50 protein-coding genes (2 of these 50 only partly in view) are annotated in these 56988 nt (G+C 71.4%); 20 read left to right on the plus strand and 30 right to left on the minus strand.

Features of this window, described 5'->3' with window-relative positions; genetic code table 11:
- Together ACFYWM_RS11415 and ACFYWM_RS11420 are read left to right on the plus strand one after the other, a co-directional pair.
- A protein-coding gene (locus ACFYWM_RS11415; RefSeq protein ID WP_389912276.1) for a MarR family winged helix-turn-helix transcriptional regulator crosses the window boundary here: on the plus strand, nt 1-93 show its end. It extends 348 nt beyond the left edge of the window; only the last 93 of its 441 coding nucleotides appear in the window; its start codon lies beyond the left edge, outside the window; the stop codon is at nt 91-93.
- A gap of 516 nt (nt 94-609) precedes the next feature.
- A complete protein-coding gene (locus tag ACFYWM_RS11420; protein WP_389912279.1) occupies nt 610-2055 on the plus strand; it encodes an MATE family efflux transporter in 1446 nt (481 codons plus the stop codon).
- Nucleotides 2056-2212: 157 nt separating this feature from the next.
- Here the strand turns inward: ACFYWM_RS11420 and ACFYWM_RS11425 are convergent, their stop codons facing one another.
- Complete coding sequence (locus ACFYWM_RS11425; RefSeq protein WP_389912282.1) at nt 2213-2590, minus strand: MerR family transcriptional regulator; 378 nt, start codon at nt 2588-2590, stop codon at nt 2213-2215.
- A gap of 110 nt (nt 2591-2700) precedes the next feature.
- Here ACFYWM_RS11425 and ACFYWM_RS11430 point away from each other — a divergent pair, with 110 nt between their 5' ends.
- Nucleotides 2701-3774, plus strand: coding sequence for an alkene reductase (locus ACFYWM_RS11430; protein WP_389912285.1), 1074 nt, complete (start codon nt 2701-2703; stop codon nt 3772-3774).
- A gap of 44 nt (nt 3775-3818) precedes the next feature.
- Nucleotides 3819-4412, plus strand: coding sequence for a DUF4291 domain-containing protein (locus ACFYWM_RS11435; protein ID WP_389912289.1), 594 nt, complete (start codon nt 3819-3821; stop codon nt 4410-4412).
- Nucleotides 4413-4496: 84 nt separating this feature from the next.
- Here the strand turns inward: ACFYWM_RS11435 and ACFYWM_RS11440 are convergent, their stop codons facing one another.
- Nucleotides 4497-5141, minus strand: a complete 645-nt coding sequence (locus tag ACFYWM_RS11440) for a M15 family metallopeptidase (protein WP_389912291.1) — start codon at nt 5139-5141, stop codon at nt 4497-4499.
- Between the two features lie 155 nt (nt 5142-5296).
- Entirely contained in the window at nt 5297-6487 is a 1191-nt protein-coding gene (locus tag ACFYWM_RS11445) for an ROK family protein (protein WP_389912293.1), read from the minus strand.
- 205 nt (nt 6488-6692) lie between these two features.
- Here ACFYWM_RS11445 and ACFYWM_RS11450 point away from each other — a divergent pair, with 205 nt between their 5' ends.
- From ACFYWM_RS11450 to ACFYWM_RS11465, 4 genes are all read left to right on the plus strand, one after another.
- Nucleotides 6693-8027, plus strand: coding sequence for a sugar ABC transporter substrate-binding protein (locus ACFYWM_RS11450; protein ID WP_389912296.1), 1335 nt, complete (start codon nt 6693-6695; stop codon nt 8025-8027).
- Between the two features lie 2 nt (nt 8028-8029).
- A complete protein-coding gene (locus ACFYWM_RS11455) occupies nt 8030-9043 on the plus strand; it encodes a carbohydrate ABC transporter permease (RefSeq protein WP_389912299.1) in 1014 nt (337 codons plus the stop codon).
- Nucleotides 9040-9921 carry a carbohydrate ABC transporter permease gene (locus ACFYWM_RS11460; protein WP_389912302.1) on the plus strand — a complete coding sequence of 294 codons (882 nt, stop codon included), beginning with the start codon at nt 9040-9042 and terminating at the stop codon, nt 9919-9921. The genes ACFYWM_RS11455 and ACFYWM_RS11460 overlap by 4 nt, the downstream gene beginning before the upstream one ends.
- A 124-nt stretch (nt 9922-10045) precedes the next feature.
- Nucleotides 10046-11500 carry a glycoside hydrolase family 3 protein gene (locus ACFYWM_RS11465; RefSeq protein ID WP_389912304.1) on the plus strand — a complete coding sequence of 485 codons (1455 nt, stop codon included), beginning with the start codon at nt 10046-10048 and terminating at the stop codon, nt 11498-11500.
- A gap of 76 nt (nt 11501-11576) precedes the next feature.
- On the opposite strand, the gene ACFYWM_RS11470 is transcribed toward ACFYWM_RS11465, so the two are convergent.
- The 6 genes from ACFYWM_RS11470 to ACFYWM_RS11495 are packed head-to-tail and all read right to left on the minus strand — an operon-like array spanning nt 11577 to nt 22591.
- Complete coding sequence (locus tag ACFYWM_RS11470; RefSeq protein ID WP_389912307.1) at nt 11577-12281, minus strand: DUF6875 domain-containing protein; 705 nt, start codon at nt 12279-12281, stop codon at nt 11577-11579.
- On the minus strand, nt 12275-13777 hold the full coding sequence (locus ACFYWM_RS11475) for an FAD-dependent oxidoreductase (RefSeq protein ID WP_389912310.1): 1503 nt from the start codon (nt 13775-13777) through the stop codon (nt 12275-12277). Before ACFYWM_RS11475 ends, ACFYWM_RS11470 begins: the two co-directional genes overlap by 7 nt.
- Nucleotides 13774-14805 (minus strand): methyltransferase, encoded by a 1032-nt coding sequence (locus ACFYWM_RS11480; protein WP_389912313.1) that lies wholly within the window; start codon nt 14803-14805, stop codon nt 13774-13776. The genes ACFYWM_RS11475 and ACFYWM_RS11480 overlap by 4 nt, the downstream gene beginning before the upstream one ends.
- A complete protein-coding gene (locus ACFYWM_RS11485) occupies nt 14783-16297 on the minus strand; it encodes an MFS transporter (protein WP_389912316.1) in 1515 nt (504 codons plus the stop codon). Before ACFYWM_RS11485 ends, ACFYWM_RS11480 begins: the two co-directional genes overlap by 23 nt.
- On the minus strand, nt 16290-20999 hold the full coding sequence (locus ACFYWM_RS11490; protein WP_389912319.1) for an amino acid adenylation domain-containing protein: 4710 nt from the start codon (nt 20997-20999) through the stop codon (nt 16290-16292). The genes ACFYWM_RS11485 and ACFYWM_RS11490 overlap by 8 nt, the downstream gene beginning before the upstream one ends.
- Nucleotides 20996-22591 carry a condensation domain-containing protein gene (locus tag ACFYWM_RS11495; RefSeq protein ID WP_389912321.1) on the minus strand — a complete coding sequence of 532 codons (1596 nt, stop codon included), beginning with the start codon at nt 22589-22591 and terminating at the stop codon, nt 20996-20998. Before ACFYWM_RS11495 ends, ACFYWM_RS11490 begins: the two co-directional genes overlap by 4 nt.
- Nucleotides 22592-22771: 180 nt before the next feature.
- Here ACFYWM_RS11495 and ACFYWM_RS11500 point away from each other — a divergent pair, with 180 nt between their 5' ends.
- A complete protein-coding gene (locus ACFYWM_RS11500) occupies nt 22772-24289 on the plus strand; it encodes a glycoside hydrolase family 3 protein (protein ID WP_389912324.1) in 1518 nt (505 codons plus the stop codon).
- Between the two features lie 95 nt (nt 24290-24384).
- On the opposite strand, the gene ACFYWM_RS11505 is transcribed toward ACFYWM_RS11500, so the two are convergent.
- The 3 genes from ACFYWM_RS11505 to ACFYWM_RS11515 all read right to left on the minus strand — a co-directional run bounded on the left by ACFYWM_RS11505 (nt 24385) and on the right by ACFYWM_RS11515 (nt 27793).
- Nucleotides 24385-25086 carry a PIG-L deacetylase family protein gene (locus ACFYWM_RS11505; protein WP_389912327.1) on the minus strand — a complete coding sequence of 234 codons (702 nt, stop codon included), beginning with the start codon at nt 25084-25086 and terminating at the stop codon, nt 24385-24387.
- Nucleotides 25083-26264: a hypothetical protein gene (locus ACFYWM_RS11510; protein WP_389912330.1), complete on the minus strand. Its 1182-nt coding sequence runs from the start codon at nt 26262-26264 to the stop codon at nt 25083-25085. The genes ACFYWM_RS11505 and ACFYWM_RS11510 overlap by 4 nt, the downstream gene beginning before the upstream one ends.
- A gap of 350 nt (nt 26265-26614) precedes the next feature.
- Complete coding sequence (locus ACFYWM_RS11515) at nt 26615-27793, minus strand: ROK family protein (RefSeq protein WP_389912333.1); 1179 nt, start codon at nt 27791-27793, stop codon at nt 26615-26617.
- A 306-nt stretch (nt 27794-28099) separates the two neighbouring features.
- On the opposite strand from ACFYWM_RS11515, the gene ACFYWM_RS11520 reads away from it, so the two are divergent.
- From ACFYWM_RS11520 to ACFYWM_RS11530, 3 genes are all read left to right on the plus strand, one after another.
- The gene (locus tag ACFYWM_RS11520; RefSeq protein WP_389912336.1) at nt 28100-29782 is read left to right on the plus strand and encodes a condensation domain-containing protein; all 1683 of its coding nucleotides are present in this window, start codon (nt 28100-28102) and stop codon (nt 29780-29782) included.
- Nucleotides 29783-29802: 20 nt separating this feature from the next.
- Nucleotides 29803-30252: an Rrf2 family transcriptional regulator gene (locus tag ACFYWM_RS11525; RefSeq protein WP_326637143.1), complete on the plus strand. Its 450-nt coding sequence runs from the start codon at nt 29803-29805 to the stop codon at nt 30250-30252.
- Between the two features lie 213 nt (nt 30253-30465).
- Nucleotides 30466-31257, plus strand: coding sequence for a DNA-formamidopyrimidine glycosylase family protein (locus tag ACFYWM_RS11530; RefSeq protein WP_389912339.1), 792 nt, complete (start codon nt 30466-30468; stop codon nt 31255-31257).
- Here the strand turns inward: ACFYWM_RS11530 and ACFYWM_RS11535 are convergent.
- The 6 genes from ACFYWM_RS11535 to ACFYWM_RS11560 form a co-directional block, all read right to left on the minus strand.
- The gene (locus ACFYWM_RS11535; protein WP_030904158.1) at nt 31254-31601 is read right to left on the minus strand and encodes a helix-turn-helix domain-containing protein; all 348 of its coding nucleotides are present in this window, start codon (nt 31599-31601) and stop codon (nt 31254-31256) included. The two genes, ACFYWM_RS11530 and ACFYWM_RS11535, sit on opposite strands and share 4 nt — an antisense overlap.
- Nucleotides 31602-31808: 207 nt before the next feature.
- A complete protein-coding gene (locus tag ACFYWM_RS11540; RefSeq protein WP_389912342.1) occupies nt 31809-32312 on the minus strand; it encodes a CinA family protein in 504 nt (167 codons plus the stop codon).
- 142 nt (nt 32313-32454) lie between these two features.
- A complete protein-coding gene (gene pgsA, locus ACFYWM_RS11545) occupies nt 32455-33060 on the minus strand; it encodes a CDP-diacylglycerol--glycerol-3-phosphate 3-phosphatidyltransferase (protein WP_389912345.1) in 606 nt (201 codons plus the stop codon).
- A 25-nt stretch (nt 33061-33085) separates the two neighbouring features.
- Nucleotides 33086-34495 carry a 30S ribosomal protein S12 methylthiotransferase RimO gene (rimO, locus tag ACFYWM_RS11550; protein WP_389912347.1) on the minus strand — a complete coding sequence of 470 codons (1410 nt, stop codon included), beginning with the start codon at nt 34493-34495 and terminating at the stop codon, nt 33086-33088.
- 169 nt (nt 34496-34664) lie between these two features.
- Nucleotides 34665-35423: a helix-turn-helix domain-containing protein gene (locus ACFYWM_RS11555; protein WP_389912350.1), complete on the minus strand. Its 759-nt coding sequence runs from the start codon at nt 35421-35423 to the stop codon at nt 34665-34667.
- A 155-nt stretch (nt 35424-35578) separates the two neighbouring features.
- Nucleotides 35579-38095 carry a DNA translocase FtsK gene (locus ACFYWM_RS11560; protein ID WP_389912353.1) on the minus strand — a complete coding sequence of 839 codons (2517 nt, stop codon included), beginning with the start codon at nt 38093-38095 and terminating at the stop codon, nt 35579-35581.
- 219 nt (nt 38096-38314) lie between these two features.
- Between ACFYWM_RS11560 and ACFYWM_RS11565 the strand changes: the two genes are divergently transcribed.
- The gene (locus ACFYWM_RS11565; protein ID WP_389912355.1) at nt 38315-39829 is read left to right on the plus strand and encodes a sodium:solute symporter family protein; all 1515 of its coding nucleotides are present in this window, start codon (nt 38315-38317) and stop codon (nt 39827-39829) included.
- Nucleotides 39830-40295: 466 nt separating this feature from the next.
- On the opposite strand, the gene ACFYWM_RS11570 is transcribed toward ACFYWM_RS11565, so the two are convergent.
- From ACFYWM_RS11570 to kduI, 4 genes are all read right to left on the minus strand, one after another.
- A complete protein-coding gene (locus tag ACFYWM_RS11570) occupies nt 40296-40481 on the minus strand; it encodes a tautomerase family protein (RefSeq protein ID WP_389912358.1) in 186 nt (61 codons plus the stop codon).
- A 104-nt stretch (nt 40482-40585) separates the two neighbouring features.
- A complete protein-coding gene (locus tag ACFYWM_RS11575; RefSeq protein WP_389912360.1) occupies nt 40586-41362 on the minus strand; it encodes an IclR family transcriptional regulator in 777 nt (258 codons plus the stop codon).
- A 17-nt stretch (nt 41363-41379) separates the two neighbouring features.
- On the minus strand, nt 41380-42117 hold the full coding sequence (locus ACFYWM_RS11580; protein ID WP_389912363.1) for an SDR family oxidoreductase: 738 nt from the start codon (nt 42115-42117) through the stop codon (nt 41380-41382).
- On the minus strand, nt 42117-42929 hold the full coding sequence (gene kduI, locus ACFYWM_RS11585; RefSeq protein ID WP_389912365.1) for a 5-dehydro-4-deoxy-D-glucuronate isomerase: 813 nt from the start codon (nt 42927-42929) through the stop codon (nt 42117-42119). The genes ACFYWM_RS11580 and kduI overlap by 1 nt, the downstream gene beginning before the upstream one ends.
- Before the next feature lie 198 nt (nt 42930-43127).
- Here kduI and ACFYWM_RS11590 point away from each other — a divergent pair, with 198 nt between their 5' ends.
- Nucleotides 43128-43811 (plus strand): hypothetical protein, encoded by a 684-nt coding sequence (locus ACFYWM_RS11590; protein ID WP_389912369.1) that lies wholly within the window; start codon nt 43128-43130, stop codon nt 43809-43811.
- 286 nt (nt 43812-44097) lie between these two features.
- Here ACFYWM_RS11590 and ACFYWM_RS11595 read toward each other — a convergent pair whose 3' ends face one another.
- Both ACFYWM_RS11595 and dapA read right to left on the minus strand, forming a co-directional pair.
- Nucleotides 44098-45783: a ribonuclease J gene (locus ACFYWM_RS11595; RefSeq protein WP_389912371.1), complete on the minus strand. Its 1686-nt coding sequence runs from the start codon at nt 45781-45783 to the stop codon at nt 44098-44100.
- A gap of 163 nt (nt 45784-45946) precedes the next feature.
- On the minus strand, nt 45947-46873 hold the full coding sequence (gene dapA, locus ACFYWM_RS11600; RefSeq protein WP_389912373.1) for a 4-hydroxy-tetrahydrodipicolinate synthase: 927 nt from the start codon (nt 46871-46873) through the stop codon (nt 45947-45949).
- Between the two features lie 662 nt (nt 46874-47535).
- On the opposite strand from dapA, the gene ACFYWM_RS11605 reads away from it, so the two are divergent.
- The 3 genes from ACFYWM_RS11605 to ACFYWM_RS11615 all read left to right on the plus strand — a co-directional run bounded on the left by ACFYWM_RS11605 (nt 47536) and on the right by ACFYWM_RS11615 (nt 50384).
- Nucleotides 47536-48258, plus strand: coding sequence for a GntR family transcriptional regulator (locus ACFYWM_RS11605; RefSeq protein ID WP_389912376.1), 723 nt, complete (start codon nt 47536-47538; stop codon nt 48256-48258).
- A 198-nt stretch (nt 48259-48456) separates the two neighbouring features.
- Complete coding sequence (locus ACFYWM_RS11610; protein ID WP_389912379.1) at nt 48457-49524, plus strand: glycerophosphodiester phosphodiesterase family protein; 1068 nt, start codon at nt 48457-48459, stop codon at nt 49522-49524.
- A 203-nt stretch (nt 49525-49727) separates the two neighbouring features.
- Entirely contained in the window at nt 49728-50384 is a 657-nt protein-coding gene (locus ACFYWM_RS11615; RefSeq protein ID WP_389912382.1) for a RadC family protein, read from the plus strand.
- 190 nt (nt 50385-50574) lie between these two features.
- Here the strand turns inward: ACFYWM_RS11615 and ACFYWM_RS11620 are convergent, their stop codons facing one another.
- The gene (locus ACFYWM_RS11620) at nt 50575-50898 is read right to left on the minus strand and encodes a hypothetical protein (protein WP_389912384.1); all 324 of its coding nucleotides are present in this window, start codon (nt 50896-50898) and stop codon (nt 50575-50577) included.
- 107 nt (nt 50899-51005) lie between these two features.
- On the opposite strand from ACFYWM_RS11620, the gene ACFYWM_RS11625 reads away from it, so the two are divergent.
- Nucleotides 51006-51491 (plus strand): GntR family transcriptional regulator, encoded by a 486-nt coding sequence (locus ACFYWM_RS11625; protein WP_389912387.1) that lies wholly within the window; start codon nt 51006-51008, stop codon nt 51489-51491.
- Nucleotides 51492-51660: 169 nt separating this feature from the next.
- On the opposite strand, the gene ACFYWM_RS11630 is transcribed toward ACFYWM_RS11625, so the two are convergent.
- The 3 genes from ACFYWM_RS11630 to ACFYWM_RS11640 all read right to left on the minus strand — a co-directional run bounded on the left by ACFYWM_RS11630 (nt 51661) and on the right by ACFYWM_RS11640 (nt 54211).
- On the minus strand, nt 51661-52806 hold the full coding sequence (locus tag ACFYWM_RS11630) for a hypothetical protein (protein WP_389912390.1): 1146 nt from the start codon (nt 52804-52806) through the stop codon (nt 51661-51663).
- Nucleotides 52807-52901: 95 nt separating this feature from the next.
- Nucleotides 52902-53378, minus strand: coding sequence for a peroxiredoxin (locus tag ACFYWM_RS11635; protein WP_389912393.1), 477 nt, complete (start codon nt 53376-53378; stop codon nt 52902-52904).
- A gap of 185 nt (nt 53379-53563) precedes the next feature.
- Nucleotides 53564-54211: a YoaK family protein gene (locus ACFYWM_RS11640; protein WP_389912396.1), complete on the minus strand. Its 648-nt coding sequence runs from the start codon at nt 54209-54211 to the stop codon at nt 53564-53566.
- A 282-nt stretch (nt 54212-54493) separates the two neighbouring features.
- Between ACFYWM_RS11640 and ACFYWM_RS11645 the strand changes: the two genes are divergently transcribed.
- Nucleotides 54494-54703: a hypothetical protein gene (locus ACFYWM_RS11645; RefSeq protein WP_389912398.1), complete on the plus strand. Its 210-nt coding sequence runs from the start codon at nt 54494-54496 to the stop codon at nt 54701-54703.
- 138 nt (nt 54704-54841) lie between these two features.
- On the opposite strand, the gene ACFYWM_RS11650 is transcribed toward ACFYWM_RS11645, so the two are convergent.
- On the minus strand, nt 54842-55555 hold the full coding sequence (locus tag ACFYWM_RS11650) for an SDR family oxidoreductase (RefSeq protein ID WP_389912401.1): 714 nt from the start codon (nt 55553-55555) through the stop codon (nt 54842-54844).
- Nucleotides 55556-55699: 144 nt separating this feature from the next.
- On the opposite strand from ACFYWM_RS11650, the gene ACFYWM_RS11655 reads away from it, so the two are divergent.
- Complete coding sequence (locus ACFYWM_RS11655; RefSeq protein ID WP_389912404.1) at nt 55700-56119, plus strand: MerR family transcriptional regulator; 420 nt, start codon at nt 55700-55702, stop codon at nt 56117-56119.
- Between the two features lie 155 nt (nt 56120-56274).
- On the opposite strand, the gene ACFYWM_RS11660 is transcribed toward ACFYWM_RS11655, so the two are convergent.
- Nucleotides 56275-56988, minus strand: partial view of a hypothetical protein gene (locus ACFYWM_RS11660; protein ID WP_389912407.1) — the 3' portion only. The gene runs 309 nt beyond the window's last position; the window shows 714 of its 1023 coding nt (coding positions 310-1023); its start codon lies beyond the right edge, outside the window; it ends in the stop codon at nt 56275-56277.

A 56988-nucleotide genomic window follows, 5' to 3' on the forward strand; every position in this document is an offset into this window, starting at 1 on the left:
ATCCTCGCCCCGCTGGACCAGGACGAGCGGGCCACCCTGCACGCCCTGCTCACGAAGATCACCGCGGAACTGCCGCAGCCGACCCGGTCGTGACCGCGAACGCGCGGCCCGTCCGCGCGTTCGGAACACCCCCTCGCCCACGAGGCCGGACCACCGTCACCACGTCACCCGGAGCCCCGGGCTCGACGTCTCTCCCAACGCTCGGCGCCCGCTTGTCCGCGTAACGACGCGCGCCCCGATCCGGACCGTGCCCCCCTCGCCCCGGCAGATGAGCGCGGAGTGCCGGAACGCGCGCGGACCCCGTCCGGCGCCGGCACCACCGGCCGTTCGGCCGTGCCCGGGTCCCGCCCCGCCCTCGCACGCCCCTGAACGACGACGCCGTCGCCGACGGCCCTGTCACCGAGATCCGCGCCGCACACCGCCGCTGACCGGCATCTGACCGGCACCTGACCCAGCCCACGGCCCGCGGCCCGTTCCCGCCACATTCCGGTGGCCTCCCGAACACGCGGTCCTGCCACACATCCAGAACATCCCCTCGCCGCGCCGGCGCCCGCCGTCGCGCGCTCGACCCTGCCCGAAAACTCGAACCCGCCCGGAGAAGGAACAACCATGAGCACCACGAACCCCGGATCCCCCGCGAAGGCCGACGCCGTCGGCACCAACCGCTGGTACCTCTCGACCGCGCCGATCGTCCGCGCCCTCGTGCACCTCTGCGTGCCGATGGCCGCCGCGATGATCGTCGGCGCCGTGTACAACCTCGTCAACGCCGGTTTCGTCGGCTCGCTCCACGACACCGCGCTACTCGCCGCGATCACGTTCGGCACGCCGGTGCTCGGGCTGGTCATGGCGGTGGGCGGCGTGTTCGGCGTCGGCGGCGGCACGCTGATCTCGCGGCTGCTCGGCGCGGCGGAGCACGAGCCCGCGAGGGCCGGTGAGATCAGGCACGTCTCCTCGTTCGCCGTCTGGGGCTCGGTGATCGCCGGGGTCGTGTTCGGCGGCGTCGGGCTGCTCCTGTTGCACCCGCTCGTGTCGTTGCTCGGCGCGGACGCCGCCGCCGTACCCGCGACGAGCGCCTACGTCGCCGTCATGCTCGCCTTCGTTCCCGTGCTCGCCGCGGCGTTCTGCCTTGAGCAGCTCGTACGGGCGGAGGGTGCCGCGCGCCAGGTGATGATCGGGGTCATCGCGTCCGCGGTCGCGAACGTCGTGTTGGACGTCCTGTTCATCCTCGTGCTGGGCTGGGGCGTCGCCGGCGCGGCGCTGTCGATGGGCCTCGCGAACCTCGGCGTCGTCACCTACTTCGCCGTCTGGCTGCGGCGGAACAGTGAGCACATGAGCCTCGCGCCGCGCTGGTTCACGCTCTCGCCCGCCGTGTTGAGGCCCGTCTTCGGCGTGGGCGTCGGCGAGCTGTTCCAGGCCTCCTTCCTGATCCTCACCACACTGGTGCTCAACAACCTCGCGGTCGCCTACGGCGACGGCGCGCTCGCGGCCATGGGCGTCGCGGTCCGCATCGCGCAGGTGCCGGAGTTCCTGGTGATGGGCGTAACGATCGGCGTGCTGCCGCTCCTCGCCTACTCGTACGGCAAGGGGGACCGCGGCCGTCTCACGTCGGCGCTGCGCGCGTCCGCGATCACGGTGGGCGGCATCGTCCTGATCTTCTCGACGACGGTGTTCGTGTTCCGCGAGCAGGTGTTCTCCGCGTTCTCGGCGGACCACTCGGTCCTCGCGATCGGCGTCACGGTCCTCACCGCGCAGCTCGTGGCGATGATCGTGAACGGGTTCGCGGGCCTCGTCACGTCGCTGTTCCAGGCGGCGGGGCGGTCGGCGGCGGCGATCGTGATGTCGGTGTCGCACGGCGTCCTGTTCATCCCGATCGTGCTCCTCGGCGACCTCTGGTTCGGGCTGACCGGCATCATCTGGGCGCTGACCGTCACCGAGGGCATCGTGTTCCTCGTCGGTGTCGCGATGTGGCTCGCGTCCCGCCGCGCGATCGACCGCGGCCTCGCCGAGGGCAGCCCGGAGCGCGCCGAGGAGGCGCTTGAGCAGGTGGAGGCCTGAATCCCCTGCCCCCGACGCCGTCCGGCTCCCGCCGGGCGGCGTCTCCGCGCGCGGCGCGTTCTCGGCCCGCTCCTCGTGGACGCGGACGCCGACGACGAACCCGGGCGCGGCCCGTCCGTGACACTCTTCGGCCGCCCGCCGAAACGGTCGGCGGTGGTCAGCCGGCCAGCGGCACCCGCAGCTGCTCACGGTGCGCCCGGTTCACGGCCATCAGCCCGTCGAGCGCGTCGCGGGTGCGGATGAGGTCGCCGATGTGCGCGGAGAGCCGGTCGCGCTCCTGTGCCATCCGTTCCAGGGCCGCGTCGGAGTTCTCCGCGCTGGGCGACTCGGTGCACGGGAGCAGTTCGGCGATGGTGCGGCTGGACAGACCCGCGGTGTACAGGCTCTGGATGAACGCGACCCGCTCGACCTCGTCGTCCGTGTAGTGCCGCTGCCCACTGGAGCTGCGGGTGCTGGTGAGCAGCCCCTGCTCCTCGTAGTAGCGCAGCGACCGGACACTGACCCCGGTCCGTGACGCGAGCTCACCGATGCGCACGCCGTCCTCCCACTGTGATCCGCGACACAACGCTTGCCTCTGACATGGATGTGAGCTTTTAGCGTACTCGCCATACCCGCGATCCGGGATCGACGACCACGGAGGACGACATGGCAACCCTTTTCGACAGCTACCGGCTCGGCGACCTGACGCTGCCCAACCGGATGGTGATGGCCCCGATGACGCGAGTCCGGGCCGCCGCCGGCGGGCTGGCGACGCCGTCGATGGCGACGTACTACGCCCAGCGCGCGACGGCCGGGCTGATCGTCTCCGAGGGCGTGCAGCCGAGCCTGGTCGGGCAGTCCAACCCGGGCACGCCGGGACTGCACACCGACGAGCAGGTCTCCGCGTGGCGCCCGGTGACCGCCGCCGTGCACTCCAGCGGCGGGCGGATCTTCGCCCAGCTCATGCACGGCGGACGGGTCTCCCATCCCGCCACCACCGGCGCGCGGCCGGTCGGGCCCTCGGCGGTCCCGGCCGTCGGCGAGGTGTTCACGCCGTCCGGGCCCCGGCCCGCGCCGACACCGCGCGCCCTGGACACCGCCGAGGTGCCCGAGCACGCCGAGTCCTACGGCCGGGCCGCCCGCCGGGCCGTCGAGGCCGGCTTCGACGGCGTGGAACTGCACGGCGCGAACGGCTACCTGATCTCGCAGTTCCTCTCCTCGAACGCCAACCTGCGCACCGACCGCTACGGAGGCTCGGTGGCCAACCGGATCCGGTTCGCCGTCGAGGCGGTGTCCACGACCGTCGAAGCCGTCGGCGGGGCCAGGACCGGGATCCGCCTCTCCCCGGGCGGGACGTTCTGGGGTGTTCGGGAGACCGACGTCCCGGAGCTGTACGCCGCGCTGCTGGCCGAGCTGGTCCACCTCGACCTGGCCTACGTCCACCTTGAGGCCACCGCCGACGAGGACGTGCTGATCGGGCTGCGCCGCGCGTGGCCGGGCACCCTCGTCCTGAACCCGGTCATGCCGATGGGCCCGAAGCAGACCGGACGGGCCGAGGCCGACCACTGGCTCGGGCTGGGCGCCGACCTCATCAGCTTCGGCCGCGGGTTCCTCGCCAACCCCGACCTGGTCGAGCGGCTGCGTACCGGCCTCCCCGTCGCCCCCGTCGACGAGGCGACGTACTACCAGGGTGGCGACGCGGGCTACCTCACCTACCCGGCGTACCGGCACACCGCCTGATATTGGGTGGCCTTCCCCATCCGGCCGGGCCCATCCTGTCGGCCATGGAAGAACCGAAGCACGGGATCCGGGCGGTCCACGGCGCGTCCACGATCACCGTCTACCAGGCCTACGCTCCGGAGATCGGTCTCCCCGCCGCTCGTCTCGGCCGTTTCCCGGCCACCTGGAAACGAGACCGGATGACGTGGGTCAAGCCGTCGTTCCTGTGGATGATGTACCGCTGCGGCTGGGGCACCAAGGAGAGGCAGGAGACCGTCCTGGCCATCGAGATCACCCGCGAGGGGTTCGAATGGGCCCTGCGCCACGCGTGCCTGTCGCACTACAAGCCCGGCCTTCACCCCGACCGGGCCACCTGGAAGCGACAACTGAGACACGCGCCGTCCCGGGTGCAGTGGGACCCCGAACGCGACCTCCACCTGCGCCCGCTCCCCCACCGCTCACTGCAACTCGGCCTCTCGGGCGTGGGCGCGCGCCGGTACGCGGACGAGTGGACGGTCGCCGTCACCGACGTCACCCCGCTGGCCCGCGAGATCCACGCACTCCTGCGCGAGGGCGAGCCGGACGCCGCGACCCGGCTGCTGCCCGAGGAGCGTCCCTACCCCGCCGGGGACGAACTTCTGGCCCGCCTGCGCGCGTAGGCGGTTCCAGGTAAACACGACGGCGTGGCAGGCATCGGACCACCGGCTGATCCGTACCGCGCCGGGGGCCGGGGCCGTACGAGGTCAGATGGACACCGGGCCGTAGAGGGCGGCAGGGGCGCCGGTGGTCAGGGCCCAGTAGCGGTCGCCGTAGGACCAGTGCCACCACTCGGTGGGGTAGTTGACCAGTCCGGCCGCGTCGAGGGCGACGCCGAGGAGCTTGCGATTGTGGCGGGCCTCCGGCGACAGGCCGGGGGCGTCGGTGTAGCAGGCGCCGTCGCTCTCCTCGGGGGTGGCGTTGAGCCGGGTGCCCATGTCGAGCTCGGTCCCGTCCTCGGTGGCCAGGGTCAGGTCGACCGCCGCTCCCGCGGTGTGCGGGGCGATCTCGACGGGCGACACGTAGCGGCTCGCCGCGGCGCGCAGCTCCGCCGGTGGCATGTCCGGATGCAGCGCCCGAAGCTCCGCCGAGTAGCCGTCGAAGATCTTCTTCTGGGTCGCCAACGGGCGGTACCCCTCCACGACGAGCAGCCGGTATCCATCGGGAAGCTGCGACTGCGCCTCCTCCAGGCGGGTCAGCAGCCCGAGCCTGAGGTGGGCGAAGGCCCCCTCGGGGTCGGCGAGCCGGTCGTCCGTCCGCAGCCGTCCTCGCACGTCGACCAGCCGCTCCCCCGACTCCTCGACGGGGATCGCGGCGACTCGGGCATCGGAGATCAGGACGATGTCAGGCATGGTGGCAATTCTTCCTCAAGAGCCACGGTGCGCAGACCTCGCCCACGGGGAACGGGAGTACCGGGCCGTACCCGTTCCCGGAGACGGCCCGGCCTCCGCGCGGGACGTCGGGCCGCGCCCGTGCCCGCACCCCATCACGGCCTTTGCGCGGAACGTCAGACCGTGTCCGAGAACACCTGCTCGCGGGCCTGGTGCAGCGCCGACACCAGGGCGCCGCGCAGTACCGGGTTCCCCCTGACCCGCGAGACCACGACCTTGGGCTGGCTCGGGCAGACCCGGGCCACCGCGTCCTGCACCCTGGTGGCGAGCGCCTCGCCCCCGGCCCTGCCGACGTCGCCGCTGAGCACGATGAGTCCGGGGTCCAGGACCACCGCGACGGCGGCGACGCCGACGGCCAGCCGTCCGGCCAGCTCGTCCAGGAACGCCTCGGCGCCCTCCTCGACGGCCGTACGGACGAGATCTCCCACGGAACCGGCGTCGGAGAGGGCCCCCGAGGCGACTCCGGAACCGATGCCGTGGGCGTTCGCGAGCCCGGTCACGGCGTCGCCGCCGACCAGGCGCTGGAACGAGCCCGACTGGGGCTCGCCCACCTCGGTGGGAAGCGGCTCGCCGGGGACGGGCAGCCAGCCGATCTCGCCCGCGCCGCCGGTGAAGCCGCGGTGCAGCCGCCCGCCCAGCATGACGCCGAGCCCCTGCCCGACCCCCGCCCAGACGAGCACGAAGTCGTCGACGCCCAGCGCGGCACCGTACGCGCGCTCGGCCAGCGCGGCGAGGTTCACGTCGTTCTCTATCGTCACCGGGACGCCGAGGTCGCGGCGGAGCTCGGCGAGCACGCCGTTGTGCCAGGAGGGCAGGTCGAAGGAGAAGCGCACGTCACCGGTGCAGGGGTCGACGACGCCCCGGGTGCCGATCACGAAGGCGCGCAGCCGGTCGACGCCGATGCCCGCCGACTCGCACGCCTGGCCGACCGCGTCGCGCACCAGCCGTACCGGGTCGTCGTGGTCGCTGGGGTCGGCGGAGACCTCGGCGACGATGGTGCCGGTGATGTCGGCGACCCCGGCGCTGATCCGGTCGGGCAGCACGTCGAGCCCGACCACGTACGCGCAGGAGGGCACCACCCCGTAGAGCGCGGCGTTGGGGCCGCGCCCGCCCGCCTGCTCGCCGACCACCGTGACGAGGTCGCGCTCCTCCAGCCTGGAGAGCAGCTGCCCCGCGGTCACCTTGGAGAGCCCGGTATGTTCTCCCAGCTCAGCCCGGGTGAGAGGGCCGCTGGACAGTAGGAGTTCCAGCGCCGCGCGATCGTTGAGCTGGCGCAGCAGCCGGGGGGTCCCCGGGCGTGTGGGCAAGGTCGTCCTCCCCGTCACGATCCGCTAACGATCGTTTCTTTTAAGAAAGTTTCTTGTTAGTTTAACCCTAGTCAGCCCGCAGGCAAGCGATCGGAACCGCGGGTTGCGGTAGTTCCGACCGCTCCCAGTGAGTGCAGAGGGTCGCGGGGGACCCCGGCCATAAAAGAGCGCAAACCCTGGCGAAAGCCTGAAAGGGAGAACTCCAGTGAAGTTCGCGAGAATCGCCACCACGACGGCCACCACCGCCGCCCTCGCCCTGGGGCTCGCCGCGTGTGGAAGCAGCGAGCCGACACCGGCCGCCGACAACCAGGCGTCGGCGCCGGCCGCGTCCGGTCCCAAGTTCGCAGGTCAGACGCTGACCGTCTGGCGCCTCGGCGCCCCGGACGAGAAGCAGAACAAGCTGATGGCCGACCTGAACGCCAAGTTCAAGGAGACCACCGGCGCCGACGTCAAGCTCCAGTGGGTGCCCTGGCCCGACGCGCAGGCCAAGTGGACCGCGGCGCTCGCCGGCGGCGAGGGCCCCGACGTCACCGAGTTCGGCAACGACCAGGTGGCCGCGTGGGTCGCGCAGGAGGCGCTGACCGACATCACCGACGTCGTCAAGGCCACTCCCGACTTCCAGCAGATCCCGCAGAACCTGTGGGGCTACGAGACGGTGGACGGCAAGATCTACGCCGCCCCGTGGGGCGGCGGCACCCGCGCCGTCCTCTACCGCAAGGACTGGTTCGAGGACCTGAAGATCGAGGTGCCCAAGACCTGGGAGGACCTCGTCGCGGCGGGCAAGAAGATCGTCGCCGAGAAGGGCAAGGACGTCGACGGCTTCGCCTTCAACGGCGGCTCCGACGCCAACATGTCGCTGTCGCCGTTCGTCTGGTCGGCCGGTGGCGACTTCGCCGCCTTCGAGGGCGGCAAGTGGACCGGCAAGCTGACGGAGCCCGGCTTCAAGGAGGGCTTCCAGTACTACACCGACCTGGTGACCAAGCACGGCGTCTCGCGCAAGTCCGCCCTCACCCAGAACTCGGTGGACATCGCGACCCGCTTCGCCAACGGCAAGGTCGGCATGTACGTGACCGGTGGCTGGGACATCACCACCATCAAGGAGCAGAGCGGCGGCAAGATCGACGACGCGAAGATGGCCTTCTTCTCGCTCCCGGCCAAGGACGGCAGCGGCCCGGCCCCGGCCTTCCAGGGCGGCAACGACATCGCCATCTGGAAGGACACCAAGAACGTCGAGCTGTCCGCCGAGTACGTCAGGCTCGCGGCCGGCAAGGAGTTCGGCACCCGCTACGCCAAGGAGGGCGGCCTGCTCCCGCTCTACCCGGAGGCTCTGACCGAGTACGCCTCCGACCCGGTGCAGGCGCCGTTCGCCGAGACCTTCAAGGTCGCCAAGGGCTTCCCGAACGACACCAACTGGGCCGAGGCGAACGACACCAAGGCGGTCCTGCAGAGCGCGGCCCGCTCGGTCATCGAGGGCAAGAAGGACGTCGACACCGCGCTGGCCGACGCCAACAAGGAACTCGAAGAGATCCTGAACCAGTAACCATGGCCAACACCTCAACCATCGCCCGGGACGGGGGCACCCCCTCCGTCCCGGCGCGGGGGCCCCGAGGCGCCACGCCCCCGCGCAGGTCCGGCGGAATGCCCGCCTGGGTCGTCCCCTACGCGCTGCTCGTCCCCGGCCTGCTCGTCATCGCCGGCCTGCTGCTCTACCCGCTGTACCAGATGGTCGTCATGTCCTTCCAGAACGTGGGACTGCGACAGATCCGGGGAGTGCCGGCCGAATCCGTCGGCTTCGAGAACTACCAGAAGCTCGTCGAGTCCGAGCTGTTCTGGACCTCACTCCGCAACACCGTCGTCTTCGCCGTCGTCACGGTGGCGGGCACCCTGATCCTCGGCACGCTGGTCGGCCTGCTCCTGCACAAGCTGGGCAAGAAGATGTCGACCTTCCTCATCATCGGCATCATGGCCGCCTGGGCCACCCCGCAGATCGCCACCGCGATCATCTGGCGCTGGCTGTTCGACGCGGAGGCCGGCGTCATCAACTGGCTGCTGAACGCGCTGCCCGACTGGTTCTCCTCGCTGCTGTTCGGCCGCTCCGACTGGACCGGCGAGCCGTGGCTGAACGACGCGTTCACCATCTACGTCGTGCTGATCATCGCGGTGGTCTGGGCGTCGTTCCCGTTCATCGCGGTCTCGATCCTGGCCGGGCTGAAGAGCATCTCCCAGGAGCTGTACGAGGCCGCCAGGGTGGACGGCGCCTCCGCGTGGCGGATCTTCTGGAAGATCACCTTCCCGCTGCTGAAGCCGGTCTTCGCGGTGCTGACGGTGCTCTCGGTGATCTGGGACTTCAAGGTCTTCACCCAGCTGTTCGTGCTGGCGGGCGGCACGTCCAACCGGGAGGCGTTCAACCTGTCGCTGTTCGCCTTCACCCAGGCCTTCAGCGCGCCTCCCAAGATGGGCATGGGCGCGGCCATCGCGGTGGTGCTGACGCTGATCCTGCTCGTCATCACCTTCTTCTACGTCCGCCAGATCGTGAAGACGGAGGACGTGCGATGACCACCTACGACACGCGGGCACCTCGGGGAAACCCCAGGAGGCGCAAGCTGCTCGGCAGGATCGGCCTGAACACCACGGCCGTCGTGGTGTTCCTGTTCGCGGTGTTCCCCGTCTACTGGATGGTGTCCACGGCCTTCAAGAGCCGCGAGCAGATCTTCACGACGGACTTCATCCCGTTCCCGACCGACCCCACGCTCGAACACGTGAAGCGGGTCTTCACCGAGGGCATCGCGGGCCACTCCATCTGGCAGTACCTGCTCAACAGCTCCGTGGTGGCACTCGGCACCGTGCTCATCGGCGCGGTGTTCTCCCTGCTGGCGGCGACCGCGGTGGCCCGCTTCCGCTTCCGCGGGCGCACCTCGTTCCTGATCCTGCTGCTCATCGTGCAGATGGTCCCCGGCGAGGCGCTGCTCATCCCGCTGTTCCTGATGCTCAGGCGGGCCGGGCTGTACGACCAGCTCCTCGGCCTCGTCGTGGTGAACGTCGCCATGACGCTGCCGTTCGCCATCTGGATGCTGCGCACCTTCGTCGCGGCGGTGCCCAAGGAGCTGGAGGAGGCCGCCTGGATCGACGGGGCCAGCCGGTTCGCCACCTTCTGGAAGGTGCTCTTCCCGCTGGTGGCCCCCGGGCTGGTGGCGACCAGCATCTTCTCGTTCATCACCGCGTGGAACGAGTTCGTGTTCGCGCTGACGCTCATCAGCGACCAGGGCAACTACACGATGCCCGTGGCTCTGCGCTACTTCGTCAGCCAGCGGTCGGTCGACTGGGGCGCCATCATGGCCGCCTCCACCTTGATGACCATCCCGGTCATCGTCTTCTTCCTTCTGGTGCAGCGGCGGATGGTCTCCGGGCTCGTCGCGGGTGCCGTCAAGGGCTGATCCCATTGGTGCTGGTACGGCACCGCACCCACAAGGCGCGGGCCGTACCAGCCCTGTCCTGTTTTCTCTGTTTACATCCATGTCCGACACCCCCCTACATCTCAGGTAAGGAATACCTACCGCCATGTCTGAGTTCATCGCGGATCGCGGCGATCAGGGGCTGCGTCGTCTCGCGGCCGGCACGCTGCTCGCCGCGTTCCAGGGCACCGAGGCACCCGAGTGGGTCCTGCGGGAGCTGGAGAACGGTCTCGGCGGCGTCACGCTCTTCGGCTTCAACGTCGCCGACGCCGCCCAGCTGTCCGCTCTCACCTCCCGCCTGCGCGAGGCCGCCGATCCGGTCATATCGCTGGACGAGGAGGGGGGTGACGTCACCCGGCTCGCCTACCACGTCGGCAGCCCGTATCCCGGCAACGCCGCCCTCGGCGCCGTGGACGACGTCGAGCTCACCCGGCGGGTCTACCGGTCCATCGGCGACGACCTGGCCCGCTGCGGCGTCAACCTGGACATGGCCCCGTCCGCGGACGTCAACACCGCCGACGACAACCCGGTGATCGGCACCCGCTCCTTCGGGGCGGAGAGCGCGCTCGTGGCCCGGCACACCGTCGCCGCGGTCCACGGCCTGCAGTCGGCGGGGGTGGCCGCCTGCGTCAAGCACTTCCCCGGCCACGGCGCGACCCGGCAGGACTCCCACCTGGAGGTCCCGCTCGTCGACGCCTCCGTGGAGCTGCTGCGCGAGCGCGAGCTGGTGCCCTTCCGCGCCGCGATCGAGGCCGGGACCAGGTCCATCATGACCGCGCACGTCCGCGTGCCCGCCGTCACCGGCGCGTTTCCCGCGACGCTCTCCCCCGCGGCCCTGACCGGCCTGCTCCGCGGCGAGATGGGGTACGAGGGTGTGGTCATCACCGACGCCCTCGACATGAAGGCGGTCACCGCCGCCTACGGCCTCGCCGGCGGTTCGGTGCTCTCCCTGGCCGCCGGAGCCGACCTGCTCTGCCTGGGCCCGATCCCCACCGAGGACGACGTCCGCCGCATCGTGGACGAGATCGTCGCGGCCGTCCACGACGGACGGCTGCCCGCGGCCCGCCTGGAGGCGGCGGCCGAGCGGGTCGCCGCCCTGCGCGCCTGGTTCGGCACGCCCCGCACCGGCGAGGCCGAGCGGGACGTGATCGGCCTCACCGCGGCCCGCCGCGCGGTCAGCCTCACCGGCTCGGCGGCTCCCCTGGTCAATCCGCTGGTGGTCGAGGTGGACACCCCGCCGACCATCGCGGTCGGCGACGTGCCGTGGGGCTTCACGCCGCTGCTGCCGCAGGCGGAGGTGCTGCGGGTCAAGCCGGAGGCGGCCGACGTGCCGGACATCCTGGCGCGCGCCTCGGGCCGCTCCCTGATCGTCGTCGTCAAGGACGCCCACCGCTACCAGGCCAGCCAGTCGGTGGTCTCCGCGCTGCTGGCCGCCCGTCCGGACGCCACGGTGGTCGAGATGGGCCTGCCGATCTGGCGCCCGGAGGGGGTCACCTACCTGGCCACCTACGGCGCCGCCCGCGCCAACGCCCAGGCCGCCGCCGAACTCCTCGGCGTCTGACGACACCGGCCACTCCCCGCACCGACACGGCCCGCCCCCGCGAGAACCGCGGGGGCGGGCCGTGTTTTCAGGACCTTCAGGACGCGGTCAGGGACGGCTCGCAGGACGTGTTCGCGGGCACCAGCCCGTAGCGGCCGGCGACGGCCTGGATCTCCGCCCTGAGGGCGGCGGGCGGGCGGTCGCCGAAACGTTCCAGATAGGCCGCGACCTGCGCGGGGTCGTCGCGCAGGAACGGGAAGTCGGTGGCGACCATGTGCCGGATCGCCAGCAGCGGCACCGGGCTGCCCAGCGGGAGGAAGGCGGGGTTCCACAGTCCCGCCTTGGGCGGCGGGCCGGGGTAGAACTCCCCGATCATCAACCCCTCCGAGACGTAGCGCGACTTGAGCGCCGCCTGGGCGTGGTCGATCACCGCCGCCGCCTCGGCCTCGGGCAGGTCGGGGAAGAGCACCAGGATCGTGCGGTACTGCGCGGACACCCCCGGCGTGGCGGGCAGCCTCGGGAACCAGTCGCGGTAGCCCGCGAGGGTCTCGGCCGCCTCGGGTCCCCCGGGCCGCCCGGGGCGGACCGCCAGATAGAAGGTGCCCCGGTCCAGCGCGGTCTGGGCGTACGGGCAGACGGGCCCCTTCCTGCCCAGTTCCTCGTGGGGGCGGCAGAGATACTCCCGCGCCCAGGTGACGATCTCCCTGAGCGGGGTGCGGTAGCGCAGGACCAGATCGTGGTCACCGTCCAGATCGGCGGTCTCCAGGAGGACGCGAGAGGGGTCCGCGGGATCGGTCAGCATGGTGGTTCGCCCTTCCGGGTGTTTCGCTGTGCGAGGCGTGCGCGACGTGCGAAGCGCGTGAGGCGTACGAGAGGCGCGAAGACGGCGCGGCGTGCGGCGTCGCCCGCGCGTACGACAGGTGCGGAGCCGGGGCCGCGCACGGGAGACGCGGCGGGTGTGAGGCCGGCACCGGTCGAGGAGCCGGGACCGCGTACGAGGCGGCGGACGGCCGGGGTCGCGGCGAGCAGCCCGGCGACGGCCACCGCAGCCCCGGCCCGGCGCAGGAGCGCGTCCTGCCGCCGGGCGCGGGCGAGCGCGTCCGCGTACGGGACGGTGGTGTGGGAGATCATCGTGTAGAGCGGGACCCACCGGCCGGGGAGTGTCCGGGCCAGCAGCAGGTCCGCCTTCTTGCGCAGCAGGTGCAGCGGGGAGCGGAGCCGGTCGCGCAGCTCCACGAAGTTCTGCTTGGACAGCTCGTCGAGCACGTCGGTGTGCGGTTTGCGCAGCCGCTGGTACTCGGCGAAGGCGGCCCCGAGGTCCCCGGGGTGCTCGCCCACGCAGCGGTCGAGGACCGTGCAGTCCTCCAGGGCGGAGTTCATGCCCTGGCCGTAGAAGGGGTAGACGGCGTGGCAGGCGTCGCCGATGAGCGCCACCCGGTCCCGGTGGTGCCAGGGCGAGGTGCGGATCGACACCAGGTGCCCCACCGGGTGCTCGGCGTACTCCTTGGCCAGGTGGGGCATGAGGCCGAGCGTGTCCGGGAAGCGTTCCCCGAGGAACTCCTCGGGGTCGGTGATCTCCCCGAACCGCTCGACGGGCAGGAAGAGCGTGCCGGTGAGCGAGTTGTCGCGGTTGGGGTGGGCGACGATGAGGGCGTCCTCGCCGGGCCAGACGTGCAGGGCCTCCAGCCTGGTCCTGGCCGACCCGTCGTCGGCGGCGGGGATGGTGAGCTCCTTGTAGCCCCACTCCAGGATCTCCTGGTGATACTCGGCCCGCAGCCCGTGGTGCATGTGCGCCCTCACCCGCGAGAACGCGCCGTCCGCGCCGATCACCGCGTCGCCCTGGACGGTGCTCGCGACCCCGGTCTCCTCGTGGACGAGGCGCGCGGTGGCCGTCTCGCGGTCCAGGCCGACCAGCCGGTGCCGGAAGTGGAAGCTCACCCCCGGCTGGGCCTCGGCGTGGTCGACGAGCGTGGTGATCAGGTCGCGGCGCAGGACCGAGTGGAGGATCTCCCCCTCGTGCGCGCCGTAGGGCTGGAACGGCACCGAGCCGCCGGGCAGGTGGATGGCCCGGCCGCGCATCGGGACGGTGAGCGGCCACAGGGTGTCCATCAGGCCGATGTCGGTGAGCGCCGCGATGCCCCTGGCCGACAGGCCGAGGTTGATCGACCTGCTCTCGTCCTCGTCGAGCAGCCGGGGGTCGGCCCGCCGCTCGTAGACCTCCACCCGGAAGCCGCGCCCGGCCAGGTAGCAGGCGAGGAGGGTGCCCGCGGGACCCGCTCCGACAATGGTGATCCTCATGTGTTCTCCAGGCGGGCGACGAGCAGTTCGTTGGGGCCGTCGACGTGCCGCCGTTCGATCCGGCCGAACCCGGCGTCGGACAGCCAGGCGGCGACGTCGGCGAAGGAGTGGATCCCGCCGCCCTGGGTGGTGGCGAGGTTGAGGCCGAAGGCGCGGATGAACGCCTCGACGGTCGCGGGCGTGCCCTCGGGCAGGTCGGCGAAGGTCTCCAGCACGACCACCGCGCCGCCGGGACGCAACGCGCCCGCCACCCTCTTGAACAGCGCGCGGTTGCCCGCCTCGCCGAACCCGTGGCAGAGGTTGAACAGCAGCGCGGTGTCGTGTCCCGCCCCGAGATGGATGTCGGCCAGGTCGCCCGGGAGCAGGGTGACGCGGTCGCCCAGCCCGGCCGCCTCGATCCTGGCCCGGCCGCCCTCCAGGGCGTTGGGCAGGTCGGCGATCGTCGCGGTGAGCTCGGGGTACGCCTGGCAGAACGCGACGCTGTAGCGGGCGTGCCCGCCGCCGACGTCGAGCAGGCGCCTTCCGGGGTGGGGCACGCTCGCGGCGACCAGCGGGGCGAGCCCGGCGGCCATCCCGTCGAGCATGCTCTGGAACTCGGCCAGCGTCGTGGGCCGTTCCTCCAGCCAGGCGTAGAAGTCGACCTGGGGGGTGCCGGTGCGCACCGACTCCTCCAGGCCGTCCCACAGCTCGGCCAGCACATCCTGCCAGAAGGCCAGCGCGGGGGCGTAGCTCCACGGGCTCCGCCGGTCCAGGGTGGCCGCGACCGCCGGGCTGTTGCCGTACACCCGGCCCGGCGCCCGTTCGAGATAGCCGAGGGAGGCGAGCGCCTCCAGCAGCACGGCGAGCCCGGCCGGGTCGGTGCCCGTCCTGGCCGCCAGTTCCGTCACGGGCAGCGGGCCGGGCATGAGCGCCTCGAAGACCCCCAGCCGCTGGGCGGCCCCCGCCGCCCGGAACGCCATCGCGCCGATCAGGTCGAGGTGGGCGCCCGGCACCCCGCGAAGTTCCTCAGGGTCGAGATAGAGCGGCATCGCTGTCTCCTTGCGCTCCTTGCGGACCTGGTGCTCCTGGCGGACCTTGTGCTCCTTGCGGACCTGGTGCTTCCGGTGCTCCTGGCGGACCTTGTGTTCCTGGCGGTCCTGGCGGTCCTGGCGGTCCTGGCGGTCCTGGCGCGGCGCCGGTTCCCGGGCCGGCCTCGACACGTCCCGCGACGGGTTCCGGAGGGGCGTGCACGTCCTCGGCGTCGGGCAGCTCGGACTCCACCTTCCGCAGGCGCGGCTGGAGGTAGGCGAGCGGCGCGAGCAGCACCAGGCACAGGCCGGTGATCAGGAAGATCGCCGCGATGCCCCGCCCCTCGCCCGTGCCGATCACGGCGCCGAGCGTTCCGGAGAGCGCCCCGCCGGGGGCGAGCATCGGCTCGAAGACCCGGTCGGCCAGCGGCCCCGCGGCCAGGTAGGTGAGCACCGTGGCGGTCTGGGTGAGCGCGCGGACCGTGCTGAGCACCCGGCCCAGCGCCGCGGGGTCGGTCTTGATCTGCAGCACGGTCATCCCGGTGCCCTGCACGAACGGCAGCGTGAACAGGAAGGCGGGCGCCACCACCGCGATCAGCCAGGGCGAGGGCGCGAGGCTGTGCAGGGCGAGCAGCACCCCTCCCAGCGCGACGAACACCGCGACACCGCGCACCCGCCGCTTCGGCCCGCCCCACGCGCTCAGCACGAGCCCCCCGGCGAAGACCCCCGCGCCGCCCGCGAACATCAGCGCCCCGAGCACCGCGGCCGACCCGAACGACAGGATCAGCGGCTGGACCAGCACCCCCGACATCCCGAAGAACAGGTTGTACGCGGCCAGCACCATGACCAGCTGGAACAGCCCCCGCCTGGCCCGCAGGTGACGCCAGCCGAACAGCAGGTCCCCGCGCAGCGGCTCCGGCGCGGCCGAGGCCCCGGGACGGGTGACCTCGCGCGGCAGCCGTACGGCGAACATGACCACCCGGGTGACCAGGAAGGTGACCAGGTCGATCACGACCACGCCGGTGACGCCGACCGTGACCAGGAGCGTTCCCGCCAGCAGCGGAGCCGCGATCTTCACCGAGTCGGCGACCTGCATCAGGCCGTTGGCCCTGCCCAGGTGCCGCTGCGGCATGATCAGCGGCATCATCGCGTGGTACGCGGCCATGTGGAAGGTCCCGAAGACGGCCCCCGCCACCGTGATCACGTAGACGTGCCAGACCTGCAGCGAGCCGAGGGCGAGCAGCAGCGCGAGCGCGCCGGTGACCACGGCGGCCCCGGCGTCGGCGGCCATCAGCATCCGCCTGCGGTCCCACCGGTCGGCGAGCGACCCGGCGAGCGGGGAGAGCAGCACCTCGGGCAGCACCGCGCACAGCATGATCAGCACGAACTCGGTGGCCGAGCCGTTGCGCTGGTAGACCCAGACGCCCAGCACGAACCCCGTCAGGCTCGACCCGATGATCGACAGCAGCTGCGCCGCCCAGATGACGACGAACCGGCGTATCCCGTCATGCACGGCTGTCTCCCAGGAGGACTCCGGTGCCGATGTGGTCACCGAGATAGAGGTCGAGCAGCTTCCCGTCCGCCGGAGGGCAGACCAGCCCGGCGGCGGCGAGGAGGCTCTCGGTGGCCGAGCAGTCGAAGGACGGGCCGGGCAGCGCGCCGTACTCGGCGAAGAACGCCGGGTAGGGGGCGATCGGCAGGTCGTCGCCGAGCTCCAGCCGGTCGCGGACCAGCCGCCGCCACCGGTCCCCCGGCATGAGCCGTACCGGGAAGCCGTGCTCGCGCAGGCCCTCGGCCAGTTCCTCCGAGGTCAGCACGCGCGGGTTGTAGTAGTGGAAGTCGCCGACGGCCCGGCTCGCGGCCAGGTGCACGATCGCCGAGGCAACGTGGTCGACCGGGGCCATGTCGATCCGCTCCCCCTCGGGCACCGCGCCGAGGCGGGCGCAGGTGGCGAAGAGGCGGCCGAGGAAGTCACCGGGCACCGAACGGCCGGTGCGGCTGTCGGCGGAGACCCTGGCCGGGCGGTGGATCGCGATCGGCAGCCCGGTCTTCCTCGCGGCGCCCGCGAGCCGGTCGGCGACCCACTTGCTCCGGTCGTAGCCCAGGTGCAGCGGGCCGGGGTCGGGCAGCGGGTCGTCCTCCCTGACCGTGCGCTCCCCGGGGGTGAGGTGCACGCCGAGCGTCGAGACCAGGTGGACGGGGGTGGTGACGCGGCCGGACGCGGCCAGCCGCAGGACCTCCAGGACGGCGTCCACGTTCGCCCGGCGCAGCCGCTGATAGGGCAGCGCGAAGTTGACCAGGGCCCCGTTGTGCACGATGAGGTCGAGCGAGTCCGCCAGCTCCGCGAGCTCCCCGGCGGTCAGGCCGAGTCCCGGCAGGTCGAGGTCCCCGGCGTGCGGGACGACCCGGCCGTCGAAGCGCTCGTCCCACAGCCCGTACCCCTCCAGGTTCCCGCGCAGCCTCTCGGCGGGCCTGTCACCCCTGACCAGGCAGTGGACCTCGGCCCCGGTGGTGCGCAACAGCCCGGCGAGCAGGTACGCGCCGAGGAAGCCGGTGGCGCCGGTGAGCAGCACCCGGCGCGGCGGCCCGTCGGGGACCGGCGCCCCGGTGTACGCGAGGTCGCCGGGCAGCACCGCCTCCGCGTACAGGTCCACGGCGGGGGTCCAGCCACCCGCGCCCCCATCGGCCAGAGCGGCCCGAGCGGCCCCGGTATGGGACGCCCCCGGGTCCGGGAGGCCGATCCGCTCGTCCACGGCGGCGGCCAGCCCGGCCAGGTCGGTCGCGGCGAAGAGCGCGGTCATCGGGACCGTCACCCCCAGCTCCCCGGCGATCCTGGAGACGATCCGCGGGGCCAGCAGCGAGTGCCCGCCCAGGTCGAAGAAGTTGTCCCCGCGACCGGGCTCCACCTTGAGCGCGTCGGCCCAGATCGCGGCGATGACCCGCTCGGTCCCCTCCCTCGGCGGCTCGTACGGCACGGCCTCGCCGTCCGCGTCCGGATCGGGCAGCGCCCGCAGGTCGACCTTGCCGTGCGAGGTCAGCGGGAGCGCGGGCAGCGTGACGACCGCGCCGGGCAGCATGTAGCCGGGCAGCCGTCCGGACAGGAAGGCGCGCAGCTCGGCGACGGTGAGCCGATCCCCCACCAGGTAGGCGATCAGCCTCCGGGAGTCGGCGGTGACCACGGCCTCGCGGACGCCGGGATGGGCCAGGCAGGCCGCCTCGACCTCTCCCGGCTCGATCCGGTTGCCGTGCAGCTTCACCTGCCGGTCGGTGCGTCCCAGGAACTCCAGGTTCCCGTCGGGCCGGTACCTGCCCAGGTCGCCCGTGGCGTACATCCGCGCCCCCGGCCGGGCCGAGAACGGGTCGGGCAGGAAGCGCCCGGCGGTCTGCCCGGGTCGGCCCAGGTAGCCGCGCGCCAGGCACTCGCCGCCGATGTGGATCTCGCCGGGCACCCCGATCGGGGCCGGGTTGCCGTGGCGGTCGAGCACGTACACGCGGGTGTGCGGCAGCGCGGCGCCGATCGGCAGGTGCGTGGCCGCGCCCAGCTCGGCGCCGTCGACCGTACGGTACGAGGTGGCGCAGACGGTCGCCTCGGTCGGGCCGTAGTGGTTGTGGAACGCGACCCGGCCGCCGGTCAGCGCGGCCCAGGCACGCAGGCGTTCCACCGGCACGCCCTCGCCGCCGACCATCATCGTGGTGATCGGGGCGGTGACCCGTCCCGGCCGGCCCAGTTCCTCGACCCACTGCTGCCAGAGCGCCGAGGCGGTGTCGACCATGGTGACCGAGTGCTCCGCGCACAGGGCGTCGAGGGCGGGGCCGGTCAGCGAGGCGGGCGCGGGGTGCAGCACCAGCGCGGCGCCGCTGATCAGGGCCGGGAAGACGTCCCCCGCCGAGGCGTCGAAGCTGAGTGGCGGGACCACCAGCACCCGCTCCCCCGGCCCGAACCCGTGCAGGTCCCGGAACGACCCGGCCAGGTGGGAGAGCGTGCGGTGACCGACGACGACCCCCTTGGGCCGCCCGGTCGACCCGGACGTGTAGATCACATAAGCGGCCCGGTCGAGATGCCCCGCACCGGCTTTGTCACCGCCATACGGGCCCCCAAGCTCAGGACGCCCCGCACCGGCCTCTCGCACCGCCGCGCTGTCACCGCCACGCGGTCCCTCAAGCTCAGGACGCCCCGCATCGGCCTCTCGCACCACCGCCGTGCTGTCATCGCCCTGCGAGCCCTCAGGCTCAGGGTGCCCCACTCCGTACTCGCGCGCTCTCTCAAGATCCTCGCCCGTCCAGCGAGCGAGGTCGGCCCGGCTCACGACCGGCCCGGTGAACCCGGCGAGCTCCGCCCCGTCCGCGACCACCGCGCACGCGCCGGAGTCGGCCAGCAGGTACGCCAGCCGCTCGGCGGGCTGCGCCGGATCCAGCGGCAGGTAGGCGGCTCCCGCCTTGAGGATCCCCAGCAGCGCCACGATCGCCTCGGCTCCCGCGGGCAGCGCCAGCGCGACCAGCGCCTCGCCGCCCCCGGTGGACGACCGCTCCAGCAGCGGCCGGAGCCGTCCGGCCACGGCGTCCGAGGCCCGGTCGAGCTCCCCGTACGTGAGAACGGCGCCCCCCGTGCCCGGAACGGCGGGAGTGATCACGGCGGGGGCCCCGGGGGTCCGGGCGGCCTGCCGGGCGATCATCCGGTCGAGGAACTCCCCCTCCCCGCGAACCGGCCGCACCGGCGACCGCACCGGCCCGTCCGAGAGCACGTCCCCCGCACCCCACCCCACCTCGTCCGGGAGCACGTCCCCCGGATCCGGCACCCGGGCGTCCCCGAGCACGACCGCGCGTTCGGCGGCGGGCAGGATCTCCAGCCGCGACAGGCGGCGGCCCGGGTCGGAGACGACCGAGCGGAACAGCGTCTCCAGCTGGGCACCCATCCGCTCCACCGTGGACCGGTCGAACAGCCCCGTGTCGTAGGCGAACATCAGCTGCACGTGCGTGGGGTAGACGATCACGTCCAGGGAGAGGTCGAACTTGGCCACGGCCAGGCCCGACGCCACCGGCTCGGTGCGGATGCCGTCGAGGTCGAGCGACCCGGCGTCCGGGTTGCCCAGCATCAGCATCGTCTGGAACACCGGCGTCCTGGCCGGGTCGCGGTCGACGCGCAACTCGCTCACCACATGCTCGAACGGGACCGAGGCGTGCCCGTACATCGTGAAGGCCCGCCGCCGCACCCGCTTGAGCGTCTCGCGGAAGGTCGGGTCGCCCGCCAGGTCGGCGCGGAGGGCGAGGGTGTTGATGAAGACGCCGAAGACCCGCTCGAACTCCTCCTCGGAGCGCCCCGCGACGGGGGTGCCGACGCAGAAGTCGTCCTGGCCGGTGTAGCGGGAGAGCAGCACCTGGTAGGCGGCCAGCACCGCCATGAACGGCGTGCACCGCTCGGCCCGCGCCATCCCGGTGATCCCCCGCCACAGCTCCAGCGGGATCCTGCGGACCACCAGGCCGCCCTCGGTGGTCCGCACGGCCCGGCGCGGCCGGTCGGTGGGCAGTTCCAGCACCGGGACGCCGTCGAGCTCGCGCACCACGTCGGAGATGTCCACCGGCTGCCCGCGCTGCCCGCGCACGTAGTCGGCGTACTGCATCGCGGGCGGCGGGAGGGGGGACGGCAGCCCGAGGGTGAAGGCGGTGTACAGCGACGCCAGCTCCCCGAACATGACCTGCTCGATCGACCAGGCGTCCCCGGCGATGTGGTGCACGACGACCAGCAGGACGTGCTCGTCGAACCCGGTACGCACCAGGGACGCCCGCAGCAGCGGCCCGTTGACCAGGTCGAACGGCCGGTTGCTCCGCTCGGCGAGCAACCCCTCCAGCACCCGCTCCCGCGACCCCCCCGTGCCCCCACCCTGCGACCCGTCCGACGAACCACCCGACGAACCACGCGGCGCACCGACCGGCGACCCACCCGGCGAACCGTGCCGCGGCTCGCCGGTCAGGTCGATCCTCTCCATGACCAGCGGCCCGGGATCCAGGACAACCGCGGACGGGGAGCCCCCGACCTCGGGGAAGACGGTCCGCAGCGCCTCGTGCCTCGCCACCACCTCGCCCAGCGCCCGTTCCAGGGCGGCGGCGTCGAGCGACCCGATGAGCCGCTCGCAGACGACCATGTTGTACGTCCCGTCCCCGGGGGTGAGCCGGTCCAGGAACCACAGGCGCTCCTGGGCGTACGAGAGCGTGCTCACGCGACCTCGCCCCGCAGACGCGTGACCTCCTCGGCGACGCCGGCGATGGTGGGGTTGTCGAAGAAGACGTCCAGGGACACCTCCACGCCGAGCCTGCGGCGGGTCCTGGCGATGATCTGGGTGATGGTGAGCGAGTGCCCACCGAGGTCGTAGAGGTCCTCGTCCAGCCCGATGTCGTCGAGGCGGAGGATCTCCTGCCAGATCTCCCGTACCTGCGCGGTGACCGGATCCTCCCCGGCGGGGGGTCGCGTCACGTTGTCGGGGGCCGGGACGAACAGCTCGGTCACGGAAGGCTCCTCTTGGGGCGTGGGGTGGGGTGGCTCCGCCAGATCCGCGACCTTCGCGCGGGGGTCCGCGGAGATGGCGCGCAGCAGCGCGCGCAGGTGACCCGCGATCCCGGACACGTCGTCGTGGCCGATCGCGGCGGGGTTGAAACGGAGTCCGAGGGTGAGGCTCGGCCCGGCGTCCACGGCCTGGATGTGCAGGGCGCCGTGGGCGGCCCCGTTGAAGACCGTCCACTCCACGCCCGCCCCGACGCCGGGGAACTCCGGGACGGCGGCCCTCCTGCGGTAGCTGAGCAGGACCGGCGAGGAGGGCGGCTCCGGCGGCGCGTGCCGGAACCGGTACATGGCGTGCAGCTCGGCCCGGACCCTGCGCAGGTGGTCGGGGAACCCCTCGTCGGGGGAGGGGTGCGGGACGAACGGCACCCGCGCCACGAACGGCCCGATGCGATCGCGCGTCTCGCGGGTGCGGGTGCCGAGGTCGAGGGCGAGCGGCGACGCCGGGGTGCCGTACCCGCGCAGCAGCACGCCCACGGCCGCGAGCAGCAGCTCGAACCTGGTGGCGCCGAGCGCCGTGGCGGCCTCGCTGAGCGCCCCGGACTCCGCGCCGCCGAGCACCATCTCGACGATCTCCCCAGGACCGGTGCCGTGCGGCACGGCGCGCAGGCCGGGCAGGACGAGCCCTACGGGCACCCGCTCGCGCTCCCTCCAGAACTCCGCGGACGCGCGCTCGTGCTCCTTCCAGGACTCCGCGGACGCGTGCTCCCCGCGGAACTCCGCGGCGCCGTCGGGCGGTGCCGGAAGAGCCCCGCCGCCCGCACCGGAACCGTCACGCCGATCCGCCCGCGCGGACGGCGAGCCCTGCGAGAAACCATGCGGGGAACCACGCGGCGAGCCCTGCGGGGAGCCGTGCGGCCGCGGCGCCGGGGAGGACGGCGACGCCGTGCCCGGCAGGGTGGCCCGCGCGAAGTAGGCGTCGGCCAGCTCGCGGACCAGGATGTCCTTGGAGCCCGCGTCGAACACCCGCGCGTGCGCCGTGAAGAGCAGCCTGAAGCGCTCGGGCCCCACCGTGACCAGCGTGAACCGGGCGAGCGGGCCGCGTTCCAGGTCGAACGGGCGGGCCGCCTCGGCCGTGGCGACCCCGGGATAGCGCTCGGGGGCCGACTCCGTGCGGGTGACCCTGACGCGGCCGAGCACCGGGTGCCTTCCGGCCACGACGGAGCACGCGCCCAGCAGCGCCGGAACGTCGACGGGACCGTTCAGGTGAAGCGCCAGCGGGATTCCCCGCAGGTCGAAGGTGGCGTGCGACATCCTGTCCGTCTCCCTCGTGGGTGACTCGCTTCGGGCAGGCGCCGGGGGCTGCGTCGCCCCTGACATGCGGTCCTGACAAAGAATTATTAGGAAAGTTTCTTGTCTATTTACGCAACCCGAATGCTACACATGTGGTACGCCTGAGACAAGCGACTTGCCACGACCGACCTGGAGGCGTTGATGATCGTTCGCGGTGGCCGTACGAGCGGCCCGAACGGCGTGAGCCCCGAACTGGCCGGGCTTGCCGACGCCGTGTTACAGCCGGGGTTCGTGGGCGTGGAGGTGCCCGACTGGCTGCGGAGACGGCTCGCCGAAGGGCTCGGAGGAGTTGCGCTCTACTCCCGGAATCTTGTAGACAGCGAGCAGATCAGGGCCCTGACCGCCGCCCTGCGCGCGGAGAACCCGGACGTGGTGATCGCCACCGACGAGGAGGCGGGCGACGTCACCCGGCTGGAGGCGCTCACCGGCAGCTCGCGTCCCGGCAACCTCGCGCTCGGCGCGGTGGACGACCCCGGGCTGACCGGGCGGGTCGCCCGCGAGGTCGGGCTGGACCTGGCCGCGGCGGGCATCACCCTCAACTACGCCCCCGTGGTCGACGTCAACTCCGACCTGGACAACCCCGTCGTCGGCACCCGCGCGTTCGGCGCCGACCCCCTGCTCGTCGCCCGGCACGCCCGCGCCTGGGTCACCGGCCTGCAGTCGGCGGGGGTGGCCGCCTGCGCCAAGCACTTCCCCGGCCACGGCGCCACCGCCGTCGACTCGCACGACGACCTGCCGACCGTCGCCTATTCGGCCGAGGAGCTCGCCGCCACCACCCTCCCGCCCTACCGCGCCGCCATCGAGGCCGGGGTGCGCGCCGTGATGACCGGCCACCTGCTCGTCCCCGCCTACGACCCCGACCACCCCGCCACCATGAGCGGCCGCATCCTGACCGGGCTGCTCAGGCGGGAGCTGGGCTTCGACGGGCTGATCGTGACCGACGGCGTGGAGATGCCCTCGGTGGCAGAGCGGTACGGCGTGACCGGGGCGGCGGTCCGCGCCCTCGCCGCCGGGGCCGACGCGATCTGCGTGGGTGGCGAGCGCAAGGGCCCCGGGGTGGTCGGGTTCATGCGCAACGCCATCATGAACGCGGTGGCCGACGGCACCCTCCCCGAGGAACGCCTGGCCGAGGCCGCCTCCCGGGTCCGCAGCCTGGCCGCCTGGTCGGCGGAGCGGCGGGCGGACGGCGGGACGGGCCCGGCCGGTGAGCCCGCGGGGCTCGACGCGGCCCGGCGGGCGCTGCGGGTGCGCGGCGACGGGCTCCCGCTGCCCGCCGCGCCCCAGGTGATCGAGTTCGTCTCCGAGACGAACATCGCCGTCGACCGCGCCACCCCGTGGGGCGTCGCCGCGCCGCTGGCCGCGCTGCTGCCGGGCACGACGGCCGTGCGGCTCGGCTCCGGCGACCCCGTCCCGCCGCCCCCCGACGGGCGCCCGCTGGTGATCGTGGTGCGCGACGCCCACCGGCACGCCTGGGTCTCCGACCGCCTGGACGCCCTGCTGTCACGGCGCCCCGACGCGGTCGTGGTCGAGATGGGCCTGCCCGGCCCGGCCACCCCGGGCGCCGTCCACGTCACCACCCACGGCGCGACCACCGCCTCGGGCCGGGCCGCCGCCGAACTCCTCTCGGGCCACCGCCCGCTCCCCGCCCCCGGCCACTGACCCCCGCCGAACCCCGCCCCCGGCCGCCACCCTCACGCCGTGACCGCGCCGCGCGCCGTGACGTACGGCGGCTCCCCGGGCGGGGTTCGCGGGGGTCAGCCGTCGAGGACCCACACCAGCTCGTGCTGGAGGGGACCGGGCATCGCGAGGAACTCCCCGTGGTCGCAGGCGAGCGGCGCGATCTGCGAGGCGTACGCCAGGGCCGCGCGCCACTTGAGCGCCCACGCCTCCCCCTCCAGGCGCGGGCTCGTCCTCGCCCCGAGGCGGTACCGCTCGGCGAGCGCGCGGGCCGCCGGCCCGGCCTCCAGCGCCCGCCCGGCCGCCGGACTCCCCCACTCGCGTACGGCGGCGGCGTAGGGCAGGTCGGCGTAGGCCCAGCGCTCCAGGCTCCCGACCTTCTCCAGCACGTCGAGCGCCCGGTCCCGTACGGCCTCGTGGTCGGCGTTGCCGATACCCATCGGGACCAGCACGCGCGTGCTCGGGGTGACGTACTCGGTGAGGAACGCCTCCAGGTCGTCCATCGGGAGCCGAGCCGCCGGGACGTCCGGATTGTCCAGCACCACCTGGTCGACCCCGAGGATCTCGCACGCCCGCGCGTCCTCGGCCCGCCGCTCCCGCGACGCCTCCTCCGCCGAGGCGAACCCGCACAGCCGGTCCCAGGCCGAGGGCGCCTCACCGGGCGCGCCGCCCAGCACCGTGACGATCACCGCACTCCCCTCGCGGCGGGCGAGCAGCCCGGCCGCCGACAGCACCGCGTCGTCGAAGTGCGGCGAGACCACGACCGTCCCCCAGCTCATCGCCGCCACCCAGCCCTGGCCAGGACGAGACCCCGGCTGCCCCGCTTGCGCAGGTAGGCGAGGCCGTCGCAGACGGACTCCAGGGTCGGCGGGGCGAGCTCGACGCGCTCGGCGACCCGCCAGGTGGACTGCTCGCGCAGCCAAGGCCAGACCCGCTCGTTGAGCTGGCCGGTCTCCAGCGCGACGAGGACCAGGTCGGTCGGCAACCGGTCCAGGAGCGTCAGATCCTGGTCGTAGTAGAGCATCTCGACGAGCAGGTACGCCGCCGCCTGGCGCTCCCCGTCGCCGGCGAGGTCCTCCAGGCTGTCCGGGAGCACCTCCACCCCCGGCTCCGCCCGCTCGGCCAGCCGGGCGCGGAACCCCGCGTTGGGCTCGGTCGCCTGGACCCGGTAGCCCTTCCCCGCCAGCCGCCGGGTGAGCTCGCCCTGGCACGCCCCGACCTCCACGATCGGCCCGTCCTGCGGGGAGCACCAGCGGGTGGTCCACGCGGCGGTCGCGTCCAGCCTGGCGGCCTCGTAGGCCGAGCGCCCGAACTCCCACGGGTCGTCGGCGACCGCGGCGTCGTCCCCGAGGCTGGAGATCAGCGCGTACAGGCGGTTGGCCTGCGCGGCGCTCGCGGTGAAGAACCTCTCGACGGCCGGGACCCGGTCGGTGGTGACGAGCCGGTCGGCCACCCGGCTGCGCAGCAGCTCACCGGCACGCCGGTTGATGAAATCGATCTTCGCCTCGGCCTCGGCCCCGGTGATCGCGGTCGCCGTGGCGGGGATCGTCTGCAGGAACGGATTGTCGCCGACCGAGCAGGTCACGGCGGGCAGGGACAGCGAGGACGACGAGGACGGGAAGGGTGACACGGCGCGGGAGACGATCCAGCCGAACCGGGCCCGGCGGATGCGGTGGTCGGCGGGCGAGTGGGTCCAGATCTCGCCGGGCGCCGGAGCCTCCCCGATCAGGGCGGCCACCTCGGCGGGAACGGGGAGCTCCGCGGTGTTGCCCCCGGGCTCCACCAGGGGCCCGAGCAGCTCCAGGCGCTCCCGCAGGGAGAGCCCCGCCGGAAGGGTCACACCCGTCCTCGCCTGCCCGACGACCACCAGGACGTCCTGGTCGGCGTGGTCGCGCAGGACGGAGACGAACTCCAGGGCGACGTCCTCGGCATGCAGCACAGCGATGACAGCCGTCATTTGTCCCCATCCCCGATCACGGAAAGGTGTCTTTCTCATGACATTTCCGCGCCAGCATAGGGGATCTTGCCCACCGCGCAACGGCCGTTCGCCGAGAAGAATCACCTGTCCGGCCGAACAACGGGAATCCCGGGGCTCCGCACCCCGAAGATTCCGAACCGGAACGTCGAAACCCGGCCCCCGGGCCCCACCCGGACCGAAGCCCTCGGACATCTTTCCGGTGGAGGTGTCACGGCGCGGACTCCCTGAGCCCCACCCGGACCGAAGACCCCGGACATCCTTCCAGTGGAGGTGTCACGGCGCGGACCCCATGAGCCCCACCCGGACCGAAGACCCCTGACCTCCCGGGCTCAGGACGCGAAGATCTCCTCCCTGGCCTGGTCCAGGGCGGCGATCACGGCCCCGCGCAGCACCGGGTTGCCGCCCACCTCGCTGGCCACCACCTGCGGCCGGACCGGGCAGCTCCTGGCCACCGCCTCCTCGATCCTGGTGGTGAGCTCGTCGCCCCCGGCCCTGCTGACCTCCCCCGCGAGCACCACGAGCCCCGGGTCGAGCACGACGCACACCGACGCCACCCCCAGCGCCAGCCTCCCCGCGATGTCGTCGATCAGGGGCTCGCCCCGCTCGCCCGCCGCGACCGCCGCCGCGACGCACTCGGCGGCACTCTCCCCCTCGAAGCCGTACGTCGCGGCGAGCTCGGCGACCGCCTCGGCGCTGACCAGGGACTGCAGGCCCCCGGCGAGCGACGGCAGCCTGCCCGGCACGGCCCGTACGTCCTCGGCCAGCGGCACCCCCGGCACCGGCAGGTAGCCGATCTCGCCCGCGCTGCCGGAGCGTCCCCGGTGCAGCCGCCCGCCGAGCACGACGCCGAGGCCGATGCCGCGCCCCACCCACAGCAGCACGAAGTCGTCGACCTCGCGGGCGGCGCCGAGGGTGCGCTCGGCGATGGCGACGAGGTTCACGTCGTTCTCTATCCGGACGTCGCGCCGCAGGTCACGGGCGAGGGCCTCGTGGATGCCCTCGTGCCAGCCGGGCAGGTCGAAGGAGAACCGCACGTCGCCGGTGCGGGGGTCGACCACGCCCGGGGTGCCGATGACGACCGAGCGCAGCTTGGAGAGCGCGACCTTGGCCGACCGGCACGCCTTGACCACCGCGTTGTGCACGAGGGCCACCGGATCGTCGTGCCCGCTCGGCGCCACCCGTACCTCGGCCACGATCTCCCCGTGGATATCGGCGATGGCGGTCGTGACGAATTCGGGACCGACGTCCAGACCCGCCACATAGGCAGAAGAGGAAATAATCCCATAAAGCGCGGCATTGGGCCCGCGGCCCCCCGCCTGCTCCCCCGCGACCTCCACCAGCCCGCGCCCCTCCAGGCGGGCGAGCGTCTGCGACGCCGTCACCTTGGACAGGCCGGTGAGCTCACCGATCTGCCCCCGCGTCAGCGGTCCGGAAGCGAGCAGCAGCTCCAGGGCGGCCCTGTCGTTGATCTCCCGCAATAGCCTGGGCACGCCAGGACGTCGCTCCATACGCATGCTCTCTTGTTCGCCGTTTCCCCGTCGCGATACTTTCATCAAGAATAACGGTTCTATTCTTAATAAGGCTTCCTGATAGTTTAGCCCCGCCCGGGTGCCGGGCAGGGCTGCCGGGGGTGTCCCCTGCCGTGTCGCGCCCCTGCTCATCGCCGTTTCGCCGCCGCCGCTCCCCCGCCGATCATCGCGACGCCCGGAAATCAAGGGCTTGCGACGTCGGCCCGGCGCGTGGAACACTCCCGAAAACGGTAAAGGTTCTTTTCAGTAAGACCCTTGCCGTCGGGTGGCGAGGCAGGTTTCGACATGGACACCGTCATCACGATCGCAGCCGAATACACCGGTTCGCGGACCCGGCAGGGGCCCATGACCATGGGCCAGGCCAACATGGCGCGTTGCGTGCTCCGCGACCCGCCGCTCCACATGAACTTCCGCGTCACCAAGCGCCTCTCCGAGGGGACACCCCTGAGCGCCGTCACCGAGGCGGTCGGGCGCCTGCTCTCCCGGCACGAGGGCCTGCGCGCCACCATCCACTCCGACGTCCAGGTCGTGAGCGGATCCGGCTCCCTGCCCGTCGAGCTGCACGACGCGGGGGCCGGCGCGGGGACGGGTCTCCTCGACGAGGTCGCCGAGGAGGTGGGCCTGCGGATGCAGGGCACCCGGTTCGACCTGCGGGCCGAGCTCCCGATCAGGGTCGCCGTGATCACCGAGGACGGGACGCCCCGCCTGGTGGTCTTCGTCCTGCCGCACACCTCGGTCGACGCCATCGGGCTGGCCACCGTCATGAGGGAGTGGGAGCGCCTGATCCGGGGGGTCGCCGTCCCGTCGCCGTGCCCGACGCAGCCGCTGGACCTCGCGACCGCCGAGGGCACCCCGGCCGCCCTGCGCCGGACCGAGGCGGCCCTGCGGCACTGGGAGAGCGGGCTCAGGCGGGCACCGCAGTCGATGTTCGCGGTCGACGAGGCGGCCAGGGCCGACACCGACGCGATCCGGCCCCGGCTGCGGGTCCGCTCGGCGGTGGCGGCCAGGGCGCTGGAAGCCGTCGCGAGCCGTACGGGCGCCAGCCGCTCGGCGATCACGCTCGCCGCCCTGGGGGTACTCGTCGGCCTGCGCAACACCCAGCGGTCCTGCGTGATCGCGTCGCTGGCCAGCAACCGGGTACGACCCGAGCTGCGCGACTACGTCGGCCCGCTCGCCCAGGACGCGCTGATGGTCGCGGATCTCGACGCCTCCACCTTCGACGAGGCGGTCCGCCGCTTCCGCGCCGCGTCCCTGTCCGGATACCAGCACAGCCGTTTCGACTCCGTCGCGCTGTGGGAGGTGATCGGGGCCGTCAACGCCGAGCGGGGCGTGGACTTCGCCCGCGACTGCGTCTTCAACGACATGAGCGGCGTCACCGTCCCCGGGCCCGAGCCCGAGCCGTCCGCCGAGATCGAGTGCGACTGGCTCCCGGCCGCCTCGCTCCCCGCCCACCTCGCACTCTGGGCCAACCGGCTGGAGGACGTGGTGGACCTGACACTCTGGATCGATCCACGGGTGATGAGCCGGGCCGAGGCGGAGGGCTTCGGGACCGGGATCGTCCGGCTGCTGGTCGCGGCCGGGAACGGAGACATCCAAATTTCCGACATTTCTGAAATATCAGGAATTTCACCTATCGAGCGCGGCCCGGAGTGGATCTACACCGACTCCTGCTGGGTGGACCTCCGCGCGGTGGAACGGCTCGTCGGTGAAGCGGTTCAGGGGCGTCCCCACCGGGTGACGTACGACCCGGAAGGGCGTCTGACCTGCCACGTCACCTCCGGAACCCCTGGGGAGATCCACGCCGCCTGCCTCGCCCTGCTGCCGGGCCGCACCTCCGCGATGGCACCTCACCACTACGTCGTGCACGCGGCGGGACCCACCGGCGCGTCGCTCCACGGCCCCGTCGTCACCGAGGGCGACGGACGCCACTCCATCTCCCCCGGCCCCGCGCGCATAAGGAACCAATAGCAGGCGGGATAATCGGTTACATGCGCCTATCCGCTCGTGTCGACTATGCCCTCCGTGCCGCCGCCGAACTCGCCGCTGCCGGTGACGGCCCTACCACGGTGGGTGAGCTGGCCAAGGAGCAGGACATGCCTCCCAAGTATCTTGAGAACATCCTGCTCCAGATGCGCCGCGCCGGACTGGTGCGCGGCCAGCGCGGCCCCGAGGGAGGCTACGTCCTCGCCCGCCCGCCCGCGGAGATCAGTCTCGCCGACGTGATCCGCGCCGTCGACGGCCCGCTCGCCAACGTCAGGGGGGAACGGCCCGAGCATGTCGGCTACCGGGGCCCCGCCGAGTCGCTGCAGCAGGTCTGGATCGCGCTGCGCGCCAGCGAACGGGCGATCCTGGAGGAGGTCACGCTGGAGAACGTGGCCACCGGCGCCCTCCCCGAGCGGGTCCGCAGCCTGTCGGCCGACCCCGCGGCCTGGGACTGACCGTGCCGGCCCGGCCGCTCGCAGGGGCCCGGCCCGCACGAGCCCGGCCCACCCCCCGCCACCGGCCCATGCCCGAAAACCGGACCGCCGCCCGGGATCGACCCGCGTCCCGTCGTCGGCCCGCCGTCCGGAGCCGGTCCGCGTCCCAAAGCCGGCTCACCGCACCGGACCGGCCCTTCCCCCGGCACCGGCCCGCCTCCCGGGACGGCCGCCGTGCCCGAGGGTGACGTCATCCGTCTCTCCGCCCTGCGGCTCGGCCGGGCGCTCGACGGGCGAGTGCTGATCCGCTCGGACTTCCGCGTACCGCGCCACTCCACGGCCGACCTGACCGGCAGGACGGTGCTGGAGACCGTCTCGCGCGGCAAGCACCTGCTCACCAGGGTCGAGGGGGGACTCACCGTCCACACCCACCTGCGGATGGACGGGACGTGGCACATCTCACCGACGGGGCGAGGGCTGCCCGGGGGCGACGTCGTCCGCCTGGTGCTCGCCAACGAGAGATGGCAGGCGGCGGGGGTGCGGCTGGGCATGGTCGACCTGGTCGCCACCGAGGAGGAGGAACGGCTCGTCGGACATCTCGGACCCGATCTGCTCGGGGAGGACTGGGACGAGGCGGAGGCCGTACGGCGGCTGGCACGACAGCCTGAAACAAGCATCGGGGTCGCGCTGCTCGATCAGCGCAACCTGGCGGGAATCGGCACCATCTATCGCGCCGAGACGCTTTTCCTCGCCGGAGTGTCGCCGTGGCGACCGGTGGGAGCGGTTGAGGACCTGGGCGCGATCGTGTCGATCGCGTGGCGGCTGATGGACGCCAACAAGGAACGCCCGAGCAGGACGACGACAGGCGACCTCCGTCCGGGACGGAGCACCTGGGTCTACGGCAGGGCCGGGCGGCCTTGCCTACGCTGCGGGCGTCGGATCAGTCGTGGGGAGATGGGCGCACAGCCGCAGGAACGGCTGATCGTCTGGTGCCGTCACTGCCAGCCGGAAGGACCGACCGGCTAGGCAGCGACCATGTCGTTGACCTCGGGAAACACGGAATCGGGCACGGTTTCGGGGATCGGCAGACGCTCCCGTTCCGGGACATCGCCCGCCAGCACCGGAGCATGCTGCAGCTCGGCCAGGGCGAATTGATCGGAAACCTCGCGGAGAACCTGTGAAAGCGGCACGCCCAAGGCACCGCAGATCGACGCGAGCAGCTCTGAAGAGGCCTCCTTCTGACCACGCTCCACCTCGGACAGATATCCAAGAGAAACCCGAGCCAGTGTGGACACCTCACGCAGGGTGCGACTCTGCCGCACCCTCAGCCGCCGCAGCACGTCACCGAGCAGCTGACGCAGCAGGACCATCTGTCGCTCCCTCCCCGGCGCGGATGTCTTCACGACACTCCGCGCTATCGGTTCGTGCCGCCCGTTCTTCGAACGCGACCCTTGGTACATACTCCTCGCCGTCATCATCGCTTGACCTTTACCTCACTCACCGTTCCACCGTACCTGTATGGACCGACAACGCGGCAGACCATGTGGAGCATGTTCGCTGGGGACGTAACGCGGTAATCATCCTGAATGTTCCCTCACGTTAGTCTCCAGCACACCTCGGAGGAGGTCTACGGCCTCATTCACTGTCGACTCCCGGATCTGGTCGCGCGTCCCGGCGAGTCGCGGATCCCGGTGCCATACCCGCCCGTCCGGTCCGCTAACGGCGAGATGCACGGTGCCCACCGGCTTGCCGTCCTGCGGATCCGGCCCGGCCACCCCGGTGACCGCGAGCCCGTACGTGGAACCGGTCAGGCGGCGCACCCCGTCGGCCATGGCGGCGGCGACCTCCGGGTGGACCGCCCCCTCGCGGGCGAGCAGGTCGGCGGGGACGTTCAGCAGCCGGTGCTTGAGCTCGGTGGCGTAGGAGACGACCCCGCCCAGGAAGGCCGCGGAGGCCCCGGGAGGGCCGGTGAGGGACGCGCAGATCAGCCCGGCGGTCAGCGACTCGGCCACCGCCACCGTCTCGCCCCTGCGGACGAGGAGGGAGAGGACCTCGGTGGCCGCGAGCAGGCCCCGGCTCATCCGGCCCACCCCACAGGATCGGCCCATCCCACACGGTCGGCCCGCCTCGCACCGCATACCGCCCGCCCCACACGACCGGTCAGCCCCACAAGGCCGGTCCGCCCCGTACGGCCGGCCCGCCTCGAACCGCGCGTGGCCCGTCTCATATGGCCCGCGCCCGTTTCGCGACCTGCCGCAGTTTGATCGCCCGGATCACGTAGTCGAGACCGGTGGCGACGGTGACCAGGACCGCCGCGCCCATGGCGAACCAGCGGACCGGATCGGGCACGCCCGGCCAGATGTAGGAGACGATCGCGGCGATCTGCAGGACGGTCTTCACCTTCCCGCCGTAGCTGGCCGGGATGACGCCGTGCCGGATGACCGCGAACCTCAGCGCGGTGACGCCCAGCTCCCTGCCCAGGATCACGACGGTGACCCACCAGGGCAGCTCCCCCAGCACCGAGAGGCTGATCAGGGCGGCACCGATGAGGGCCTTGTCGGCGATCGGATCGGCGATCTTCCCGAAGTCGGTGATCAGGCCGTAGCGGCGGGCCAGTTCGCCGTCGAGCAGGTCGGTGAGCGAGGCCACCAGGAAGACCACCAGCGCCGCGGCCCGCCAGCCGGATCCCGGCAGGAAGAGGCAGGCCGCGAAGAACGGAACCATCGCCAGCCGTATCACCGTCACGACGTTGGCGATGTTCCAGGCGCTCACCTTGGGGCGCGCGGATGCCGAGGTCGAGTCGGTGCCGGTCTCTGGCGTGTTGGTCATACGCTCTCCCGGCCCGGCGGCGCGTTCATGGAGCCGCCTTGATGCGGGCGATCAGGTCGACGCCCTCGGAGTCGACCACGACGGCCCGGACGATCTGGCCGGGGACCAGCCCGATGCCCTGGACCGTTACAGAACCGTCGACCTCGGGCCCCTGGTGGGCGGCGCGGCCCTCGTAGCCGCCGTCGCCCAGGTCCTCCTCGATCAGGACGTCGACCTCGGTGCCGATCCGCTCCTCGGCGCGCTGGGCCATGAGCTCCTCGGCCAGCTCGGTGAGCGCGGACACCCGGGCGTCGACGACCTCCTGGTCGAGCTTGCCGGGCAGCGAGGCCGCCTCGGTGCCGTCCTCGTCGGAGTAGCCGAACACGCCGATCACGTCGAGCCTGGCCTCCTCCAGGAAGCCCACCAGCTCGCCGAACTCCTCCTCGGTCTCGCCGGGGAAGCCCACGATGAAGTTGGAGCGCACGCCCGCCTCGGGGGCGTGGGCGCGGATCGACTCCAGGAGGTCCAGGAAACGCCGGGGGTCGCCGAAGCGCCGCATCCGGCGCAGCACCGGGCCGCTGGCGTGCTGGAAGGACAGGTCGAAGTAGGGGGCCACGCCCTCGGTCGAGGCGATGATCTCCAGCAGCCCCGGACGGAGCTCGGCGGGCTGCAGGTAGCTGACGCGCACCCGCTCGACGCCCTCGGTCGCGGCCAGGGACGGCAGCAGCTTCTCCAGCGCCCTCAGGTCGCCCAGGTCCTTGCCGTAGGAGGTGGAGTTCTCGCTGACCAGCACCAGCTCCTTGACGCCCTGCTCGGCCAGCCAGGCGGCCTCGCCGAGGAGCTCCTCGGCGCCGCGCGAGACGTACGCCCCGCGGAAGGCCGGGATGGCGCAGAACGTGCAGCGCCGGTCGCAGCCGGAGGCGAGCTTCAGCGAGGCCACCGGGCCGTCGCCCAGGCGTTTGCGGAGCGGCCGGGGGCCGCTGGCGGGGGCCAGGCCCTCGGGCAGCTCGCCGTGGCCGGGGATGGCCGTCTTGGGAGCGGCGGCGCGTTCCACCGGCGAGATCGGCAGCAGGGTCCTGCGGTCGCGGGGACTGTGCGGGACGAGCGACTTGCCCGCCAGCACGTCGTCGAGGCGCGTGCCGATGTCGGTGTAGTCGTCGAAGGAGATGACCGCGGCGGCCTCGGGCAGCGCGTCGGCGAGCTGGTCGCCGTACCGTTCCGCCATGCAGCCCGCGGCGACCACCTTGGCCCCGGAGTCGGCCGCGGCGAGCAGCGTGTCGATGGAGTCCTTTTTCGCCGAGTCGATGAAGCCGCACGTGTTGACGACGACGACGTCGGGATCGTCGTCGCCCAGCTGCCAACCGGCAGCCTCAAGACGAGCGGCGAGTTCCTCGGAGTCGACCTCGTTGCGTGCGCAACCAAGCGTGATCAGCGATGCGGTTCGGCGGGATGACATGGTGAACACTACGGTATCGGGAGTTGGCCACCACCCGATGCACCTCCCCCCATTCAGGGGTCCCCGCACCCCCCGCCCCGCCCCGGAGGACACCCCCGCCGGGACACCCCGGGCGCCCGGCCGGAGCCCGGCGGCGAGGACGCCCGGGAGGTGCTTCACACGGTGTGACCTAGCGCTTCTTGGTGGCCGGGGCCTCGTAGGAGCGGTTGACGACCTGTCCCCGGCGGCCCGGGGTGCCCACGCTCTTGCCGTTCACCTTCAGCGAGACGGCTCCCCCGTCGCCGAAGGTGACCTTCATGCCGGCCTTCGCCTTCCAGGTCGAGGTCCTGCCCGCCGCGAGCGTTCCCGAGAAGATCCGCCGGCCGCCCGCGTCCTGCACGTCGAGCCAGGAGGTGCGCTTCGCCCTGACCTCGAGGACGACGATGTCGCGCCGCCTCTCCTCGGCCAGCGACGACGCCCGGCGCGGCGAGCCGGGGTTGGAACCGGCCGGGGGCGGTGGCTGCGCGGCGGGCACCGGCATCGGGCGCAGGTCCGCCACGGGGGTGTCGCCCCCGCCCATGGTCCGCACCACGCCGAAAATGACCACGATGCCCAGGGCCACCGCCATCGCCGTCGTCCAGTTGGGCGAGCGGCGCTCACGGATCTTCAGCGGCATGTCGGCCTGGAAGACGCTGGAGGCCCGCACCGGCAGCGGCACGCCCCCGTGCTGCTCGTCGTAGCGGTGCACCAGCGCCTCGGGATCGAGACCGACGATCTTGGCGATGTTTCTTATATGGCCCCGCGCGTAGAAATCTCCCCCGCATTGGGAGAAGTCATTCCTCTCGATTGCCTGGATGAGCACCTCGCGAATGCGTGTCCGCGCGCTCAACTGCCCGACGGTCATCCCCATCGACCGCCTGGCATCCGCCAGATCGCTTCCAATGCCCATGGCGCACGCCTCTCAGCCCCCGACGTTGCGTAGCGGTACCTATTCAATCAGTAACCGTGCGGGGGATGCGCGGCGGGGGGTGCCATTCCCGTACGGCCCCCGCGCGTCCCCCGTGCAGCACTTGTCAGCCCCCGCGCGTCCCCCGTGCAGCACTGTCAGCCCCCGCGCAGGTCGGCGAGCAGGCCGGGGAGCTCGTCCGGCTTGACCATGACCTCGCGCGCCTTCGACCCCTCGCTGGGCCCGACGACGTTCCTGCTCTCCAGCAGGTCCATCAGGCGGCCCGCCTTGGCGAAGCCGACCCTGAGCTTGCGCTGGAGCATCGAGGTCGAGCCGAACTGGGTGGTCACGATGAGCTCGGCCGCCTGGACCAGCAGGTCGAGGTCGTCGCCGATGTCCTCGTCGATCTCCTTCTTGGCGGCCGTCACGGCGGACACGTCGTCGCGGTACTCGACCGCCATCTGGGCCTTGCAGTGCCCGACGATCTCGCCGATCTCCTTCTCGGAGACGAAGGCGTTCTGCAGCCGCATGGGCTTGCTGGCGCCCATCGGCAGGAAGAGCGAGTCGCCCTGCCCGACGAGCTTCTCGGCGCCCGGCTGGTCCAGGATGACCCGGGAGTCGGCGAGCGAGGAGGTCGCGAAGGCGAGCCGGGAGGGCACGTTGGCCTTGATCAGGCCGGTGACCACGTCCACGCTGGGGCGCTGGGTGGCGATGACCAGGTGGATCCCGGCGGCGCGGGCGAGCTGGGTGATGCGGACGATGGAGTCCTCGACGTCGCGCGGGGCGACCATCATCAGGTCGGCGAGCTCGTCGACGATCACCAGCAGGTACGGGTAGGGCTGGTAGACCCGCTCGCTGCCCGGCGGCGGCACCAGCTTGCCGGCGCGGACCGCCTTGTTGAAGTCGTCGACGTGCCGGAAGCCGCTGGCGGCCAGGTCGTCGTAGCGGCGGTCCATCTCCCCGACGACCCACTCCAGGGCCTCGGCGGCCTTCTTGGGGTTGGTGATGATCGGCGTGATGAGGTGCGGGATGCCCTCGTAGACGCTGAGCTCGACCCGCTTGGGGTCGACCAGGACCATGCGGACCTCGTCGGGGGTGGCCCGCATCAGGATCGAGGTGATCAGCCCGTTGACGCAGACCGACTTTCCCGCGCCGGTGGCGCCCGCGATGAGCAGGTGCGGCATCTTGGCCAGGTTGGCCACTATCGTGCGCCCCTCGACGTCCTTGCCGAGCCCGACGATCATCGGGTGGTGGTCGGCCTGGGCCACCGGGGAGCGCAGGATGTCGCCGAGGGAGACGAGGTCCTTGTCGGTGTTGGGGATCTCGACCCCGATCGCCGACTTGCCGGGGATCGGGGACAAAATCCGGACATCTGCTGACTTGACCGCGTACGCGATGTTCTTGGTGAGCGCGGTGACCTTCTCGACCTTGACCGCCGGGCCGAGCTCGATCTCGTAGCGCGTCACCGTCGGCCCCCGGGTGAAGCCGATCACCTGGGCGTCGATGGCGAACTGCTCCATCACGCTGGTCAGCGCGTTGACGACGACGGTGTTGGCCTTCGTCTGCGGCTTGGGCGCGGTGCCGGGGCGCAGGAGCTGCGACTCGGGCAGGGTGTACGGGCCGGCCTGGGGCGACAGGACGAGCTGCTCGACCTTGCGCGGAGCCGGGGTCGGCTCGGGAGGCGTGGACGGCTCAGTCCTGACCACCTCTTCGTCCACCAGGCCGGGCACGATCTCCGGGGAGTGTTCCGGGGTCCCGCCGGGCGTCTCGGCGACCAGGGGCGTGTCGTAGGGCTTGACGTGGTCGCCCAGCTCGGCGCCCTCGGGCTCCGCCTTCTTGCGCGTGGAGGGCTTCCTCCTGGAGACGCGCGGCGCGGGGGGCTGGTCGCGGTTGAAGAGCATGTGCCGGATCTCGGCCAGCCGCTCGGGGACCCGGTGCACCGGCGTCGCGGTGATCACCAGGATGCCGAAGCCCGACATGATCAGCAGCAGCGGGATGGTGATGAAGGACGGCAGGATGCTCGCCGGGGGCGCCGAGACGATGAAGCCGATCATGCCCCCGGCGGCCGACACCTTGTCCATGCCGTCGGAGCTGCCCCCGGAGGGGTAGGGCGTGCCGTGGACGACGTGCACGACACCGAGTACCCCGATGGTGAGGGCGGACCAGCCGATGATCATCCGGCCGGTGTCGGCGTTCTGGTCGGGGTGACGCAGCAGTCGCCAGGCCAGCAGCATGAGAAGGATCGGGATCACCCAGGTCAGCGCGCCGAAGACGCCGCGCATGACGCCGTCGACCACGGTGGAGACCGTACCGGTGTTCTTGCGCCAGGTCATCGCGGCCAGCACGATCGCCCCGGCGAACACCGTCAGGCCGAGCCCGTCGCGGCGGTGCACGGGGTCGAGCTCGCGCGCGTTCTGCCCCAGGGCCCGCGCGGCGCTGCCGATGCCCCCCGCCAGGAGCATCCAGATGCCCATGAACAGCTTGCCGATCATGATGAGCACCCAGCTGATCGGGTCGTGCTGGGGTGAGGGCTTGCGGGCCTGGCTCGTGCTCCTCGCCCGGCCGGCGGGCGCCCGCCTGGCGGGGGCCGTACGGGCCTGGGAGGCGCCCGAACGGCCGGAGGACCCCTTGCCGGGGGGCTTTCCTGAGGAGCCTTTAGACGTACGGGTGGCCATGTTAGGGAGGTTAACGAGACGGGTGGTGGATTGCGCGCCGACTCGCCGGGCCGTCCTCCCCTCGCCGACGTTTCACAAGATCGGTCGATACTTCGTGAACGGTGATTCGGCGCACTAAAAGTCCCATTTACCCCCTGGAAAGCGTCTTCCATTCCATGTATTGACATTGCGTTTCATGTAGTAGAACCTCCTGACCAACAGGGCGTTGGGAGGAGACACATGTCCGCACTCGACTGGTCCGTTCTGGGCGCGTACTTCCTTGTCATGATCGGTATCGGCGTGTGGTCGAAGCGCCGCATCAAAACCGTGATCGACTTCTTCACCGCCGGGGGCCGTATCCCCTGGTGGCTGTCCGGCATCTCGCACCACATGTCGGGATACAGCGCGATCATGTTCGTGGCGTTCGCGGCCGTGGCCTACAACTACGGGCTCGCCATGTACGTCTGGTGGGCGCTGACGATCGGCCTCGGCATCGGCATCGGCGCCTTCGTGTGGGCCGCCCGATGGAACCGGCTGCGTTCCAAGCACGGCGTGGTCTCCCCGCTGGAGTACCTGGCCCGGCGCTACAACCTGCCGACCCAGCAGGTGCTGGCCTACAGCGGCGCGCTGCTGAAGGTCGTGGACATCGCGGCCAAGTGGGTGGCGATCGCCATCCTGCTCAGGGGTTTCGCGGGCATCCCGATCCAGTGGGGCATCCTGATCACCGGGGCCGTCACGCTGGTCTACATCACCGCCGGAGGGCTGTGGGCGGACGTGCTCACCGACTTCGGGCAGTTCGTCATCCAGGGCGTCGCGGGCATCGCCATGTTCGTCGCGATCATGGCCCAGCTGGGCGGCGTCTCCACTTTGTGGACCATGTGGGACAAGCTGCCCCCCGGCCACGGCGACCCGTTCGCCGGGCCGTACACCACGACGTTCTTCCTGGCCATGCTCTTCATCAAGACCTTCGAGTACAACGGCGGCATGTGGAACCTGGCCCAGCGCTACATGGCCTCGCCCTCGGGCTCGGCCGCCAAGCGCTCGGCGCTGCTGTCCAGCGCGCTGTGGCTGATCTGGCCGCTCATCCTGTTCATCCCGATGTTCGCCGCGCCGCTCATCGTGCCGGGCCTGGCCAACGCCGAGGAGGCGTACGTCAAGCTGGCGCAGACCCTGCTGCCGCAGGGCCTGATCGGACTGGTGCTCGCGGGCTTCTTCTCGCACACCATGGCCATGGTCGCCTCCGACGCCAACGTGATCTCCTCGGTCATCACCAGGGACATCGCCCCGGTGATCGTCCGCAGGGTGCGCGAGCTGTCGGCGCGGGCCGAGCTGACCTTCGCCCGGGTGACCACGTTCACCTTCGTCCTGATCAGCATGGTGATCGCGATCTCGACCGAGGGTCAGGGCGTCGTGCTGAAGATCGTCGTCGACCTGGTCGCGGCGACGATGGGGCCGATCTCGATCCCGCTGATGCTGGGCATGCTGCCTTGGTTCAAGCGGAGCGGCCCGACCGCGGCCATCGCCTCCTGGGCCGCCGGGCTGGGCGTCTGGGCGTACATCAAGTGGATCATCGAGTCCAAGGACACGGCGATGGTCGTCGGCGTGCCGCTGGTCACCTCGCTGATCCTGTACGTGGTGATCGGCTTCCTGAAGCCGGAGAACCGCGAGGACCGCGACGCGCTCGTCGACTCCCTGTCCACCGAGCCCGGGTCCACCGACCCCGAGCAGCAGCAGCGTGCCGGGGCGGTCGGCTGACGGCCACCCTCCCCCGGTACGGCGTGGGCCCCCACCGCGTGGTGGGGGCCTTCACGCATGGGGTGCCCCGCGGCGCCGCGGGCGTTCCCGACACGGGCGGGCCTCCACGGCGTGGCGGAGGCTTTTCCGTGCCTGATCCCCGGGGCGGGGACTCCGGACACGGCCCTCGGTGCGGGGCTCCAGGCGCGGCGTGACCGGCGGCCACGCGGCCGTCCCCGGGCGTGGCGGGCTCCAGGACCCACCCGCCCGGGGACATGCTTCTTCCACCGGAAGGGGAGGGGAAACACGCCGGCCGGGAATTCGGCCGGCCGGGAAGTCCGGCTCCCACCGGACCGCCTGCCGGAACCCGGCTACCTACCGGATCTCACCCGCTTACCGGACCCCGCCCGCCGGAACCCGGCCCCTTTCGGACCTCACCCACCTACCGGACCCCGCCCGCCGGAGCCCGGCCCCTGGCGGACCTCGACTACTTGTCGGACTCCAGGACGCCACCGTTGGCCACGTCCGACTTCTCGATCTCGGTGAAGAGGATGCGGACCGCCTCGCGGCGCGCCTTCAGGATGTCCACGGCCGCCTCGGTGAGCGCCGCCGCGAACTCTCGGCGCTGGTCGAGGGTCCTGCCGGACAGGAGTTCCACGGTGATGTTCGGCATGCTGAGTCCTCCAGGTCAGATTGTTGCATAACATGACATCACATTCCATTACATGGAACAAGCGAAGATCGTGACCGACTAGGAAATCAGGGACGCGGGCCGGCTCAGCCGTTGAGCACTGTGACGCCGGCGGCGCCGGGGGCGCCGAGGGCGGCGGAGACCTCGCGGGCCGCGGCGACGACGTCGGGCGCGAACCGCTCCAGGTCGTCGCGGCCCATGTCCATCGCCAGCGCGGAGATGGAGATGCCGCCGAGCACCTGGCCGGTGTGGTCGAAGACCGGGGCGCCCACGCAGAGGATGCCGGGCAGGTTCTCCTCGTCGTCGAGCGAGTAGCCGCGGGACCGTACCAACTCCAGGTCGGCCAGCAGGGCCTCGGGCGTCGCCAGCGTGGTGGCGGTCGGGGCGGGCATGCCCGTACGGGCGCAGATGGCGCGGACCTCGTCGGCGCCGAGCTGGGCCAGGACCGCCTTGCCGATCGCGGTGCAGTGCAGGCGCAGGCTCATCCCGACGCGGGAGGGCATCTGGTAGGGCCGCCGCCCCTCCAGCTTGTCGACGTAGACCGCCTCGTCCCCGCTGCGGATCGCGAAGTGCGTGGTGTAACCGATCCGCTCGTGCAGGGCGCTGAGCGCGCCGGAGGCCTGGCGGGCCGGGTCGAAGCGGTTCATGACCCGGCCGGCCAGCGTGAGGATCCGAGGGCCCGGCTCGTAGCCGCCGCTGCCGTCGGCCCGCGCGAACCCCCATTCGACGAGCGACTGGAGGATGCGATGGACGGTCGACTTGGACACGCCCGTCGCGGCGGCTATGTCGGTCACGCGGTGGTGCTCGGCGATCGCCTCCAGCACCGCCAGCGCCTTGTCGATGGAACTGCCTTCCCTGACCACGATCGTGAGCCTACTGGTCAGCGTGCCAACCAGCCTCCGTCGACCGCCAGCAGGTGCCCGTTTACGTAGTCGGAGGCGCCCGACGCCAGGAAGACGGCGGCGCCCACGAGGTCCTCCGGCCTGCCCCAGCGCCCGGCCGGGATGCGGCCCCTGATCTCGGCCTCGCGCGCCGGGTCGTCCCAGAGCCGCTCGGTGTTGCCGGTCCTGATGTAGCCGGGGGCGATCGCGTTCACCTGCACGCCCGAACCCGCCCACTCGCAGGCCAGCGCCCGCGTGAGCCCGGCGACGCCGTGCTTGGCCGCGGTGTAGCCGACGACGTTGACGCCGCCCTGGAAGGACAGCATGGAGGCGATCATGATGATCTTCCCGGAGCCCCGGGCGAGCATCCGCGCCCCGAGGACCTGGCTGAGCAGGAAGACGGCGTCCAGATTGACGTCGAGCACCTCGCGGAAGGACTCGTGGGGATGCTCGGCCGCCGGGGCCCTGCGGATGATCCCGGCGTTGTTGACCAGCACGTCGACCGGGCCCAGCCGCCCGGCCGCCTCGGGGACGGCGCCCGGGTCCGAAAGGTCGAGGATCCACCGGGAGGCCTGCCTGCCGGTCTTGCGGACCTCCGCCTCGACCTCGTCCAGGTCGTCGTCGCGACCGTGCAGCACGATGTCGGCCCCCGCCGCCGCCAGGCCCACGGCGAGGGCCCGGCCGATCCCGGTCCGCGCGCCGGTGACCAGCGCGGTCCTGCCCTCCAGTGAGAACATCAGCGCAGCTCGCCGATCTCGACCTGCTCCATGTCCTCGAAGGCCTGGTTCTCCCCGCCCATCGCCCAGACGAAGGAGTAGCTCCTCGTGCCGAAGCCGCAGTGCACCGACCAGGACGGGGAGACGACCGCCTGCCGGTCGGCGACGACGAGGTTGCGCGTCTCGTCGGGCCGTCCCATCAGGTGGATCACCCGCTCGCCGGGCGGCAGGTCGAAGTAGAGATAGACCTCGGTCCTGCGCTCGTGGGTGTGGCAGGGCATGGTGTTCCACATGCTGCCGGGCTCCAGCACGGTCACGCCGAGCACGAGCTGGCAGCTCTGGATGCCCTTGGCGTGGATGTACTTGTAGATCGTCCGGTCGTTGGAACCGTCCTGGCCGCCCAGCCGTACCGGCTCGGCGTCCTCCAGGGTCGCGGCGGCCGTCGGGAGGGTGGCGTGCGCGGGGGTGGAGACCAGATAGAAGGCGCCCCCCTCGAAGACCACCTCGCGGGCTCCCCTGCCGACGTAGAGGCACTCCTTGGGGGCCAGGGGGTACGCGGTGCCGTCGACGGTCACCGTGCCCGGCTCGCCGATGTTGACCACGCCGAGCTCGCGGCGCTCCAGGAAGTACTCCGACCTGAGCGGGTCGGGACAGTGCAGGGTCAGCGGCCCGTCGCCCGGCAGGGCTCCGCCGACCACGATGCGATCTTCGTGGGAGTAGAGCAGCCGGACCTCCCCGGGCACGAAGAGCCGCTCCACCAGGAACCGGCGGCGCAGCCAGTCGGTGGTCGCCCCGGTGATCTGGTCGGGTGCCGTGGCGTGCCGTACCTCCATCGCCCCTCCATGTTCTATTACATGAAATCGTAAGCTGCTACATAGAACACTGTGAGCATACAACGGCCCCCCTCCCGGCGCACTCATCCCGATTCCCGTTACGCGCGGGCGCCCGGAAAACGATCGTCGGAGTGAGAACCTTTCCCGCCGGAACCGGGTCTCACATAGGGAGCACCTTCGGACGGATGGGAAAGAGCGATGACGACTGGCACGGCACGGGCGACGACAAGGCTGGTGGCGGCGGGCACGGTCGCGGGCGCGCTCCTCGCGACCGCCCTCACCGGGGGCACCGCCCTCGCGGAGACCGGGACGGAAGGGGCCGTCGCGGGGATCCCGAGGAACTTCCTGCTGCACGAGTCCCAGGCCCGCAAGCCGGTGAGGTACCCGGGCGAGGAGAAGTGGACCATCAGCGACAGGCTGGGCGCGAACCTGGAGATCAACCCGTGCGGCCTGCGCCGTCCCAGCGACCGCGACCGGGTGGCCATGCGGACCGTCGACTACCAGGCCCCCGAGTACCACTCCGGCGAGCAGCTGGTGATCTACCGCTCCACGGCCGCCGCCCGTAAGGCGCTGGCCGGGCTCCTCGCGCAGGTCGAGCGGTGCGCCCGCGTCAAGTCCGAGGGCACGGTCACCAAGACCTGGGCCGAACCCGTCAGGGCCGGCGACCGGGCCGTGCGGATCGCCCTCCAGGGCTACGACGCCAAGGGCGTGCGCCCGGTCATCGGCGGGCAGCGGGCCGTCGTCGTCCGCGAGGGCCGGGCCGTGGCGGTCTACCTGCTGGCGGGCGAGTACGGCAAGGTGCGCGGCTCCGACTTCACCAAGCAGCTGAAGGACGCCAGGAAGATGGCGGCCAAGGTCTGCTCGCTGCGCGGCGTCTGCTGACCGCCACGAGAGGCCCGCCGGACATCGCGAAAGGGGCTCACGCGGGGGGCCTACGCGGGGAGGGCCCTCGGAACAGCGCGGGGAAGGCCCGGAAAGCCACAGGGAAGGCCCGGAAGGCCGGCGTCCGCGCCCGTACGGCGACGGGCACGGCGAAGGATCCGGGTGCCGGGTCCACGGGCCGGCCCGGACGGCCCGGAGGCCCGTCCGGCGGCCTGTGAGCCACCGGGCCGGTCCGGGCCCCGAGGGGCCGTACGGCGACCGGTGAAGCCGCCGTACGGTGCGGGGGTCAGACCTCGACCACCACGGGAATGATCATCGGGCGGCGGCGGTAGGTGTCGCTCACCCAGCGCCCCACGGTCCTGCGGACCACCCGGCGGACCTGCTGGATGTCCACCACCCCGTCGGCCGCGTTCTCCTGCAGGGCCCTCTCGACCTGCGGCAGGATGTCGTCGAACATGGCCGGGTCGATGCCGGATCCCCTGGCGTGGATCTCCGGCCCGGCGGCGAGCTTGCCGGTGGCGGTGTCGACCACGATGACGATGGAGATGAAGCCCTCCTCGCCCAGGATGCGGCGGTCCTTCAGCGCGAAGTCGGTGACGTCGCCCACCGAGGTGCCGTCCACGTAGACGTAACCGGCCGGAACCGCGCCCACGATCTTGGCCCGGCCGTCGACCAGGTCCACCACGACGCCGTCCTCGGCGATCACGATGTGGTCGTCGGGCACCCCGGTCAGCGCGGCCAGCTTGGCGTGCGCCCGCAGGTGACGCCACTCGCCGTGCACCGGCATGAAGTTGGACGGCCGCGTCAGGTTGAGCACGTACAGCAGCTCACCGGCCGCGGCGTGCCCGGAGACGTGCACCTTCGCGTTGCCCTTGTGCACCACGCGGGCGCCCCAGCGCGACAGACCGTTGATCACGTTGTTGACCGCGGTCTCGTTGCCCGGCACCAGCGAGGAGGCGAGCAGGACCGTGTCGCCCTCGGCGATGCGGATCGGGTGGTCGCGGTTGGCCATGCGCGACAGCGCCGCCATCGGCTCGCCCTGGGACCCGGTGCAGATCAGCACCACGTCCTCCGGCGGCCAGCCCTCGATCTCCTTGGCGTCGACGATCAGGCCCGGCGAGACCCGCAGGTAGCCCAGGTCGCGGGCGACGCCCATGTTGCGCACCATCGAGCGGCCGACCAGCGCGACCTTGCGGCCGTGCTTCTCCGCCGAGTCGATGACCTGCTGGACGCGGTGGATGTGGGAGGCGAAGCTCGCCACGATCACGCGCTTGCTCGCGGTGCGGACGACCTCGTCGATGACCGGCGCGATCTCCCGCTCGCTGGTGACGAAGCCCGGCACCTCGGCGTTGGTCGAGTCGGACATCAGCAGGTCGACGCCCTCGCCGCCGAGCCTGGCGAACCCGCCCAGGTCGGTCAGCCGCCCGTCACTGGGCAGCTGGTCCATCCGGAAGTCGCCGGTGTGCAGGACGATGCCCGCGGGCGTCCTGATCGCGACGGCCAGCGCGTCGGGGATGGAGTGGTTGACGGCGAGGAACTCGCACTCGAACGGCCCGAACCGATGCCGCTCCCCCTCCACGACCTCGCGCTTGGTCGGCTGGATGCGGTGCTCGGTGAGCTTGGCCTCGATCAGCGCCAGCGTCAGCTTGGATCCCACGATCGGGATGTCGCGGCGCTCGCGCAGCAGGTAGGGCACGGCACCGATGTGGTCCTCGTGCGCGTGGGTCAGGACCACGGCCTCGACGTCGTCCAGGCGGTCCCGGATGTACTCGAAGTCGGGCAGGATCAGGTCGATGCCGGGCTGGTCGGGCTCGGGGAACAGCACCCCGCAGTCGACGATCAGCAGACGGCCTTCGTACTCGAACACGGCCATGTTGCGGCCGATCTCGCCGAGACCGCCCAGCGCGACGATGCGCAGGGCACCCTCGGGCAGCGCGGGCGGCAGCCCGAGTTCGGGGTGGGGGTGACTCATCCGGCCACACCTCTCTCAGAGGTCTCACGTGCGACGGAGGCCCTCGTGGGCAGCAGGACTACTCCCTCGCCGAGCACTCCGTCCCCCTGCGGACCGTGGTGTCTTCTTTCTCGCAAACTCTCGTTCCTCCCGAATGCGGCCGGTGAGGGCCGCGGCGTTTACCTCATGTCACAACTTCGTCGGACAGCTTCACACCGCCCGCGATCAAGTCTTCGCGCAGCCTCGCGAGCTGCTCCCGGGTCGCCTCCACCAGGGGCAGGCGCATCGGCCCCGCGGGCTGCCCGACCAGGGACAGCGCCGCCTTCGCCATGATCGCCCCACCGGCCTGCATCATGATCGCGGAGACCACGGGAAGCAGCCTGCGGTGGATGGCGAGCGCGCCCGCGACGTCCCCGGAGCGGTACGCCTCGATCATCGCGGCGATCTCCGCGCCCGCGACGTGGCCGATCACGCTGACGCACCCCACGGCCCCCACCGACAGCCACGGCAGGTTGAGCGTGTCGTCACCCGAGTAGTAGGCCAGGCCGGTGGACGCGATGACCTGCGACCCCTCGAACAGGTCGGCCTTGGCGTCCTTCACCGCGACGATCCGCTCGTGCCCGGCGAGCCGCACCAGCGTCTCGCTCCGGATCGGCACGCCGCTCCGGCCGGGGATGTCGTAGAGCATCACCGGCAGGGCCGTCGCGTCCGCCACCGTGGTGAAGTGGCGGTAGATCCCCTCCTGGGGGGGCTTGCTGTAGTACGGCGTCACCAGCAGGAGACCGTGGGCCCCGGCGCGCTCGGCGGCTTTGGCCAGCCCCACGCTGTGGTGGGTGTCGTAGGTCCCGGCTCCGGCGACGACCGTGGCGCGGTCGCCGACCGCCTCGACGACGGCGCGCAGGAGGCGCTCCTTCTCGTCGTCGGTGGTCGTCGGGGACTCCCCCGTCGTACCGCTCACGACGATGCCGTCGTTACGCTGCTCGTCCACCAGGTAGGTGGCGATGCGCCCCGCTGTCTCGTAGTCGACCGCTCCGTCACTCGTGAACGGTGTGACCATCGCGGTCAGCATGCGGCCGAAGGGGGCGTCGGAGGTTCCAGTTGGCGCTGCCATAGACCGAACGCTACCTGGATCCGCTGAAACGGTGGACCCCGCCACCCCGCCTAACCTCCGTCCACCGATGGGCCCAAGAGCGAACATCCCCCCGAGGTGCCCGCTGCACACCGTACACGCGGATATACACCGCCGCGGCGACGGACCCCGGCCGGAGCCCTCCGCGGGCCGTCCGGGCCCGTCGCACGGGAGGGCGGAACGACGATCTGGCCGGGCGTCACGGGCGGCGGGACGGGCGTCACGGGCGGCGGGACGGGCGCTATCACCGGGACTATCACCGGGGCACGGATCCGAGCGGTCTCCGCCGGAGACCGAAAAGGGGGAAGCCGGTCACCACCGAGGGAGCAAAACGGCCGAAAAGCGACACCAGCCAGCCTCGCGCCCGATTACGTGAAATAACTAGAACTTTGTCCATTTTAACGGCGGCGAAGGTGTCCTTGAACGAGAAAGAGGCCGCCGATATGTGCTCGGGGGTACACACATCGACGACCTCTACCGTTGAATCGGTGCTCCTTACGCGGGCGTTACAGGGTCTCTGAGATATTTTTGGCCACTTCTGGGAGCGGCGGTAAAGTTGGAGCTCCAAATCGGAGCCATTACCCTGCGTTGTGCATTGAATACGACAGGATGGGACAACGCCCCAGACCCCCAGGGATGGACACGTGGCAAGCTCCGATCCTGTCTACCTGCGCGTCGTCGCCGACATCCGGCGTCAGATCGTCGACGGCTCCCTCTCCCCCGGCGCCCCGATCCCCTCGCGCGCCCAGCTGACCAGGAAATACGGCGTGGGTGAGACCGCCGCCCGGCACGCGCTGCGCGTGCTCGTCGCCGAGGGCCTGATCGTCGGCCGCGTCGGTTCCGGGCACTACGTACGAGAACGGCCGGTGCTGCTCCCCCTGCACCGATGGCGTTTCCACGACCACCACGCCCCCTTCGGCGCCGACATCCAGTCGCAGGGCACCCGGGCCACCTGGGACTGGCGGGCCGAGCCCGCCGGAGCCACCCCGGACATCGCCCACCGCCTCCGGCTGGACGAGTCGGCCCCCGTCACCCGCATTCACTACATCTTCCGCGGCGACGGCAAGCCGATCCAGCTGGCCACCTCCTACGAGCCCGCCGAGTTCGGCGAGACCGCCGAGGAGAGCCCCCGGAGCCTGATCGCCCGCCTGTCGGCCATCGGCGTCAAGGTCACCGAGATCGTCGAGCAGGTCTACACCCGCGTCCCGCAACCGGCCGAGAGCGATGCCCTCGCCCTGCCCGCGGGCGTGCAGGTCCTGCACGTCGAGCGCACCCACTGGGCCGGAGACCGCCCGGTGGAGACCAGCGACATCGTCGTCCCCGGCGACCGCTTCCGCCTCGTCTACAGCCACCCGCTGCACCCCTGAGGCCCCGACCCGAAGGCCCGCACGGCCCGGCGTCCCCCTGTCGCGGCAACCCAGGCAGCCCGAGAGGCCGCTCTCACTGGACAGAGAAACGGTCATAAAGCTTTAAAACTCCCTTCAGTCCCAATATCCCCTCTGGCCGCACGCGTGGCTGACTCTGATCCGGTCACCCGACAGATCAGCCACGAAGAGGGACAAAAGATGCGTAGATGGCGTGCGGCCGCAGTGATCGCGACGATCGGCGTCGCGATGGGGGCGCTGTCCGGTACGGCGTTCGCCGACGGGGACGGCGACGGCGACAGGCACCACCGCCGCACCTTCGACCTGCAGGCCCACCGGGGTGGGCTGGGTCTGGTCGTGGAGAGCACCCTCGCCTCGTTCGCCAACGGGCTGGAGCTCGGGGTCAGCACGCTCGAACTCGACGTGCAGATCACCGAGGACGGCAGGGCGGTCGTCACCCACGACCGGCAGATCAACGGCAGGAAGTGCCGCGACACCGCCCCCGCGTTCGACGGCGACCCCGAGTTCCCCTACGTCGGCAAGTTCATCAACACGCTGACCCTGGCGCAGGTCAGGACCATGGACTGCGGCAGCCAGACGCTGGCGGAGTTCCCCGGCCAGCGGCCGTCGCCCGGCGCTCGGATGCCCCTGCTGAGCGAGGTGTTCGACCTGGTCAAGCGCTACCGCGCGCACGACGTCATGCTCAACGTCGAGACCAAGGTCGAGGCCGGGGCGCCGCAGCAGACGGCACCCAGGGAGCAGTTCGTCCAGGTTGTCGCGGCCGAGATCCGCAAGGCCGGGATGCGGCGCCAGGTCACCGTCCAGAGCTTCGACTGGGGCGCGCTGATGCGGATGCGCCAGGTCGACCGGAAGCTGCCCCTCGTGGCCCTGACCAACAAGGACTTCCTGCAGACCGGACAGCCCGGCGCGTCCCCCTGGCTCGGCGGGATCGACATCGACGACTTCGGCGGCGACCCGCTCAAGGCGATCAAGTCCTTCGGCGCGACCGCCTTCTCCCCCGTGCACGGCACCCCGCAGAACGGGAAGATCACCGACCCCGGCTACCAGCCCTACGTCACCAAGGAGATGGTCGACCAGGCGCACAGCCTCGGTATCAAGGTGATCCCGTGGACCGTCGACGACGAGCCGACGCTGAACAAGCTCATCGACGACGGCGTCGACGGCATCATCACCGACTACCCCGACCGCCTGCGCAAGGTGATGTCGGAGCGCGGGTTCAAGCTCCCCCGGGCGTACTCCCGCAGGTAGTTCCGGCCGAAGGTCCCGCGTCGGCTTCGTCACCGGAGCCGGAAGGCGGGTTTGGAAAGAGACACCCCGGACCACTCACCGCACGGCGGCCCCGCACCGGTCCCTCCGACCGATGCGGGGCCGCCGCCTCTCTCTCGCCCTCCGGCCGGAATGTCGGCGCCACCTGGTAGAACCGACCTGGTTTCCCGAGCCGGAGGTGCCGAATGCGCGTCAAGGACATGCCCGCCAACGACCAGCCGCGCGAGCGCCTCCTGGCCGGCGGGGCGACCGCGCTGGCCGACCGGGAGCTGCTCGCCCTGCTGATCGGCTCCGGCAGCCGGGGCACCAACGCGATGGAGCTCGCCTCCCACCTGATCGCCCACTGCGGAGACCTGCACGGCCTGGCCCGCTCCGACGCCCACCGCCTGATGCGGGTGCCGGGCATCGGCCCCGCGAAGGCCGCCCGGGTCATCGCGGCCTTCCATCTCGTACGGCAGGCGCAGGCCGAGCCTGAACGCCGGCGCGTCACCTGCTCCGGGGACCTGGCCGCCGTGACGGCCCCGCTGCTGCGCGGCCTCAGCCACGAGCGGGTGGTCGTCGTGGTGTGCGACCCGAGCGGCGCGGTGACCCGCAAGGCGATCGTGAGCGAGGGCGGCAGCGACCACGCGCCGGCCCCGGTCCGCGAGATCATGAGCACCGTCCTCACCTCCGGCGGCTCCTCCTTCGGCATGGCCCACAACCACCCCAGCGGCTCCCTCGACCCCAGCCTCGCGGACCTGGAGGTCACCGCCCGCCTGCGCGACGCCGCCGAGACGGTCGGCCTGCGCTTCCTCGACCACCTCGTCGTCACCGACACCGCCTGGCGCCGCGTCCCCCCGTGAGCGACGAGGCCCGGCAGGTGAGTGTGGGAAGGGACGCCTGCCGGGCCGGCCGTTCGGCGGACCCGCACCGGCCCCCTCCGGCCGATGCGGGTCCGCCGCCCGACCTCCCCGGACGGCATGGCCCCATCAGGGAGGTCGGGGGCTTTCGTGGGCGCCGGTCCGGAGTCGTCCTCCTCCCGGCGCCCGATGGTCAGTGGGCGGCTCCCATCAGGAGCCGAAGCCACAGCTCCTGTGTCCACTTGGCGACCACCCAGGGCGACTCGTGCACGACCACTCCCTTTCTCGCCCGTTCCGTTCGCCGTACGAACATCAGCCCGCCCGCCTGACAGAGCTCGTAGAAGGTGGGCAGGCAGTCACAGGTGTGCTCCTTGATCCGCAACCGGTCGGCCCTCGGCCGCTCGGGCCTCCAGTCGATCGGCTCGTAACCCACCTGCAACGGCGCCACGTGACGCCCGTGATGCCGCCCACCCGACACCCTGGCCGCCGCGAGAACACCCATCCCCCATGTGCTCACCGGGTCACCATAGTTCATTCGCTCACCAGTGGTCTAGGGCACCTATCCATAGGTTTACCAGGTGTCTAGTTTGTGGGTATACGTACCTTGTGGTCTATGATGCGGGCATGCTTGACCGTGAAGGCCCTGTCCCGGTCTACAAACAGGTCGCCGAAATGATCCGTGCGCGCATCGAGACGGGCGATCTCGGCCTCGGCGAGGCCGTGCCCAGCGAGACGGAACTCGAAGTCGAGTACGGCATCGCCAGGACGACGGCACGTCGAGTCGCGAGGGAGTTGCGCGAGCAGGGCCTGGCGTACACGGTCCAGGGAGAGGGAACCTTCGTCGGCGAGCCCGGAACCCCACGGCCAGAGGACCAGATTCCCGTATATCAGCAGATCGCAGCTGATATACGGCGTCAGATTCAGGCAGGCGAGCTACGCCAGAACCGGCGGGTGCCGAGCGAGAAAGAACTCATGCAGAAGCACGGTGTCGCCAAGGCCACCGTGCGCCAGGCGATGGCGTTCCTACGCGACCAGGGATGGGTCTTCACCGTGTCGTATCGCGGCACATATGTGTCGCCCGTCGAAGACTGGCCCGAAGCGACAAAGTAGCAGTTATGCCTACAAACTCATCCCTACAGGTCTAGTACTCGTAGCGGCTGGTTACGTCGCCTGCCCGGGCTCAGGAGCGGAGTCATCCCCCAGGAGATTCTGATCTTGCCAATGAAGCGGGAAGTCACCAGAGCCTGGCGTCCCGGTGGTCACCGGCCCCGGCCGGGCGTCACTGGAGTTCGTAGATCAGGGACGTTTTCCCGGAGCCGTCGCCGTGCTGGGCCTGGACCCACAGGTGGGTGGTGCCGGGCGCCGGAGCGATGTCCACGATGCGGGCGGGCGGATCACTTCGCGGAAGAGCGGACCTCGTCCATTCGCCGTCGCGCAGATTGAGCACGTAGGACGTTCCGTCGGCGGGATTGGCGGCGATCCACACACCGCCGACGGGGTCGGTGCGCACAGCCGCCAGCCCTGTGTGGTGGTTCACATCGAGTTTCACCTGGTTCCACGCCACGCCGTTCCAGCGGAGGACGACCGGGCGGGCACCGTCGGCCCAGCCGGGGCCGACCGCCCATGCGTCGTTCCTCGCCCCCGCCGCCAGGCCGCTCAACCGGCTGAGGAAGGGACGTCCGTGGCAATCGGGCCGGGCGAGAGCCGGAGTGCACGGTAGCGGGGTCACGCTCCATCGCTCGCCGTCCCAGTGCAGCGTTCTGGGCCAGCCCCTGTCATCGGCCACCCACACGTCATCGGGACCGGCCGCCGCCACCACGGCCAGGTCCGTCGCCTCCGGGGGTGTCTGCCAGCGTAAGGCCGTGCCATCCCAGTGGGCCATGACCGGAGGTCCCTCGGGATCACCTCCCTGCGCGAGCCATACGTCGTTCCGGCCTACGACGGCGAAGTCGCCGGTCCAGCCCAGGCCGCGGGGACGATGATGCGTCCAGCGGCCACCGGAGAACTGCCAGAGGTGCTCGGTCGAATCATCCCATTCGTTCGGCACGTGGTTGATCACCAACACCGCGTCGCCGGACGCAGAGGCGCCGACGTCGATGTATCCGGCCTTCTTCAGTTGGCCGGGCAGGCTGCCGACGGGATTCCAGCCGGAGGTGTCCCAGTGCAGCAACGACGTACCGGGGCGCCCTTCGTCGGTGACGAACAGCCATGCCTGGTTTCCCGCGATGGGAACGACCCGGTGCGTGATGCCGGCAGTCGCGGGTCCGGTCGTGTATCTCAGGTGCCAGCGGGAGGCCAGCTCACCGATCCGCTGCACGTCGGCCGGGCCGGCGTGCCTCACGACCCGGCCCGCCGCGTCTCCCGTCAGCAGGCCCGCGATCAACAGAGCGGAGAGCGCTATTCGCCATCCCGATTCATTGCCCATGACTCAGATCTTCGTGCGACACCCGTGTTCGCGGGACCTCGACGTGGAGATCACGAAGTGTCGCCGGAGCGTCAGGGGGCTTTCTCGCGCTCCGGTCACGGGTGCGGGCGGGAGCGGAGGGCTTCCAGTGCCCGGTCGGCGTGGGCCTCCGTGGAACTCTCGCTGTGGATCACTTCCAGGAGGCGGCGGTCCACGTCGATGACGAAGGTCATCCGGCGGGTGAGGAAGGGGCCCACCGCGACGGCGCGGCGGACGCCGAAGCGCCGGGCGACGACGCCGTCGGGGTCGGAGAGCAGGGGATAGCCCAGTTGGTTGACCTGGGCGAACTTCGCCTGACGGTCCACCTGATCGCGGCTGATCCCGATCCTGGTCGCCCCCACGGCGGCGAAGTCGGCCGCCAGGTCGCGGAAGTGGCAGCTCTCGGCCGTACATCCGGAGGTCATGGCCGCCGGATAGAAGAAGAGCACCACCGGCCCCTTGGCCAGGAACTCGCTGAGCCGCCTCGACGTGCCCGTCTCATCGAGAAGTTCGAAGTCCTCGACCACATCTCCCACCGCGAGGCTCACGCCCACGAGTCATCTCCTTATGTAATCGGAGGATCTCCGCTCACCCCGGCCGTCGTGATCGGCGAGAGCTGGAGTCGGAGTCCCAACCTCATTTCTAAGCGATTCACCGGTCGAGCGACAGGCCCATAACCGACCCAAACTGGAATATCCACTCTTGTCCCACAGAAACCCCACGAGTCACCGCTGCCCCTTCAGTCCCTGCTCCGGCCTACCCCTCTGCGCACGTACGGGTGCACGACGACGAGCGCGAGAAGCGTGAAGACCGGGGCGGCCACACCGGCCCAGGGCGGCGCGAGACGCAGGAGCAGGGACGCGCAGAGGGCACCGAGGACGAGGGCGACGACGATGGCGGCACGACGCCGGTTGTCGGTGGACCAGCCCGATGCCGAGGTCTCGAACAGCGCCGTGAGGGTGCCCGTGACGAACGTGGCCGTGATACCGGCGAGGTTGACCCGGCGGGCCGCGGCGGCCTGCATGCCCATGGCGCAGGAGCCCGCCCCGATCAGCGCGAGGATCACGGCCGGCCCGGGCGCGCCCCCGCTGAGCGCCCAGCCGGACAGAAAGGCGATCTGGAGGGCCAGGTCGGCCCACAGGAGCCTGACGACGGCCGGCGGCCACAACGCCTTCCCCTCGCGACGTCCCGGCATCGTGAAGCCGACGAGAAGTCCCACGCAGAACCCCGCGCAGGCGAGTCCGGACCGCAGCGCGTGCAACACCCAGTCCTCGCGACCGGCCAGGGCGAAGAGGATGAGATTGCCGGTCATGTTCGCGGTGAAGACACCGCCGAGCCCGAGAAAGGCGATCGCGTCCGTCGCTCCCGCGGCCAGCGTCAGCAGCACGAGAGCGACATGACTCCGCCGCTGGACGAATTTCGTTTCAGGTGTCCGTATCGGACCGGACGCGGGAGGTGGACCGAGGGGTGTCGAGGGGTCTTCTCCCTCACCGCGAGTCATGGGGCTGATCGGCCATCTGCCGTCCTCCGGGGTCATACGGTTACGCGCATGGTGAATTTTCCCAGCTCGGAGCGGTTTCACCCGGCTTCCCGCCTTCGAAGGCGGTTGGCACGCCGCTTTCCTCCAAGGAGGCCTCACGCTCGCGAGGGATCGTCCTATCCTGGTCGCATGCCGTACATCGAGGATCGGATCGACACCGTCGAATCCGACATCGCTGAGATCAAAAGCGACATCGCAGCAATTAAAGCCGGGCAGAGCGGTATGGAGCTGAAGCTCAACCGAGTAACCCAGGACACCGCCGAACTCAAAGCCGGGCAGATCGAGATCCGCGATCTGCTCGCCCGTGTCGTCGCGCGGCTGGAGAACGTGGCCTCGTAATCCGTACGAGACCCGGACAGCAGTGAGCCCCGGCCCGGGGAAGGCCGGGGCTTTCGTATGTCCGCACCCGCCCGCGCCGACGCCAAGGCCGCCGTCGCCGGGAGGGACGGCCAGGTGGCCGACTCGGCGGGGTGCGGGTCAGTTCACCAGTGACCGGGCGTAGAACTGCGCGGGGTCCGCCGCGAGCGAGGCCTTCACGTAACGGCTCGTGTCATCGACCAGCACCTCGATCGCGCCTGACCGCACACCGTCGAGGCTGGCTCGGGCGACGTCCAGCGGGTCGATCTTCGGGATGTCGTAGCCGGCCATCATGTCGGTGTCGGCGGCTCCGAGGTGCACGCCCTGCACCAGGGTCTTCTGACCGGCGAGTTCGAGGCGCAGGCCGTTCGTCATGTTCCACTCGGCGGCCTTGGCCACCGAGTAGGCGCCCGCTCCCTCGGAGGCGAACCACGACAGCGCCGACAGGACGTTCACGATCGCCCCTCCGCCGTTCGACGCGAGAACCGGCGCGAACGCGCGGATCACGCCGAGGGTTCCGAAGAGGTGCGTGTCGAGCTCGAGCCGGATCACGTCGAGGTCGCCGGTCAGGAGGTTCGTGCCGGTCGTGATGCCGGCGTTGTTGACCAGCAGGGTGACATCGGGGGCCGCGGCGGCCGCGTCCGCCACCGACCGCGCATCGAGGAGGTCGAGGCGCAACGCCTCGACCCGCGGGTCGGACACCTCGATCAGCTCGGGGCGGCGGGCCGTGGCGTAGACCTTCGCGGCCCCGCGCGCGAGCAGCTCGTCGACGAAGCGGCGGCCGATGCCGCGGTTGGCTCCGGTGACGAGTGCGATCGAGCCGGTGACGTCCATGGTGGCTCCTTTCGGTTCGTGACGGACGCGGTCGCATCCGCCCTCTGCCGCGTACGGTAAGACTTGACGTTGACGTCAAGGGCAAATCGGGCGCGGCGACGGATGCCACCGATCGAGACGAGAGACGAACCCGGGAGGGCGCACATGCGGATCGGCGAGCTGGCCGACAGGTCGAAGGTGAGCACGCGCGCGCTGCGCTACTACGAGGAGCAGGGCATCCTCAGTTCCGAGCGCACGCCGAGTGGCCAGCGGCTCTACCCGGATTCGGCGATCGACCGCGTGCGGCTCATCCAGCAGTTCTACGCCGCCGGGCTCGGCAGCCGCACGATCGCGACCATCCTGCCCTGCGTCGATGTCGGATACGCGGAGCCCGAGGTGATCGAGAACCTGCGCGCCGAACGTGTTCGCATCACCGCGAGCATCGCCGAGCTGGAGGAGGCGGGGCGGAGGCTGGATCAGGTGATCGAGCACGCCGTGCACCCGGATCCTGAGCATTGCCCGGCACTGCGCGAGCAGCCGGCTGCGGGGAACGCCGGGAACGCCGAGACCACGGTGTCGGTCTGATCGCGCGATGCGAGAAGAATCCCGAAAAGGGCGCGGGCCGACCTTCCGCTTCGGCACGGCCTCCGGCGACCATCTCGTCGACCTTCGTCTCCGCGGAGCCGTCCCGGGGATCCGAGGCCTTCGGCCCGTCGGAGGGTCCGGAGTCCGTACCGGCACTAGAACACCGGGATGATGTCCTCGGGGTCGAGGGCGTCGACCTGGACGCCGTCGATGTCGAGTTCGGGGATGGCCGGGAACTCGATGCCCCAGCGTTCGACGATGACGCGGATCCTGGCCATCGCCACCCGCCAGTTGTCGGCCTGTTGCTCGTACGAGAGCACGCCGAGGCCCGCGTCGCGGGCGTGGTCCATCAGGACGCGGTGGTTGTGCAGGAAGTACGGCGGCAGCTCCCAGAAGCCGCCGGGGGGCTCCCAGAGGATCATGGAGAGGAAGACGAAGCCCGCGCGCAGCTGGCGGGTGATCAGGGAGCGGGTGTCGTCGGTGAGGCCCGGCCACTCGTTCTCCAGGATGGTCATGCAGATCTGCAGGTGGCGCGACTCGTCGCGGCCGATGCGGTGGAACATGTCGCCGAAGACGGGGTGCCTGGTCGCGGTGGCCATGCCCCTGAACAGGGTGGACGCGGCCATCTCCCCCATCATGAAGCTGGTGAACAGCACCGGCAGGCTGTACCTGCCGACGGCTCCGCTGTAGCCCGTCCAGTAGCGGCCGCCGTTGTGATAGAGCCAGCCGATGTTGTTGTGGGCGGCCCTCTCCAGGTCGGTGGCGGGGGTCCAGTCGAGCGGCCCGCCCGGCCAGAGCTTGGCGATGGTGCGCTGGCAGCACTCCTCGTGGTTCATCTCGTCGCGAGTGATCGAGAAGAAGCACTTCCT

Origin of the sequence: Streptosporangium sp. NPDC002721 (assembly GCF_042888905.1) — a bacterium.
Lineage (GTDB): Bacteria > Actinomycetota > Actinomycetes > Streptosporangiales > Streptosporangiaceae > Streptosporangium.

Coding starts and splice junctions, on each gene's coding strand:
- ACFYWM_RS11420 (WP_389912279.1), top strand. CDS start 610: ATGAGCACCACGAACCCCGGATCCCCCGCGAAGGCCGACGCCGTCGGC.
- ACFYWM_RS11430 (WP_389912285.1), top strand. CDS start 2,701: ATGGCAACCCTTTTCGACAGCTACCGGCTCGGCGACCTGACGCTGCCC.
- ACFYWM_RS11435 (WP_389912289.1), top strand. CDS start 3,819: ATGGAAGAACCGAAGCACGGGATCCGGGCGGTCCACGGCGCGTCCACG.
- ACFYWM_RS11440 (WP_389912291.1), bottom strand. CDS start 5,141: ATGCCTGACATCGTCCTGATCTCCGATGCCCGAGTCGCCGCGATCCCC.
- ACFYWM_RS11455 (WP_389912299.1), top strand. CDS start 8,030: ATGGCCAACACCTCAACCATCGCCCGGGACGGGGGCACCCCCTCCGTC.
- ACFYWM_RS11460 (WP_389912302.1), top strand. CDS start 9,040: ATGACCACCTACGACACGCGGGCACCTCGGGGAAACCCCAGGAGGCGC.
- ACFYWM_RS11465 (WP_389912304.1), top strand. CDS start 10,046: ATGTCTGAGTTCATCGCGGATCGCGGCGATCAGGGGCTGCGTCGTCTC.
- ACFYWM_RS11470 (WP_389912307.1), bottom strand. CDS start 12,281: ATGCTGACCGATCCCGCGGACCCCTCTCGCGTCCTCCTGGAGACCGCC.
- ACFYWM_RS11475 (WP_389912310.1), bottom strand. CDS start 13,777: ATGAGGATCACCATTGTCGGAGCGGGTCCCGCGGGCACCCTCCTCGCC.
- ACFYWM_RS11480 (WP_389912313.1), bottom strand. CDS start 14,805: ATGCCGCTCTATCTCGACCCTGAGGAACTTCGCGGGGTGCCGGGCGCC.
- ACFYWM_RS11495 (WP_389912321.1), bottom strand. CDS start 22,591: ATGTCGCACGCCACCTTCGACCTGCGGGGAATCCCGCTGGCGCTTCAC.
- ACFYWM_RS11500 (WP_389912324.1), top strand. CDS start 22,772: ATGATCGTTCGCGGTGGCCGTACGAGCGGCCCGAACGGCGTGAGCCCC.
- ACFYWM_RS11505 (WP_389912327.1), bottom strand. CDS start 25,086: ATGAGCTGGGGGACGGTCGTGGTCTCGCCGCACTTCGACGACGCGGTG.
- ACFYWM_RS11510 (WP_389912330.1), bottom strand. CDS start 26,264: ATGACGGCTGTCATCGCTGTGCTGCATGCCGAGGACGTCGCCCTGGAG.
- ACFYWM_RS11515 (WP_389912333.1), bottom strand. CDS start 27,793: ATGGAGCGACGTCCTGGCGTGCCCAGGCTATTGCGGGAGATCAACGAC.
- ACFYWM_RS11520 (WP_389912336.1), top strand. CDS start 28,100: ATGGACACCGTCATCACGATCGCAGCCGAATACACCGGTTCGCGGACC.
- ACFYWM_RS11525 (WP_326637143.1), top strand. CDS start 29,803: ATGCGCCTATCCGCTCGTGTCGACTATGCCCTCCGTGCCGCCGCCGAA.
- ACFYWM_RS11535 (WP_030904158.1), bottom strand. CDS start 31,601: ATGGTCCTGCTGCGTCAGCTGCTCGGTGACGTGCTGCGGCGGCTGAGG.
- ACFYWM_RS11540 (WP_389912342.1), bottom strand. CDS start 32,312: ATGAGCCGGGGCCTGCTCGCGGCCACCGAGGTCCTCTCCCTCCTCGTC.
- pgsA (WP_389912345.1), bottom strand. CDS start 33,060: ATGACCAACACGCCAGAGACCGGCACCGACTCGACCTCGGCATCCGCG.
- rimO (WP_389912347.1), bottom strand. CDS start 34,495: ATGTCATCCCGCCGAACCGCATCGCTGATCACGCTTGGTTGCGCACGC.
- ACFYWM_RS11555 (WP_389912350.1), bottom strand. CDS start 35,423: ATGGGCATTGGAAGCGATCTGGCGGATGCCAGGCGGTCGATGGGGATG.
- ACFYWM_RS11560 (WP_389912353.1), bottom strand. CDS start 38,095: ATGGCCACCCGTACGTCTAAAGGCTCCTCAGGAAAGCCCCCCGGCAAG.
- ACFYWM_RS11565 (WP_389912355.1), top strand. CDS start 38,315: ATGTCCGCACTCGACTGGTCCGTTCTGGGCGCGTACTTCCTTGTCATG.
- ACFYWM_RS11570 (WP_389912358.1), bottom strand. CDS start 40,481: ATGCCGAACATCACCGTGGAACTCCTGTCCGGCAGGACCCTCGACCAG.
- ACFYWM_RS11580 (WP_389912363.1), bottom strand. CDS start 42,117: ATGTTCTCACTGGAGGGCAGGACCGCGCTGGTCACCGGCGCGCGGACC.
- kduI (WP_389912365.1), bottom strand. CDS start 42,929: ATGGAGGTACGGCACGCCACGGCACCCGACCAGATCACCGGGGCGACC.
- ACFYWM_RS11590 (WP_389912369.1), top strand. CDS start 43,128: ATGACGACTGGCACGGCACGGGCGACGACAAGGCTGGTGGCGGCGGGC.
- ACFYWM_RS11595 (WP_389912371.1), bottom strand. CDS start 45,783: ATGAGTCACCCCCACCCCGAACTCGGGCTGCCGCCCGCGCTGCCCGAG.
- dapA (WP_389912373.1), bottom strand. CDS start 46,873: ATGGCAGCGCCAACTGGAACCTCCGACGCCCCCTTCGGCCGCATGCTG.
- ACFYWM_RS11610 (WP_389912379.1), top strand. CDS start 48,457: ATGCGTAGATGGCGTGCGGCCGCAGTGATCGCGACGATCGGCGTCGCG.
- ACFYWM_RS11615 (WP_389912382.1), top strand. CDS start 49,728: ATGCGCGTCAAGGACATGCCCGCCAACGACCAGCCGCGCGAGCGCCTC.
- ACFYWM_RS11625 (WP_389912387.1), top strand. CDS start 51,006: ATGCTTGACCGTGAAGGCCCTGTCCCGGTCTACAAACAGGTCGCCGAA.
- ACFYWM_RS11630 (WP_389912390.1), bottom strand. CDS start 52,806: ATGGGCAATGAATCGGGATGGCGAATAGCGCTCTCCGCTCTGTTGATC.
- ACFYWM_RS11645 (WP_389912398.1), top strand. CDS start 54,494: ATGCCGTACATCGAGGATCGGATCGACACCGTCGAATCCGACATCGCT.
- ACFYWM_RS11650 (WP_389912401.1), bottom strand. CDS start 55,555: ATGGACGTCACCGGCTCGATCGCACTCGTCACCGGAGCCAACCGCGGC.
- ACFYWM_RS11655 (WP_389912404.1), top strand. CDS start 55,700: ATGCGGATCGGCGAGCTGGCCGACAGGTCGAAGGTGAGCACGCGCGCG.